This window comes from Haladaptatus marinus, from assembly GCF_051194195.1.
This window is the reverse complement of record NZ_JBLZNK010000007.1, coordinates 278,110-328,535: the sequence shown is the minus strand read 5'-3', so window position 1 is coordinate 328,535 and position 50,426 is coordinate 278,110. Positions and strand designations below refer to the sequence as shown.

Here is a 50,426-nt window from a genome sequence, read left to right as displayed (position 1 = left end):
CTTTGAATCCATCAGTCCCTGGTTGACGGACCACTAGAGGGCGTAGTTGATTATACCGTTGTAATAGAGGGGGATCGCGAGAGCGACCCCCTCGCTTTCGCAGAAAATGACGCAGAAAAAGACGCACTCCACCGTAGCCAACACACTAGTACCACCATGTGTCACCGGCAGTGCGGTGTGAATCTCGGGTGGTGGTGCCGCCCGAAAGGGGGTTCTGCGAACCCCCGTGATTACAACGCTATAATTAGCGCCCTCCGTTCCCTCCCGCGTTCGTTTCGTGGGCTCGCATCCACCCGGCGAGGTTGGGGTGGGCGAACGTGATCTCGATGTGATGCCCGCCGACACCCATTGCATCGTCAATCGACAGCGTTCGCGGCGTCTTGTAGGTCACACCGGGTACACGCTCAGCCATTTCTTCCATGACGCGATAGCCATCGTTCTTGTACGCATAGCCATAGAGAGCTGTCAGTTCTCAATTGACCGTTTGTTAGTATTGGCTACTAACGCAAATGGTTTTTATCTCTCAGCAGTGTATTCCTCGAATTGGTAGACGAACAGTATTCTTGTGAACAGCCTCGGGGTCAAGCCCCGAGGCACTCGGCCTGCTCCGCCTGTAGAACTGTAGTTACTCGTCCTCAAGAGCTGCGTAGATGTCAGCGTGACGGCGTCCGTCGAGCTTCCCCATCTCAAGGGCAATCTTTTGGCGCTCCTCGTCGCTCTCCGCCGACTGATACCGCTCGTACAGTCGGCGGACTTCTTTATCTATTGCTTCCGAGGAATCGGTGCTAGACGCCATTTCTGTTGTGAACATATTCTCTGTGGCCCTTTATCAGTTCCGACGAGCACACGCTCTGAAGTAGATGACTGCAGTCTCGGTATCGACCGCGGCTTCGTCTGTCGCAAACCGATGCAGTAACGTACGAATTTCGTCGCCGTATTCGAATGTGTATCCGTTCAACATATAAAAGACGACTACCGTACGAAGCGCCGTTCGTTTGTTCCCATCAACGAACGGATGATCTGCAACAAGCAGTCGCATCAGATGAACCGCTTTTTCGTGGACTGACTGTGGTACCTCTCCAAAAAATCCTTCCGAGACGTACTGAAGTGCAGATTTAATTGGCTCCTCCGATCGAACTCCTGGTTCCGTGCTCTTACCCTCCTTAACGACTTGCTCGTGGAGTTCGAGGATCAGCTCGATGGAAGGATACGCGACGTCCTCGCTCACATTACTAGGTCTCTCACGCCACCCGATAATCGTTCTGATGGACAATTGGTTTCTTAGCAAAGGAGATCACGTACTCCATTGTTTTTCTTGCACAACCTCCAGACATTGTCGCCAGAATCACTTCACGCTTTACTGACAATGACTTTCTCGGATGATTCAATCACGTATTCCTGACCACAAATGCGGTGGCCGGTACCAGCTCTCCCCCTCCCGCTGGTTTGTAGCCGATAGATGCCGATACAACTGCCGTACTCACGAGTAACCGTACCACTCCGTCCCGAACTGTGTCAATTCGGGGCGTCCATTTCCGCGGTTGTGTGGAGGTTCGTGTTAGATGTGTGTCCCTCTCGGGCGTGATTTGGTTCCGACCACGTTACTCTCCGGCAACCCCGTCTGTGGCCGGACTGTCGTCCGTGTTGTTGCTCGTCACCTCTCCAGGGAGTTCCACATCGGCTTTCAGGACAAGACGCGTCTCCTGGTAGCTCAGCCCGTCTTTGGATCGACCAGCTGCAAAGGCCATCGTCGAACGGCTCTACATGAAAGGCCATCTCTACGAGGTCGAGGGGAAGTTCCGGCTCACGGATTTTTAATAATTCGGTTGATGAAAAATTCTGCGAATCCAGAGTCGGAGTTATGCTTGGTGTAGAAGGTCGATTCGTTCGAGTTTTCCCCCGCACTCGGGACAGACAATATGCGGCGTTGCTGCAGTAGCTGTTTCACTACATAAAATGCATTCATAGAGTGGCTCTTCCGCTGTTGGCGACCGGTACCGCTTGATGATCATGTCGAAAATGGACATTCTCCTTTCCCACAGGTGTAACTTCGATGACCTATATATAATAATTATTAGCCATGTTATCGTCTAGCAGGGATATTCGATTCTAATTAGAGCTCGATGAATGATCAACGCACGCCTAGTCTTTCACTCGTCACTGCGATGAATCTTGTTCTGATATCGTCAATTTACTCATCAATGGTTTCAATGAATGAGGCCGTCTCATCAGTCGTGGTTGCACCCTGTTGCGTGGGATCGATCAGACTTTCCTCTTCAAGTAGTCGAAGTGAATAGCGTATTTCATGGTGGTCGTAGCCCAACTCGTTAGACATTTTTACAATCCCAATCGGTTCGTTGTCAACAACCATCTGGAGAACACCCAGATGCCGGTCAAGCATATCAACCTCTTGTGCGATTTTATCAATCATTATACCTGGTCTCATGGAGCCCCGTGGGTTACCCCTGCTCACCTGTCTGTATTTGGCTTGAGAACGTTGTCGTAGTGATTTGGCCCGAAACCATCTCGCTACTTCGGACATCAAGTGGCTCGTAGACGAGGATACTGTTGTTGCTGTGGACATCGACGAAATAGTCCTCGACAGGAATCGAATCTCACCGTCGGTTTTTGCTTGAACTAGCCGCCGATAGGTCGACTGCGATCGAGTGGATTTGGATTCAGAAATCGACTATTTGGATCTTCGAATGCACAAACTGAAACCCAGACCGCAGAGATACAAACTTATTCTGCCGAGTTCGTCTGAAGAGAGGGAGTTGCCGGTGTCGATTCAGGTGCCGAAGCAACGGGTCCGTTGACAAAGAGTGCATGTCCGATAAGGAGGACAGAGACGGTTGCACCGACTGGGATGGCTGTTGTCAACGAAAGTCCAACAGCGCTGACTGCGCCGGTGACACCGATCAATGCGAGTGGGATCAAGCCAAGAATGAGATCATAATATTCTGCCATAATCTATTTTATAAAAATGCGTGTAGGTACATAAGAGTTCTGGATAGCTACTCTATAGGTTCTCGATTATCACTATATAATATATAAATATGTTATTCATAACTTATGATGTACAGGTAGTCATGTTGCGTTTCAAAATTGAGCAGCTATCGGAACGTGCTCCCTAATGCCATCGGTTGCGGATGTGGGTTACTACAATCGGCATTTGTGTTACCGGAACGCGTTTTATCCTGCCATCCAATATTCTAACTGCGCTCTCACAACTGGTCAAGGCAACTTCCCGACGCCATCATGCGACGCTAACGGTCTGGCTGGTTGTGAGAGCCCTGCGGTCGGCTTTCCCTGCCTTTCTCCGAGAAGTATTGGTGGGAACTGCGTTTTCGGAAAACCCAATCGGAAACGATTCAACCGGGCTACTGACGACCGATTCTCTCGGAGCTTTCTGAGATCTGTCCCAGACAGGCAGTTCTGAATGTAGAGGTGCGAATTCGCTCCAAACTGACGGTAACAGAACCTTGACTGTTACTTCATAATGGGTGACCAGCACGACTAGTACTCTCACCTGTTTCCATCGACACTTCCTGTATTGGAATATTCGGAAGCGACCCTGGCTTGCCTAAGAGGATCTTGGTAGCTCAGCCCGTCTTTGGACCGCTGGCGCTTGATTTTCCCGAGTCGATTCTTCGAGAGTTCATGCATCGCATCCATCGTCCGGCGGGCAAGTTCTTGTGAGTATTTCTTGCTCACGTCCGATGGGGATGGGGTTGGGACAAGCACTGAGTGGCCTCCGCCACGCCGTGAACGGTGTGGTACCCCACCATAGGATTCCGGCCAGGAACTTTCGAGGTTCCAACCCGTACTCTCACAGGAACAAGCAGCGTATCATGTTTTCTCACTTCCGTTATTCAATTTCACGTGTATGCGGACTCGGCGAATCGACCGAGGAAAGCTGCGCTCGTTCGGATCCCGTTCTCGAAACAGTCGAGATCGAGGTGTTCGTTCGGGGCGTGATTGTTCTGGTCGGGGTTCGCATACGGAACGACGAGCACCGGCACGTCGGCCAGTTCATTGACGTTCCGGAAGTATGCCGCCGGGAGGCTTCCACCGAGGAGAGGAAGTTCGACAACCTTCTCGCTCCAAACGTCCGTGAGTGCATGCTTGACGTTGTCCGCCGCCGGGGTGTCGACGGGCGTTTTCGTCGGCGGGTAAGCAGCCAGTTTGTTTACGTTGACGTCAGGATTGACCGCTTCCACGTGAACACGGATGGCCTCGAAGACGGCATCCGGGTCTTGGTCGGGAACGAGCCGGCAGTCGATCATAGCCGTCGCCTCGTGGGCGATGATAGTCTTTCCTCCTGAGCCTTGGTAGCCGCCGGTGAGGCTGTTAATGTTGAGCGTTGGTTCAAGGAGCAGCCGTTCGTTGTAGGGTCGGTCAGATGCGAAATGGGTCAGACCGAGTTCCTCTTTGAATTCTTCGTCGTCCGCCGGGATGGCGGCGACCAGTTCTCGATCGGTGTCGGTCACCAATATGCCATCGTAGAAACCATCGACCGCAATCTCGGCACCAGCGTCAATCTGCATCGAGTCGATTACCTCGACCAGTTCGTTAGCAGCGTTAGGAACGGGTCCGCCGAAGTTACCCGAGTGAAGGTCGGAATTCGCCGTTTGGTGGGTAAGCTGCAGCATAAGAATCCCCCGGTGCCCATAGATGAGTGTCGGCTGTCGCGAGCGGTGCAGGGGGCCGTCAGCGATGTATACGAGATCAGCGTCGGCGATCTCTGTCGCCTCGGTGTCGAGATACTCCCGAAGGCCGGGACTCCCGCTTTCTTCGCCACCTTCGAGGAGGAGTTTGACGTTCACGGTGGGGAAGGCATCCGCAGCGAGGAGTGCGTTGACCGCGAAGACGTGTGCGCTGAACTGGCCCTTGTTGTCACCAGCGCCGCGGGCGTAGATGCTCCCGTTGCGGATCGTCGGTTCGAATGGTGGTGAGTCCCAGTCGGCTTCGTCACCGGCGGGCTGGACGTCATAGTGTCCGTAGAACACGACTGTCGGGGCCTCGGGGTCTGTCAGTATCTCGGCGTAGACGAGCGGGTCGTGGTTGGTCTCGATGAGCTTCCAGTGCTCGAAACCGAATTCGGCAAGGAACTGCCCTACGAGATCTGCCCATTCGTCCATATCCCCTTCCGTTGAGGAGACGGTCGGTTGGCGAAGGAGATCGAACAGCGCGTTCTGGTACGCATCGAGACGTGAGTCGATGGCTGCGTCAACCGAGGCTGGAAGATGGTTTGTTGTCATGATCGGTCAGGATATTATGGTCGTGGTCGCGGTTGCTGTGACGACGTTGTCGCAGACTGGACATCGGTCTTGGACAGCAGTGAGCCATGCGTCGAGGGTTGCGGAATCGGCGTTGGCATCGATATCGATGGCGACTCGGAGTTCTTGATACCCGGCCCGGGAGTCGGTTGGATCACCCTTGTACTTCCGCGGGTCGATGTCACCAGCGACGGACACGTGGAGGTCCTGGATGTTCAGTCCCATCTCCTCGGCCACCATGTGACCGATGAGATTGTAGCACGCTGCTACTGACCCGAGCATGTATTCACCGGGCGAGGCGTCTTCCCCCACGATGAATTCGTTGCCGGCAGAGGTTTCGAACGCCATCCGCTTGTCGTCGACCCGGTGGCCATGCACGGTCGTCGTTTTTACTTGATTGTTTGAATTCATAGGATCCTCTAAATGTGTAAACATTTAAAGATGGTTTATCACACAAAATTTAAACGCAACGAAGGGGTTCGGACGATTGTGTGGTGGCTCCGATCAGACTTCGATCGTCGCTTCGTCTGACACTTGGGCTTCGATGAGTTCTTTTGTGTTTTGTAGATGGTTCTTCACTTGCCGTTCGTTGTAGCGATTTGCGAGAGGTTTGAGTAGGCGGTTAAGCAGGGAATCGTCGTATTGATGATCGGATTGGTGGACAATCCGCGTCCCAGAGTCGGTTTCGGAAAGGTATTGGTTTACTTTCCCCGTCATCTCGGGACTCTCTATCGTGAGGACCATGTGCTCGTTCGGTTTGACGATGGTCAATTGCATCGTACTATCGATCGAGAGACCGAGCATCTTGTAGGTGGCACACATTCGAATCTCATCGTCGGTCTCCTCAATGATTTCTAGATCCTGCAAACTCGGCATCGTCTTTGGCCAGTTCCTGGGATTGCTATCAAACTCGAAGACGTGCTCAACGGGCGCTTCTATTTCGATTGTGTGTTCAAAGGTGGACATGTATCTCAACTCTATCATGAATCGAAGTATGCAGTTTCTTTCGATAACGAATTAGCTGTAATACTCCCGACTGATGAGTCACGTATAGGTTTGCTAATATATTAAACCTATCGGAAGCTTTTTAGAAAACACATGACACTCTCTGCAGCGGTTGGAGCACTGTCGCCATTAAACTGTAGTGGTGGTGGTGTGTTAGCATGTGTCTATCTATCTATTTATTCTCTACAATCATAATGGTTGTTGGTGATAGATCATGGCTAAAACTTCAGTGAAGAGCAATGCTCAGATCGTGCGGGAAAATTACGCGGCATTCAACCAAGGCGACGTCGAAGCAGTCATGGCCACGATGGCAGATGACATCGAATGGATTGAGCCTGAGGGCACTCCCTACGGCGGAGTATATCGTACTCCCGAGGCTGTGCTGGAGAACGCCTTTGGACCCGTGATGGAAGACATCGAAGCGTTCCGGATCGATACTGACCGGTTTATTGATGGCGGAGACACAATTGTCGTTCTTGGCACTTTCCATGGGACGAGCAAGGAGTCGGACAAGCGTCTCGACGTACCCTTTGCACACATCTGCGACCTGGAAGACGGGAAGATATCCCGGTTCGTCAACCACACGAACACGCTTCTCTGGCAGCAGACGGTTGAAGCATAATCGACATGGAACTGCGGTATTTTTTATTGTCTTCAATCTCACTTGTAGGAGACATCTATCTGCTGGCTCGATAGTTTTGCATGCTTCGCACGGTCTCAACCAAGCCGTTCTCGGCTCTCGTTAGTGGGAGTCGATTATAACGTTGTAATAGAGGGCGGAAATTGGCTCAGACGCCTGAATTCGTTGCACAGAATAACTCTTCCGTATTTGCAAACCGGCTAATACAGCTAGGCCCAAACACCGGTGATAAAGTAGGTGCTCAATGTGATAGGATGAGATAGATCGGTTTTCTATCGCAAGCTACTGTAAGAGATATATGACTGTTTACATGAGCCCAACAGTTCGGATTCGATAACGTAGCTTGAACTAACGTAGCTTGAACTAACGTAGTCTTATCTACACAATCGTGCCCTTTATGTTGCCATCGAATCTACAGGCGAACAATGCCACCATTCGTTAACAGAACAAAAGAGCTCGACCGACTCACGAAGCTCTACAATAGCAACTCTCCAAATTTGAGTGTAATATACGGTCGTCGACGGATGGGGAAAACGGCTCTTGTCGTCAAATCTATCGAAGACCGCGAGGATGCCGTCTATCATCAAGCTGCACATGGCACCCCCGAGCAACAGCTTGATTCGTTCATTGCCGATGCGACGACAGCCTTTCCTGGAATTAATCGGATTCGAAAGGATTGGGAAAATGTTCTCAACTACCTTGCTGAACAAGATGCAATCGTCATTCTCGATGAATTTCCCTATCTTGTCGACGAAAATGAGGCTCTTCCATCAATTATTCAGCGTATCTGGGATCACGAAGTCGAAGAGACAGCGACAACCTTCGTCCTAACCGGTTCTGCTATCGGCATGATTCACAAAATCGCTCTCGATGGCAGTTCACCGCTCTACGGCCGCATCTCGAAGCGACCGAATGGCAAACTCGACATTGGACCGCTCCCATTCGAAGCGGCGATGACCTTCTTCCCCGACTATGATCCAGCAGAACAGGTCATGGCGTACGGTGTTTTTGGGGGGACACCAGACTATCTTCGCGCTGTTGATGACAGTCAATCACTCAAGGAGAATATCACAGAAACGTTGCTCCTTCGAGATGGTGGTCTCCATGAAGAACCTGAAAATGTTCTGCACAGGGAATTGGACGAGGTGGATCGATACTTTGCCGTGCTGAAGGCGATGGCTGAAGGGAACCGCCAGCGAAACGAGATTGTTCAGGCTGCAAGCATCAACGCTAACAGTGCTGGCTATTACCTCTCTCGTCTGCGAGAACTCCAAATAATTGAGCAAGAGTATCCGGTCACAGTTGACCCGTCGCGAAGTCGAAACAGTCGCTACCGAATCTTGGATCAGCTCTTTGCGTTCTGGTTCCGGTTCGTCCATGGACGATCATCGCGGTACGAAGTCTTTGGGCCAGATGCGTACGATGAACTCGTCGAACCGTACCTTTCAGACTTTGTCAGTGGCACATTCGAGCAGCTATGTCAACGGGCGATTCTCTTCGAATACGGTGATGAGTATACGTTTACGGAAGAGCCAGACACGTGGTGGGATACCGATGGGCGTGAAATCGACATCGTTGCGCCAACGAACAGTGACACGTTGGTCGTGGGTGAGGTGAAATTCACTCAACAGCCACTCGGGTACGATGTCTTTGCCCAGCTCCAGCAGGAAGCACCTCATATTGATTGGGTACCGAATGGTGGTGAAGAGCCAGAATATGAGTATGCGCTCTTCAGCCGGAGTGGATTTGCGTCGTCGCTGGAGGAGGCTCGTGATGAACGGGATGATCTCCATCTTTATACCGTTGAGGACGTAGTTGAGACGATCACGGAGTAGGGGTTTTGGGATCACTTTAACGAGTGCATGATCGTGGAGATGTTGCCAATATTTTGAAGGGCTGTACACCGGCTTGAGCATGAAGCGCACTACGACTGGATTGCGTTCGTGCTGTTGCGTGATTCGGATGCTGGGGCATTGACGAAGTACTTCGGGAAGGTTGCGGGTGAGGATGAATACAAATATCGGGGCATCGAATGTCGCCAGCGAAGTTCTCCCGCGTATATCAACGATGCGCAAAAAGCGTTGGTTCGAGCGGTGAATGCGTATCGTGATCCGGAAATGGTTTGTGAGGAACTGCGGACGTGGGTTGATCGCCTTGAGCGTGGTGCAGTTGATCCGAACGAGTTGGTGATCACGAATCGGGTTTCGAAGAAACGGGAGGACTACTCGCAGTCGACACGGAGTGTGGCGGCACTGGAGCGGGCGGCTGATTTGGGGTTGACGCGTGCGCCTGGCCAGAGCGTGTCGTATGTAGTGGTTGACGATGCGAAGCAGTCGCGAGAGCGGGTGCAGTTGGCAAGTGAGGAGTTAGACGAGTATGATATCGGGTTTTATCGGGAGTTGTTGGTTCGTGCGGCAGCGAGTGTGTTGTCGCCGTTGGGGTGGCGTGAATTGGATATCGAGCAGGAGTTGGGACAGTATACCGAGTCCAGTTTACAGTCATTCGGTTAACACGATATGAAGGATATGCAAACGTACCTGCTGCTTGCTCGTGCCGTGAAGAACTGTCTGTGTCGAAAGAAATCACGCTATGTCTGCATCAGTTGTCCCTGTTAACGGAGCAACACGGAACACATAGTCTGCATAGACACCATCCAGATTAGTGGGACTTTCTTCAGCCGCATGCCTTTGACAAAGACGAGCTTCTGCCTCAACAGCCCCGTGACCCGTTTCTTCTTGGTAGCGTTCAAGGACGACAAACTTCGCTAGCTCGTCGCACCCACGACGGTGACACGTCGGGTGCGAGTCCGAATTTTCTTCTCTCACGTATCGAGAATCATCTGCTTCGTTCTGGTCGTCACGTGGTTCTGTTTCGTCCATCCGTTCACGGGCTTGTTCAACTTCCCACGCTCGCTGGCGGTTCTCTTCGTCATGAGCTTGCTTGTTTCGGCTCTTTTTGTTGTCCGCCATATCATATTTAGGTGAACGAAAGGGATAACGCTGTGGCCGGCACTCGGGACTTTTTCACCAGTGATTCTTGTGTTCTCACACGGACATTGTGAGACGGAAATTCGCCTACCGGAGTGGACTACTTCGCTTCTTTGAGATTCTCAAACAGTCACAGAACATCCGGACGAATCTAGAAGATGAGATTCATTATGTTGGAAGTCTATCTATACCTGGCATGATGCTCCGTCTGCTCCTTTCAGCCATCGGTCTCACCGAACTGCTTTCACCAAACACACTAATCGATCGTGCTGAGCAGCTCGCACTTGACAATCCCGATGACTGTGAATTACGGTCGTGGGTTGTTCCCGGTGCGCGGATTGAAGGACTCCTCATCTTAGTTTCCATGTGGCGAAGCGATCGCTCGTATTCTTCATTTAAGCAATTTCTCGGTGTTATTGGACTTCTTGCGCTGGTGTTCCCACATGCTTATGTTGACTATGGAAGCCAGCTTGCGTACACCGATGCCAGCGACTGTCGATGGAAACCGTGGGTCTACGTCGGTACCCGGTTGATCGGAGTATTGTATGTGATCATCGCTCTCAACGAACTATGGAACGACTGATCTGGATGTTGGTTACAGGATTTCGAGGAGAAAGCCCACGACTTCAGTCGTGGGAGTAGTCACGTACTGTGCTGTTGCTGGAACCACTGTGCCAACTCCTGTTGAAACCGCTCAAACCACTGGAGGTCGTCTTGAAGGACGTCAAATACGACCTCCTGATCAACGTCACCGTAACGATGGGCGAGGATATTTCGAAACCCAACTGCTTCTTCCATCTTTACCTGTGTCTCACTCGTGATGACCCCTGCCTCACCAAGGGCCTGTATCTCTTGCTTTGCGGTTTCACTCTCTGCGAGATCCTCTGTGGCACGGATGTGCTGGGCAAGATCGATACACGCTTGGATGAGGTTCATCAGCGTTCGCTCGACTGCCCGCTGTCTTATCATATCGGTCAGATACTGGTCTCGTGACTGTCCACGCATCTGCCGCAAATCGTCGGTGTATTGGTTGATGTATTGGAGCTTATCGACGAAAATCTCCTCATCGACCATCTATACGTCACCGCTCGCAAGACGGTTGATGAATTCCTGACGTTCCCGCTTTCGCTCATCGGCGGTTGCATCGTACTCTTGTTCGATTTCCGTTCGATAATCGTCTACGGCTGTTTCATCGCCGACGAGGAGTATTCCATCACGAACGGCTGAATGAACGACGTTCAATGGGAGCTGTTCGATGTCGCTTACGTCCACAAAGCCCTCGGCATATGCTTGGAGGTCAGCATCGATACGATTCCGTCGTTGAAACCGCTCACGGGCATCAAGCTGGTCTGGAAAGTGGAGTGCAATATCGACATCGGATGTCGGTGTGGCCGTCCCGCGTGCATGGGATCCAAATAGGAGGGCGAACGTGACTTCAGTCTGCGAAAGATAGGACTGGAGCCGAGTGACATCAATGCCGTCGATGTCCGTGTCGCTCGTCCGCTTCATGAGTTAGTGTTTGCGAGCGATGACTAATATACTTACGTTGGCTCCATCTCGGCCGAGTGCTAACGATGCAGAAGACGGGAAGATGGATCTCTCCTGTAGGATCCCGTAAGTAGAAGACGCGAACATGGTCTTCAGAATCAAACCGCACTCTCCTGACGGTGACTTCTCGGTCGATCTATTCCGCTGCCTGGTTAGGGGTGATTTGGTCATCGGAGGCTGTAGTCGACTAGGACGGAGCCGTCCTCGAAACGACGTGTCGTGTTGAGAGCGAGGTCGATCCGCGTTGCGTCGGGGAGGGCTCGGGTTCCCCCACCGACGATCGTCGGAACCAAGCGCAGTACATACCGGTCGACCAGACCTGCGCGGATGGCCTCGGAAGCGAGACCGGCGCCACCGATGGACAGGTCGCGGTCAGCCTCGTCTTTCATTGCCTGTACGACTTCGGGGTCGAACGTTTGCTCCAGACGGGTCCGCGGTTCCAGCACGGTGTCCAGGGTAGTTGAGTAGACGACCTTGTCGGTATCCCCCCACGCCTCGGCGAACTCGCGTTCTACCTCGGAGAGGTCGTCGAGGAGAAAGGTGTCCCACACCCTCATCGACTCATACATGCGACGGCCGATAAGGGAGGTGTCGACCGATTGTTGGAAGTCGTTGAAGAAGGCATGCGCGTCCTCAGATGGCTCTGTCCAGTCGAAGTTGCCGTTCTCGTCGGCGATGTAGCCGTCGAGTGATGAGTTGATGACGTAGATGAGGTCGGCCATGGAATCCTCTTGACCGTCACGACTATTCAATATGGCGACAAAAGGGCCGGAAACTGATCAGACGGTCTGTATCTACGTTGCGCACCTCCTCGAAGGCAGTCGCGACCCCGAATGGGATCGCCGCTATGTGAACCAGGTCAATTTCACTTGTAGATAACGCTCCGCTGCATGCATCCTCTCTATATGTCGTCCATTTCTCACAGGTCACTAGTGGGTGCCGTTCAACCTCTGGCTCGTCAGTTTGGAGCACTTCGGTACGTTCTCACTCACTCCGTCCTCGACTGTCGCTAGTGGGGGCCGTCGATTACACCGTTGTAATAGAGGGGGATCGCGAACGCGACCCCTCCGTTTCGCAGAAATAGACGCACTCCACCGTAACCAACCGATTACTACCACCATGTGTCACCGGCAGTGCGGTGTGAATCTCGTGTGGTGGCGTCGCCGAAGTGGGGGTTCGACGAACCCCCGTGATTACAACGCTATAATTCGCTCCGTCCGTGGTTAGATTCCTCCCGCGTTAGCTTCGTGTGCTCGCATCCACCCGGCGAGGTCGGGATGCGCGAACGTGATCTCGATGTGGTGGCCACCGACGCCCATGGCGTCGTCCACACACAGCGTTCGAGATTCCTTGTAGGTCACACCAGGTACGCGCTCGGCCATCTCTTCCATCACCCGATAGCCGTCGTTCTTGTACGCACAGCCATAGTGCGTCGCCACCTCTCGATAGCCTAACCGTGCGACCATCACATCGTTCGTCTTTGCGACGTTCTTTGCGTGCTCGAGGACGTCAAGGTATTTGTCCTCGACTTGCTGACTCTCAGCGCGCTTCTCACGGAAGTTGACGAGTTCGGTGTTCTGTTCCGACCGCTGGATCGTCTCGAAGAGTTGGCGACCTGCATTGGATGTACCCGTGACGAGATTGAGCGACTCATCATCAACGTTCTCGTCTCTCGATTGATGGATCTATATCCACCTCTCTGTCGCTGTCCTGAATAGGTTCATCGTGAGCGAAGTATATTGCGCTCATCTGTTTTGGTTTACATCGCTCCGTCGTCCCAAACAATAATATGTCCGCGCACTGGATCCGAAACAGAGTGTGGTGATCTCCGAACTGAGATTCTATTGACCAAATAACTAGTAATGTTCGATATTAATCGCTAGATAGCTCCGACCATTTTCGGTTATACGATCGTGCTACTAATTTCGACATATATAATTAAACCATCTTAGTATATTCAAAATTAATAGATTAAATTATATGAAATAAACTCAAACTCAATTTGTTTTAGTTCATTTCCCCCCGATATCTGCCGCTATTGGCGATTTCAAGCTCTGATTTGCGGCTCAACACTGAACTGTGGACGGCCAATACATTCATATTACCATCGTGCTTGAACTCATCGCAATCATGAGCGCATCCTCCAAGCCGGCTGACTCCGCTGGTGACGCTACCTCGTCCCCCCAAGACACGGCGCCGTCCCAACCACTGTCGAAGGATACGATTTTTCACATCTTGCAGGTACAGCGCCGTCGTTTGACCTTGCAGTACCTCCACGGGCGAACTGGCTCCGTTTCGTTGCGCGATCTTGCCGAGCAGGTCGCAGCCTGGGAGAACGAGATGACGGTCGTGGAGCTAACGTCGAAAGAACGCCAACGTGCCTATATTCCACTGTATCAAACTCACCTTCCGACACTCGATAAGGAGGGTATCATCGAATACAACAAAGATCGCGGAACAATCAGACGAACGGCCCGTGCTGACCAATTTGACCCATATCTGTTTGATACCGCTCCACAGGACTCATCCGAATCGTCCACGGACAGTGCGTTGAATCGTCGATGGAGACGGTATTATCTCGGCGGGACGCTTTTCAGCACGAGTCTGTTGGGTGCTAAATTGCTTCAGCTTCCACTTGTGTCACAAGTGGCGTCTCAACTAATTGTCCCAATCGTTTTGTCTGTCTTCTCCATCCTTACGGCGGGCCACTACTATACTCGGTCTGTACTCTCAGAGACCAATCCTATTGAGAGCGTTACTCAGTTATTCTCACGTCAGGGACGAAGTAACTAACCGGATATAAGTCGTTTCTCTGGTACAGCAGAGTTGTCGTGTCTGAATAGCTGATGATGATCTTTCGTCGGTCATTCGGTACAACGGCGGGTTTACATCGGAGGTTCGCGAGCAGATAGAGATCCGACTCGAAGACGAAGCCCTCTACGACTGGATTGCGTTTGTCCCGTTGCGTGATTCGAATGCTAGTACAATCACTCTGCCCCATCATCCAGCGCGAACGAGCCGTAATCGACCTCTCCTGCTCGGTCAAATCGGAGCATCTGAACTCCCGTACTTGATGTCTCGGCAGTCGTCAGCTCAAGGGCTGCTGGAATCGTTCCGTCCTCGAACAACCGCTTTCCGTCTCCCAAGACTAAGGGGAAGATCCAGAGCCAGAACTCGTCAACGAGATCGTGTGCAAGCAACGTCTGGATCAGATCTTGGCTCCCCTGCACTAAAATCACGTCCGCGCGCTCCTTCTTGAGGTCCTCGACTGCCTCCGCGACATCGCCCGAGAGGAGCGTCGAGTTGTTCCATTCTACCGCATCGACGGTTCTGGAGGCGACGTACTTGGGCATGCTGTTCAGTTCCTCTGCCATGGGGTCATCCTCCGCATCGACGTTAGGCCAATGCGCGGCGAAGATCTCGTATGTCTTCCTGCCGAGCAGCAGCGCGTCAGTCTCTGTGAACTGACCGTCCATGACCTCGCCCATCTTTTCATCCCAGTAGTTGACTGACCACCCACCATGGTCGAAGCCACCGTCACGGTCCTCGTCCGGACCTCCTGGTGCCTGCATCACTCCATCGAGTGTCAAGAATGTTCCCACGACAAGTTTTCCTGTTGCTTCGTCGGTGTTTGTCTCGTTCGCCATAAGCTCCTAAATCGTTGAGTCTAGTAAAGACCGTTCTGGCTCATCAAGTCGATGTCTGTCCGGTGAATCAATCCTCCCTATCTGGCACACCCGTCCTAACAGATGACGGCGGACGATATCCAGACGCTGACTCGTCGTCAACACTCTCTTCGGTCTCGTAGTCTCGCACGAGATTGATCAACCGCGAAACCGACGCTCGCACACGGGCGTTCTTCTCCTCTGCGTTGGTGAGCTTGTTGATGTCTGACTGTACAGTCTCGGTCGTGTCTTCGAGACTACTAAGCTGCTGTCGGTCCTGGACACGCTCTTTCGCCGCCTCGGTGCGATAGTCTTCGAGTTCATCGACACGGATGGAAATTTGTTGAATTGAGTATTGTGGTGATTGTATTCAACCCACACGTTTACGTGGTGCTTCATAGTAGTGTCTGTGAGAAATGGTAAATTAAATAATACTCTGAACCATGTCCATCAAAAAACGCCTTTCACGTGGAATACCGATCCCTGATCACGAACAAGTATCGTCGTTACGAGAACAGACAACTACCTATTTGAAGGACAAATTAGGCACAAGGGAAGAAGCGGTCGCCGAACTCTCAACGCTGATTGATCAATTCACTAACGAACCCACGTCTCATACGCTTGAGTACTCCGTTAATCGATTGTTAGAACAGTACGAATCGGGTGACGACCTCAAATTCTCGGAAGATCGTGCGCTTGAGAACTTCTTGCGTCGATATGACTTGGAAAAAACCCGGCTCGACGATCATTTACTCGAGGTGGTTCGAAGCCAATTCGCCGCGAAGACCACCGAGGAAACAACACAATCGCTCGAACGTATCGCTGACGAACTCTCGAGAAATTCGAAGGCAGATGTCGATCACCCGGTCGACGGTACCCTGATGGAGGTGCTATCCCGGTTCTTGACTGACGGTGATGCGGATCACATCCATTCTGTCGGCGACTTTCTTGAGCGAGACGCTGTCGACACGGCTCAGCAGGTCGAACAGTTGCTCGTTGAGGACCTGCCCCGATTGGTAGAAGAATCACGGCCAACCGACGTGAACAGCGATCGGGGACACGCCCCACCGGTCACCGCAGTAGCAGTTGCTGCGATGGCACTACTATCTAATGGTGAACGAATCGATCCCGCCTTCGAACGTATCCTGGTCAAATTGGCCTCTCATCTGCTTCCTACGCATCGCGATACGGACGAACCACCAGACAAGGGACTCGTCGATGCTCTCCCGGAGATCGTACGAGGCATCCGTGAAGAGGATGTAGACTTCGAGACACTTGGCTCGAAGCGGACTGGTTCGATCGTACTCGTTGCACTGTTCATCGCCAATCTTGTCGGAATGGGTCTCGGAGCGTGGAAGTCGTATCGGCATGCGCCGCCAATTCCCACTGAGATTCAGGATCCAAACGGAAACATCGTCACCACCGACGAACAGGTTCGGCTGGGCAAGAAGCTGTTCCAGGCTAATGGGCTGATGAACCAGGGGTCAATCCTTGGCAACGGATCGTATTTCGGAGTCGATCTTACAGCTGATGCTCTGCACCTCAAGGCTGAGTTTATGCAGGAGTACTATGCACGAGAGCAGGAAGAAGACTTTAACGAGGCACTCGATGATGCCGAAGAGATCGCCATCGAAGAACGCGTTAAACGAGAACTCGACACCGACACTCCAGATGGATCAGTCATCCAGTATTCGGCCGCTGAAGCGTATGCCCACCGTCGAATTCGTGAACAGTACATTGAGCGATACCACGAAGGTGACCCTGACCGAGGGATTCCGGAAGAATTCATTGCGACACCTGAACAGGCCGAGTGTATCGCCGACTTCGCCGTTTGGACAGCATGGTTTGCCCACACGAACCGACCAGACTCGACCCACTCATACACGAATGATTGGCCGTATGAACCTGCAGTCGGGAACCGTCCGACCGGTCAGGTGTTGGTCTGGAGCACGATCAGCGTCCTCTTGCTCATCTTCGGTGGTGGTCTCGGGGTGTGGGCGTATCATTCGCTTGATTTCGCCGAACCAACGACCGACGTCATCGACATTCCATCACCCGACTCGGTGTCGATCACACCCACACAGTACGCTGCAGCGTGGTATGTCCCGGTTGCTGGGGTACTGTTCGCCGTGCAGGTACTTACCGGGGCGCTTCTCGCGCACTATTATGTTGAACGGACGGGCTTTTTCCGGATTGAAGAGATGCTTGGGATCGACCTCATTTCGCTACTGCCATTCACGACAGTACGAACGTGGCATCTCAACCTCGCAATTCTCTGGATAACGACCCTGTGGCTCGCCGGGGGACTCTTCCTTCCAGGGCTGTTCAACGATCGTGATCCACCCTGGCAAGCGATGGGCGCGTCGGTGCTTCTTGGAGTGCTCGTAATCGCGACCGCTGGCGCGTTTACAGGAGTCTGGCTTGGAATACAAGGCAAATTTGGCTCGCCTGAAGAGAGCAAGCTTTGGTGGTGGCTTGGCTCTGAAGGGCTTGAGTATCTCGAGGTGGGCCGACTCTGGAAACTACTCTTACTTGGTGGGCTCGTCGGCTGGACCGGATTAGTACTCCGGAGTGTTCGACAGATGGACGAACCGCTCGGTGGGCTCGGACATTTCTTGGTGTATGCCGGTGGCTCGATCGGATTGTTGTTCGGTGCGAGCATGCTCTATACTCCAGAGACGAACATGGCGGTGACGGAATTCTGGCGCTGGTGGGTCGTCCACATGTGGGTCGAAGGTGTCTTCGAGTTCTTCGTAATCGCCGTCATCTCCGTTGCTCTCGTGTCGATGGAACTTCTCGAAAAAGAGGAGGCAGAAAAAGCAATCTTCTTTGAGGTATTTGCGATTATGGCGGCGGGTATCGTCGGGGTCTCGCACCACTACTGGTGGGTTGGTCTCCCTGATTTCTGGGTCCCGCTTGGAACGGTGTTCTCAACACTTGAGTTCGTCCCGCTCGTGTTCGTTCTGTATCGAAGCATCGGCGAATACCGCTCGCTAAAATCTCAGGGCGAGGAGTTTCCGTATACAATTCCGCTACTGTTCATCCTCGGCAGTAGCATCTGGAACTTCGTCGGCGGCGGCGTGCTCGGCTTCTTCGTCAACTTACCAGTGATCAATTACTATGAACATGGTACCTATCTCTCTGTCGCCCACGCTCACGGAGCAACGTTCGGTGCGTTCGGTTTACTTGCGCTTGGACTCGGTACCTACATTCTGCGTGTTGTGACGCCCGAGGCGGCGTGGGATCCAACGTGGTTTCGGGTCTCATTCTGGTTCATGAACGTCGGGCTTACAATCATGGTCATTGCATCGTTGCTCCCGGTCGGATTCGCCCAACTCCGGGCGGTCTACACGGATGGCTATGCCGCCGCACGGAGTCTCGAGTTCTACGAACAGCCACACATCCAGGCGCTCTTGTGGGCGCGGACGCTCGGGGATACGCCGATGATTCTCGGGGCACTTACGTTCACCGCTGGTGCTGTCCGTCACTTGTATGCTGCGCACAAGGCTTCATTGGGTTTGGAAGAAGGAACAACGAAAATGTCAGTATGGTCTATGTAGTGAACAGCGGAAATGAACTCTGATTGATATCATTGTGTGATTTCACACGCTGAAATTTCTTCGCCAAGAGGGTACTGGAGACGGGGAGGAGGAGACGAGGGATTCTGGCCACTGACGGTCGGTTTCTCACGAACACACTGACATTTATCATCGTTCTTGTACGCACAGCCGTAGTGGGTCGCGACTTCTCGACCCCAAGTCGGACATCCATCACGTCGTTCGTTTCTCTAAGCGAAAGAATCCCACTTATACTTCGCCAGTGCTGTTATCCAAGCATGGCTTCTGGGATTCACGTGCAGATTGGGCTAAGTAGTGCAGATAGTTGCCCTGTCTCTTCAATCAGTGAGAACTGCGAAATCGAGTCCTTGACTGCCAATCGACATTCCACCCCAGAGAGGACAGAAGTCGTCGGTGAGCTAACGGTTGACCACTCCGAAAATACTGAAGCAGAACTAAACATGGTAGATGAAGTCTTCCGTGACGATACGAAGTCGGTATATCGATACACGCATGGCAACGATACGTGTCCGTGTATGCGCGTGCCAAACCATGGGTGTCCCGTTCGTGACCTCCGTGCGAACTCTGGTCAGCTCATCTTGTCATTTATCACACCGGATCTTGAGACGCTTCGATCGGTCGTTGCTGACCTCCGAGGAAGCTGTGAGAACGTTACGATTCATCAGCTTACGCGATCGAGTGCTGCCGATAACGGGCAGTCACTTCTGTTCGTCGACCGCACTGAATTTACCGACCGCCAATACGAAGCACTCGAAACAGCACACGAGATGGGCTATTTTGACTCGCCAAAGAAATCGAACTCCAAAGAAGTGGCTAATAAAATGGGAATTTCAGTGGCCACGTTTGTCGAACATCTCTCTGTTGCCCAAACGAAACTATTAGATCAGATTCTCACAGACTGATCGCGCTAATTTGTCAATCTAATTTTAGTTGATCAGAATGGCTCTCCCCGGCATGGTGCTATCTTTGCTCATTGTCCCCGTGCGACATGGGGTTAAATAAACCCAAGTATATTAGCGACAGCTCGTATCCTGATTCTCCACCAAATTTGATTTGTCGCAATGTCTCAATCAGTCTATGGGGAAATTGGCGGTCGTGATGCAGTCGAAGCGGTCGTCACGGACTTCTACGACCGGGTGCTATCGGACGACCAGCTTATCCCGTATTTTGAAGGGATGGATATGGACGAGTTGCGTGCGCACCAAATTCAGTTCATCAGTGCAGTTGCTGGTGGGCCAGTTGAATATTCGGGTGCTGATATGCGTGAGGCACATATCCACCTTGATATCGATGAAGCGGACTTCGAGGCCGTCGGTACACACCTCGAAACCGCGCTTCGAACGAATGGAGTTGGCGAAGACAATATTGACGCGATCATGGCCGAAGTCGTCGCGCTGAAAGATCCGATTCTCGACCGGTGATCGCGAGCTGATTACACTGTCGTAATCTCCTTCAGCCGCCCAGTGTAATCCGCTAAACTACTTCTTTCCTTATCTACGGGCCGCGAAAAGAAGAAGAAGCAATTACACCCTCCAGTAGTCAACCGTTCATTCCGCCCTCAGAGGGGGTGCAAGTTGCACCCCCTCCTCATCTCTTGGGGATCGTCGATTACGGTCGGTGGCTCGGTAGTGATTACGACACCGTAATCTCCTCCGTGACGCTCTCGTCTTCGTCGGACGTGATCGGTGCTGCCGACGAAAGAACGTCAAACTCTTCGTCAACATTTTCCGCCACTGCGTCCGGGTCTTCCTGGTTGTCAGTGCTATCGTCGCTTCTCTGGTTGTTGGTGTCTGCGTCCTCGTCTCCCGTGCTGACGTGATCCATCTGTGCTGCAAAGAACGACTCCCATTCGTCTTCATCAGCCACAAGGGTGTTTTTCTCGTCACGGTGCTTCAGCGTGACAAGATTGCTGCTGTCTTCTGGGTCAGGCGTCTCACTTCGGCTCGTTCCTCGTGCGACGAACTCCATGACACGGCGCACCGTGTTTGGGTTGGTGTCGAGGTCGTGGTCGTCGAGGATCTGTTTGACGAGCCATGACGGGAGTCGCATCTTGCTGTGACCTCGTCGTGCACGCTCGTGGAAGGCTGCCCACACGAAGGTTGCACGTTCTTTGTTCTTCGAGAGGTCGTGATTTCCGGTCTTCCGAGCGGATGTCGCGTTAGAAGTAAGTTGCCTAGTCCCCCACCCGTAGCGATTGAAACGCTATTGCAGTGACGAAATGACGTGTGTACTCACAAAGATTTGAACGTGACTTAAAGAAGTATATTTTTAAATATAAAGACTGCGATTGCCATTCTCTAAAAACCATTTTTAGAGCGCTAGCGCTAGCCTAGAACCACCTATTGCTGTTATAGAGAATTGCACCATGACCCGCAAATAGACTGTGTCCCTGATCGATGAAAAAGGAAAATTCGGCCATACAAGGCGAAAAAGAGATTTCCTACTCAAAGAGTGGCAAATTGACGGTGAAAGGTACCAAATCCGCTTAGATATGCGAGGCCGTGTACTGCTCCTAATCGGACTGCAGTATCCGACATTCTCTTGTTCTATTCCGTCAGGGAGCGCATAACAATATACAGTGCGACCATTGGATAAACTGCGAGCGCCACAGGGGCTTCCCATTTCCCAGAGACCCTACCCGTGGCGCTCGGAATGAAGAAAGTCAACGGGGAATCTCACGTCTGATGGTCTACAGATGGCCGTGTCGTCATTCCCACCACGGCCATCACCGATTCCCGGTGGGGGAATCCGGTGCGAGAACGGGTTGCTTGTTGGTAGAAGCACCATCGACGCTCCGACTCGTGTCGTCGATGGCGGCCACGAAGTGGCCCCGGTGGTTCGAATCCACCCCCGTTCGTATTCCTATTTAACACTGAAACGGGTGAGACAGTGGTATTGTCGAGATACAAGGAAAGTGGTTTGAGCATTTTTTATTGGTAAGCAGAGGATGTCCACAGTCAGCGACGCCTTTGATGTCAATTATTGTACAATGTTTATTATCCACGCAGTATTGGGTAAAATTGCCTGTGAATGAAAGTAGCAGGCATTCGGCTGAGCGTCCATAGAATTCTACTTCCGATTAAATCTATAGCGGAAGTGAACACACCAGATAGCGAGTGAACTCACAAACTCACCTCGATACCCTCTCCGTGTTTATAAAATTGCAGGCGAGAATACCACGCCCTTGAGGGTGTGGATGAATCGCCGTCTTTGGTTACTTTCACTGTACGGCATAGTCTTAGGTGCTCTCCCCGCGTATTTCTCGGTGTCAATTCGATGGTATCCCATCGGATTCTGACAGTCCGACAACTGGCAGTTGACTCGGTGGTTGCCGCATCAAATACGTAAGCCCTCGGACACGCAGACCGACACAAAACACCCAAGTACCTCCGAGTCTCGTCCGGTCTTCGGACGGGATAGGAGTACCGGTACCGTGGCAGTGCCAGCACCTCGTCGGGGTGCGAACCCTAAACATCCCACCGAACCGCCCATTGGTGGGCGTGGGAGGCCCGCGTCTTCAGGCGCGGGAGGATGTCACATGGATTGCAAATGAAAATGACATAGGAGAGACGCTCCTAAATATCAATTGTTCAGAGAGGTATTCACTGAAACAGCATTCGTACAGTCGCGTCAAAGTCAACTGCTCCCTCGGGTGTGGTGTTAAAAACTCCTGAGTTTTCAAAGACAATCATCTGCTTACCTGGTTGCATCGTACCGAACGCTTTTCCAGACTTCACACCAAATTCACTTACTCCCCTTGAGTACATTATTTCCCCACGGTCACGGAAAGCCTTGAGCTGGTTTTGTTCCATCACCCAGACATCAATGGGGCCACCTTTGACTTCTATATCCCATTCAAGAGTGTATCCGGTTTTGCCCCAAAAATTCATCCCTTCAAATTCACCCGATTCAAGATGGCCAGATATCTTAGAAACGTTTTCAGAATTACTCTCTTTTATAGTCGAGATCTTAATCGCGGATTCAGGTGCTTGCTCCAACTTTGTCGCTTCAGTTTCCCCAACGCAACCACTCAAGAGCGTTCCACTCACTGCTACTGCCGCACTAATGAACTCTCGCCGATTCATATCAATAAGACAATATTGAGTATATATAAATTCTGTGCTGTTGATATTTATGAACCTACAGAGTTCTACCGGAACATGAACACAGTAGGATTCGAATGGTGATTATCGTAAAAACCGCTAAACAGCGTTGATGTGACTGGGTAGGAGGAGTAAGTCACGCTGTATGAATTATCTTGAATACAGGCGCTAAAACCCCGTCGTTTACTGCGGGGATACACCGCCGTCATCGAAACAGGAAGCCCTGCCCTTTAGGGCGGGGAGGAGTCACCAAGTCCGCTCACTATCCAGCCGCGAGCTGGGAGTGACGTAAGTTAGTATTATATACTAACGAAAATTCCACCCGAAACACGTCGCACGGGCGTCTGACTGAATTACATTGTGCTCCAGTTGGAGTGACTCTGTATGCCGAATGTCTCCGTTCGAGTTGACGATGAACGCCGCGAGGAGTTAGATGAACTCGCGAATGACGCCGGGTTATCCCGCGCGGAGTACATCCGTGATGCACTTGACGTCCGTGAGAACCACGAAGAACTTCGAGAGGAGCACAACCAACTCCAGTCTGAGTACGAAGCACTCCACGACAATCACACGGAACTCCAAGAAGAGTACGCCGAACTCCAGACAGAGTACGATGAAGTGAAACAGGAACTCGACCGTGTGCACCGTGAGAAGCGCCAGGTGCTCGACCAGCGCAAGGAGAACCAAGAACTCAAACGGTACGTCGAAGACGAACTCGCTTGGCGTGAACAACCCCTCGCGACACGTCTGAAGTGGGTGGGTATTCGGTAAGGGCAGTGACTGACACCATCGTCAGAGCCCACTCACGTACCACCAGCTCCTATAGAACCGAAGAGAAGGACTCGACAGTAGTCGGCCGTTGTATAAGGTACTCACATCCAGTTAGCGTGGTGCGAGAGAGAATGGTTATGGGCCACCACAGGTGGAACAGATACCGGCAGCGGCATTCCCTGCCTGCATAAGTAACAGGGTTACAACGAACAAAGCGGTGGTCAGACGGGGGTGGTGTACGAGCTTGTCGTGCAGTGTATTGTTACCAAACAACGCACTTAGTAAAGAACATCACTGGTAATTAAACACTTTCCCAAAGACGACCAACGCCAGCAAGTCCGCAACTACAGACTGACGACAACACGTTTTTCCATTACACCCGTCGCGTAATCACGAGAGAAATCCAAATCACCGAATCGTAGAGGAACGGTTAGAAGAACGGTTAGAAGAATATACTGTACAGTAGTCGGGTGTTGCGTACGTCCGTTCGTGGTGCGGAACTTTGTGTCCCGTTTATCTTTCTGGTTGTCTTGCAGTGATATCTGGCATCAGATTACGCCGTGGCAGAGACGTTTGAATCCGCCTTACCCGACGGGTGTAATCCGAGCATGTCCTTCCACGAGTTCTTGTGCTCAATTACGTGACACTCCTCCGGGCTGTAGGACGTCCGACCGAGTTGCTTTGCATACGCCGTGTCGAAGACAACCTTCTTCGTCCCACGGTGATCGATGAGCCGGACGTTCTCTTTGCCGAACCAGTCGAGAAACTCCCGTGTGCGTTTGACCGTATTGTCGTTGGGATATTTCCCGAGCATCGCCGCCAACTCTTCGCGATACTTCTTGTTGCTGATGACGTACCCGTTCGGGGTTTTCTTCCCGATCTTCGTCGCGACGAGTGCAATGTTTCTCGCACGGTGCTGGTTTTCACTCAGATGCTCACGGGATTCCTGGTCGGTCATGCCACAGGCCTGTTCAAGCGGGCTGTCCGCCAACAACGTATCGTGTAAGGTGGTTTCTGGGGCGTCAACATCCACACTTGTGTTCTCAAGAGTCGCCTCCACATCTTCGAGGCGCTCGTCGAGTTTGTCGTCGATATTCGAGGTGGCATCGAGACGGTATTCTGTCGTGTCGAGTCGAGATTCGAGTTCTTCGATTCGCTCGTCTTTCTCGGCGACTTCTTGCTCGAGGTCGTCGATGCGGTCGGTGAGCGTCTGGATGTGATCGGCAAGGTCGCTGACCGAGAGGTCGGCATCAAGAACACTGGACGCTCCGGACGTGGTGGTCTCACTCATCGGCATGCACCTCCACTGTGGCCGCAGTGTCCTCTGTTGATATGGACGCCCCAGAATATGGGTTATAGTAATGAGCGTGCCAATAGGATAAAATGTCGCTTATATATCAGTGAATGCGCTCACGGGTACTTTTGGATACGTAACCAATGTTTATTTTATGATCGTACTAGCTCTTCTGCACAATGGATAACTCGACATCCCGATCACGTTGGTTACTTATTGGACTTGCAGCAACAGTAATGGGTGCTGCAGGCACCTATCAATTCATTTGGTCGTCTTTGAGTGGTGCAGTAGGTGCACGAATAGCAGCGTCTGACACTGCACTAGGTACTGTGTTCACTCTGTATATCATCGCACAAACTCTCGTTCAGCTACCTGCAGGACATATTCGAGACCGCTTTGGTCCGCAAAAACTATTGATTGCCTCTGGGATTTTGATGTTTGTTGGCTATGCAGGGACGGCAGTTGTTTCATCCATTTTCTCGATTTATCTCTCCTATATCGTTGGTGGGGTGGGCGCAGGTATCGCATATACTGTCGCAGTTAATACATCTGTTAAGTGGTTTGACAAGCGACGAGGTCTAGCAACAGGAATCGTCACAATGGCATATGGCGGGATAAGCGTCCTTCTCATTCCACTATTTCGTGAGTATATTGACACTAGATTTACAGCGACGCTTCTTGTGCTTGGAGGAACTGTGGGTATCCTTGGGATTCTTGCAGGGCTTGTAATTCGGGATCCTGATGACCTCACGACCTCCACGGAAAGAGGGGATAGCTCTGTCTCAAAGAAGAATGCAGATCAGAATGGTCTAATCGAAGAGTCGCCGTCTGTTGGATGGCGAACGGCAGCGAGGACATGGCAATTTTGGTTGTTTTACGGTGTCTTGGTCATTGTCAATGGCGTCGGACTGATGCTTATCGGACAGTCAGTCCAGCTGACGATCGAATTAGGCCTCTCTGCAGCAGTTGCAACATCAGTCGCTTCAGTTGTCGCACTTGCTGATGGTGCTGGAATCCTCATCATTAGTAGTCTGTCGGACACATTCAGTGGAGAACGAACTGCGGGTGTCTCGCTTCTCTTATGCAGTGTGTCACTCGCTGGTGCGATTGCCGCTGCAAATCAACATCACCCTTTATTGTTTTTGCTCTTAACAGGAGGAGCAGCCTTTTTCCGAAGTCCAGTGTTCTCTATTTTCCCCAATCTTGTCGGTAGTTACTATGGTGAAGCTCGTTCGTCTGAGAACTACGCACTGATCTACACCGCAAAGGTTCCAGGTGGTGTGTTTGGTGGGACTGTAGCCAGTGTACTCGTCTCGCTTCTTGGCTGGTCAATGTCATTTTATCTTGGTGCTGGTCTCATCGCAGTTGCAGGCCTATTGACGTGCTCACTCACGCCCACAACAGTCATCTCAAACGAGGGCGCTACTACAGATCCCTAATTCTCATCTCGAACGACCAGTTGTCGAGGATTACATCGAACAACGCTTGTCTAGCGTTGCAGTTGGTGTTATAAGCAGACGATGGGAAACACGAGATGGTAAGTTTCTCTCACTATCTCACAAGTAGAAGCCACTGACACTGTCGTCAGAGCCAATTCACGTCTCTCATCCCCTTTACAGTCCGGAGAAGATTCGGTGTGAGTGTCACACTGGTCGGGAGGACGTACCGGGCATCGGCTACTCGATTTGTGACGAGCGAGGCTATCTGCCAGATGTGCTTGAGCCGTTGATCGAAGACCGCGACGCGATCAAAGCCGAGATTCGGGAGACTGAGGATGAAGAGCGTCGCGAGGAGTTGGAAGGGCAATCGAGTGCGATCAAGTGGATTTTGGTGTCGTGTTTCGGTTATCAGGGCTTTTCGAATGCGAAGTTCGGACGGATCGAGTGCCACGAGGCGATCAACGCGTATGCTCGGGAGATTCTGTTAGAGACGAAAGCAGTGCTCGAGGAGAACGGCTGGCGGATTGTGCATGGTATCGTGGACAGTGTGTGGGTGACGCCGATTGACGGAGAGGAGCAAACGTCGCTGTCTGCGCTTACGAAGGAGATTTCCGACCAGGTGGAGATTCGCCTTGAACACGAAGCCCACTACGACTGGATAACATTTGTGCCGTTGCGAGACTCGGATGCCGGTGCATTAACGAAGTACTTCGGGAAGGTCGCTGGCGAAGATGAGTACAAGTATCGAGGAATCAAGTGTCGCCAACAGAGTACGCCGACATATATCGATGATGCGCAGAAAGCGTTGATCCGAGCAGTGGATGCGTATCGCGACCCAGAAGCCGTTTGTGAGGAATTGCGGTCGTGGGTCGATCGGCTTAAACGTGGGGCGGTTGATCCGAATGAGTTAGTGATCACGAACTGTGTCTCGAAAAAGCGGGAGGACTACACGCAATCGACGCGGAGTGTGGCGGCGTTGGAGCGAGCGGCTGATTTGGGGCTATCGCGTGCGCCCGGTCAGAGTGTGTCGTATGTGGTGGTGGATGACGGGAAGTGCTCGCGGGAGCGAGTGCTATTGGCGAGTGAGGAGTTGGACGAATATGATACTGAATTTTATCGGCAGTTGTTGGTTCGTGCGGCAGCGAGTGTGCTGTCGCCGCTTGGATGGCGTGAAGCGGATATTGAGGAGGAGTTAGGGAAGTATATCGAGTCTAGTTTGGCGTCGTTCGGGTAAGATGTATAATTTGACTTGAATTCCCTCAGAAGAACCGGCTGGGTTTGAGTCGCGAGAGCCGCATCGCATTCGCCGTCACACCGATGCTCATCCCCATGTCGCCGACAACGACAGCCACGATCACGTTCACGAGGCCAAACGGCACCCCGAGCGCCAGTAGGGTTTTGATGCCGAGACTTGTCCAGATGTTCTGGCGAATCACCGACGTTGCCGTTTGGGACAACCCGGCGAGATACGGCAACTTCGTGAGGTCGTCGCTCAACAACGCAATGTCCGCCGTCTCAAGAGCGGTGTCAGTCCCCGCTGCACCCATGGCAATTCCGACAGTCGCCGTCGCGAGTGCCGGTGCATCGTTGACGCCATCTCCGACCATGGCGACACCACTGGACTGTTCAAGAAGCTCCTCAACGGCCTGCACTTTCTCGTCCGGCAGGAGTTCGGCTCGGTAGTCATCAACGCCAATCTGCTCGGCAATCGCTCGTGCTGTTCCCTCGTTATCGCCGGTCAGCATGACAACACGCTCGATGCCGTGTTCGTGCAGCTGTTCGACTGTCTCGCGTGCACCTGGTCGAACCTCATCAGCCACGGCGATGAGACCGAGCAATCGATCGTCCGTTCCGACGAATACGACCGTCTTTCCGTCGTTTTGGAGGCTTGGTACTGTTCTGGCCATCAAATCGAGATACTGACCGTGGTCACACTCCGCCGTCGTCATAGCGACTCCGCCATCCGTTGCGACATGGACGTGACCCAGATCGAAACCGAGGTCCTCGAACAACTCGGGCTTGCCGATGTAGTACTGCTCATCGTCGATGGTTCCGGTCACGCCCTTGCCGGTGAGACTCTCGAAATTCGTGATCGAGCGTTCGGAGATACCTTCGGTAGTACCCGCATCACTAATTGCCGCTGCAATCGGGTGTTCACTCCGCGCTTCCAGACTTTGTGCGGTCCGCAATACCTCTTTGCGAGACGTTCCTTCGAGTGGGACAACGTCCGTGACGGTCAACTCGCCTTTCGTGAGTGTTCCCGTTTTATCGAACGCAACGGTATCGACATCCCCCATCGCTTCCAAGTCTGGCCCACTTTTAATGAGAACGCCGTTTTTCGCGGCACTCGTGATCCCCGAGACGACACTCACGGGTGTGCTGATGACCATTGCACATGGACACGCGAGGACGAGGAGTGTGAGACCGTGAACAAAGCCAGTTCGCCACGTGGCATCGAACACGAGTGGTTGGACGAATACAAGTGCCACCGCGAGACTAACGACGACTGGTGTGTAGTAGCTGGCAAAGCGGTCGACGAACTGCTCATGGTCCGTTTTCTCGCGCTGGGCATCCTCAACCATCTCGATGATTCGTGCGATGGTGTTCTCGGCAGCTGTCGACGTGACGCGAACTTCCAGATAGCCCTCCTCGTTGATCGTCCCAGCGTACACGTCCTCACCTTCGGTCTTATCGACGGGGACACTTTCGCCCGTAATTGGAGCCTGGTTAACCGCACTCTCGCCCTCGATGACCTCGCCGTCCATCGGAATCTTGTCTCCAGGGCGAACAATAACAACATCACCGACTTGGACGTCATCGATATGGAGTGTTTGTTCATCGCCATTGCGACGAACGGTCGCCGTCTCGGGAGCCAACTCCATGAGTTCGTCGAGCGACCTTCGTGCCCGCCCCATCGAGTATCGCTCCATCAGTTGGGCGAAGCTGAACAGCACTGCGAGGGTGCCGCCCTCGAAGTAGAGTGCTTCACCAAAGATAAGACTCGCAGCGACCGCGCCAAGAATGCCGAGGCTCATCAGCAAATCAATATCGAGACTCAGGTTTCGGGCGGAGTAGTACCCGTTTCGGATGATCCGCTCGCCGCCCGCAATGATGCCAAGGATGTAGAACACCTCCGTGAGTGTGATTGCTTGGCCGAACCCATTTGCAAGCACGACGTTCAGCGAGGGAAGGAGATATTCGACGGCGAGTCCAAGGGTGAGAAACGCCGCGCCTGTGTAGACTTTGAGGGCACGTGTGCTACGCCAGACGGTGCTGGGGTCTTCGCGTGGGCGTGTCTCTTGACTCGTCGATCCCTCGGTTCGACTGCCTTCGACCGCGTAGCCTGCTCCTTCGATCGCATCGGTGAGGTCGCTCTGGGTGGCAGTATCTGGGTCGTACGTTACAGTAACCGTCCCAGTTGTCGGTTGGGTATCGTACGAGAGAATCCCATTCTGCGTGTCGAGTGCATTCTCGATTTTGCCGGCACAGGACGGACAGTCCATGTCGGGCACGTCGAACGTGTCTGTGCGTTCTGCGTGTTCTGTCTCGATTTCGTAGCCCGCGGCCTCGATTCGCTCACTGATTTGTTCGGTATCAGTCTGCGAGGAATCGTACTCGACATGGACTGTTCCGGTCGTCACTTCTGGGTCGATTGCCTCGATGCCGGAAAGCTGCTCGACGCTGGTGGTGATCTTACTCGCACAGGAGGGACAATCCATCTCCGGGACACTGAACGACGTTGATTCGGGGTTCGGAATGGACTGAACGGAATATCCCGCGGCCTCGATTCGGTCGATGATGGCACTCTGGTCAACCTGATCAGAGTAATAACTAACCGTCACTGTTCCAGTCACCACCTCTGGATCGATCGACTCGACACCGTCGAGTGACTCGACACTCTTGGTGATTTTTGCTGCACAGGACGGACAATCCATCTCGGGGACTGCGACAACCGTAGTCTCCACTTCGGCAGTATCCGATGGAGTCCGTTGATCCGACTCTCTACTCATTACCTCTCAGTAGTTCTCGTAGTGGCTTACGGATTCGTTTGGTACACACCAAACGAATGAGCGAGAACCAGCGTTACTGATCGGATTCGGGAAGTTGGGCAAACGGCATATTCTTCACGTACGACCCTGCGAGGTGGGCTTCTGCTCGGCGGAGACGATACGAAAGTGTTGAACCCGGAATGCCCAGTAGTTCAGCCAGTTCGTACGTTTCGATTGCTCGTGGGGTTTCGTAGTAGCCATGTTCGACGGCGGCTCGTAACGCACTCTCCTGCTCTGGTGAGAGGAACTGATCGCTCTCACTCTCTGCCATGTTGAGATCTGACGCATCTGTATCCTTTACGCGAACGATATCGACACCGGCTGTTTCGGCGATTTCGGCTTCGAGGGTGTCATAGAAGGGTGTGAGCTTTGCATCACCGGGGAGAATCAAGCGCCATTGATAGCGACGACCGCGCCAGGTTGTCTCGAAGATTAGCCCGTCACCGAAGTGTTCGAGTGCAAGGTGTGGAATTGACGTACACGCGACAGTGCGATTCCAGTACGAATACAGGATGAGCGTATCAGCAGTCCGATCGAGGACACGGGTTTCCCACTCGCCCTGGCAATCGCGCCGAACGAGACAATCAGCAAAATAGTCAGCCGTGGCGACCGCATCGGCGACAGCATCAAGCACTTCTTCAGCACCGCCAATATGGTCTACCCGCCACAGTGTATCGGTGGTGACGTGGCATGAGAGGGAACGGAGTTGTGTCTCCGGAAACTCCGCGAGGATATCGGCGACCGGGTTGCTTCCCGGCTCGTACTCGAGAGCGAAGACGAATTCACGCATAGGGATGAGTAAGGGATAGACGCTGATGAGTTTGTACATCGCCACCGCCAGCGACAACAGATTATGAGTATGTATTCGTGAAGCAGTGATTTATGCCAGACAAATTCTGTGATCGGTGATTACTGTTATCCCATATCACATTTGCTAACTGTCAAGATAGCGTTCCCCCCACTCGTCCATCGCATCGATTATCGGTTCGAGCGACGCTCCCTGCTCGGTGAGCGAGTACTCGACACGGAACGGTTTCTCGCTCACGATGGCGCGATTCACCAGTCCATTGTCCTCTAAATCTTCAAGGCTGCTTGAGAGTACCGTACTGGAAATCTCATCAATCTCCGACTTGAGAGCGTTGAATCCGAGTGGTCCATGTTCGAGCAGTCGATGGACAATGACGGGATGCCATTTCTTCCCGATGAGATGGGCTGTGCACGTGACGGTGCACCAGTCGTCGTCGGCGCACCACGATGCAACACATCCGTCCTGATTTGCGTTACTCATTCGTCCTATCGGTAACAAGTGAAGCCGTATTAGTGTAGTGTTCCAAAACAATAATTCCGTAGTTACTATTGTTTGCTAAGGGGGTTAGCAAACCGTACTTGATTTGTGTACCCTTCGCTTACGCTTATTTCGAATCTTTTCCACTACCCGCTATGGTCGAACGACGTGCTGATAGCATTTGGTCGCTCAATCAGTTGACTCCCGCCTGGGTTCTCACCGGGCTCCGTCTCATTCTCGTCGCTCTGGTAGCGAAACCAGCACTGAGTAAGTTCATCACCTACAGCAATTCGGTCGCGTTCTTCGATGCCTATGGAATTCCGATGCCAGCAGTGATGGTTATTGTAGCAGGGTTACTCGAAGTCACAGCGGTCGTGATGCTTCTGTTCGGGATTGGCGGTCAAATCGCTGCCTTGTTATTGATCTCGGTGATGCTCGTCGCGATCCTGTATATTGGCCCGGATTGGAAGAATCTCATTGTCCTTGCTGGCTCCATAGTGATTCTCGTGTTGGGGACCGGTTCGTACTCGCTCTGGCAGCCAACTGATCGACTCCTCGGTTAGTGTATCCTAACCACGTCCGTTTCGGCTCAGTCCGTTAGCTGGGGCTTGTCTTAGGCTTATTTGGTCACTCTCGGTCTCTCTGAACGTGACCCAACAGAGATTGATACGCGGATTCGGTTATGGAATTGGTGCGACGATTGCAATGTCACTCTTCATGCTCGTGGCAACGGTGACTGGTGTGTCTCCAATGCCAGAACCAATCCCAAAAGCAGTGGTTGGTACCCTCTTCGGGAGTGGTCTTCCGAAACCGGTGCTGCTGGTATTAGTGGTCGGGCTCCACCTCGGGTACGGTGGTCTCTTCGGTGCCGTGCTCGCACGGATTGCTCATCCAGTAACGATATGGAAGGGACTTGGACTCGGCGTCGTGCTCTGGGCGGTAATGCAAGTCACCTTCCTTCCATTCCTCGGCTGGGGAGTGTTTGGACTTGCAACCACTCCACAGATTGCGGTTGCCACGCTCGTTCTTCACTTGATTTACGGTGGCATACTCGGCTGGACATTGGATCGAGACCTAACGCTGACATCTAGGGAGTCGCCTGCGACCGCAGATTGAGCAATAGACGATTAGCTCGCGCTAACCCAGTCAGCATGCCCTTGTCCTAGCTTTACGGCGATGCCACTCTCAGAGTGAGAGCGATGACCGCAATCGAAATCGAATACTGTGTCCCATGTGGCTTACTTGACCGAGCGATTGCGACTCAAACCAGACTCTTGGACGAATTCGGACAGAAGTTGGATAGTGTGTCGCTCGTCCCGAGTCATGGTGGAGTATTCATCGTGACGGTCGATGGAGAGACAATTTGGGACAAAAGCGTTCATGGTGCTGAGATGGACATGAACCTGATCGTCAATGCAATCGACGATCGAATCTCGGTTGACGCCTAACGTTCACCTGATCATCAATGCTCGAACTCTTTCAAGCGGAAGACTGCGGGTACTCACAGAAAGTTCGTGAAACTCTCACTGACCTTGGCGTCTCGTATGTCATCCACAATCCGCGTACTGCAGCGGGTGAGACTCGTAATGAGTAGACGCACACCGAACTCCAAACCCTAGGTGGAACAGACCAGATCCCGTTTCTGGTTGATCACCAGCGTGGTGTTACGATGTACGAAAGTGACGATATCATCGACTACCTCGAAACCCACTACTCGTGACGATTGTCTCGAACGCAGATTTCGCTATGGTCACTCCGATTGCGCTCCTCCGCTCGTGGTGACCAAGGAAACACAGCAATAGAATATCGCATACCCGTTGGTGACTTCGAGGAGTACCGTACGCTGTCAGGATGACTCGGTCACGATGGGTAACTCGATTCGAAGGAGCACAGAATACCAACTCACAAATCACGCGTGAACAAACTCACTGCATTGATGGTTCATAGCTCCCTCTCGCGTATTGCTGTCCTCGTCGACGACTATCTATTGGTTTGGGTGCTTCTCTCGGTTGGCATTGGATTAGCTCTTCCATCAATAGCTGTTCTCACACCACTATCAACGCTGATTCTCGCGGTCATGATCGGGTCGGTCTCGCTGACGCTTGCGCCCGAGCGATTCAGAGACCTCCGCGGACGAACGCTACTCACGATTCTCATCGTTCAGACCGGGATGCCGCTGCTCGCGTTCGGTATCGCTCACGGTCTTGGATTGTCGTCTGCGCTCACGGCCGGCTTTGTTATTTTGGGTGCGGTAACACCCGAACTCGTTACCCCGACGATGACCGAACTGAGCGGGGGTGATACGGTACTTGCGACGATTGTCCTCATCGTGGTTGGTTTTGGGACGCTGGTGCTCGTCCCTGGTGTTGTTACACTGTTCTTAGGTGGATCTGTTACAGTCAATCCAGTCGTGATCGTCACACAACTGTTACTCGCTGTTGTGCTTCCGATGAGTCTCGCCGTCGCAGCTCGCTCTCGGTGGCCGGACCGAATTGGAGTGTATGACGAGCTCTATCCGTCGATTGCGGGCCTGATGGTGATTCTCATCATCGGTATCGTGACCGCGGCCAACGCATCGCTCGTTCGTGATAGCGACGAAGTGTTCTTTCTCGTAGTGGTCGGGGCACTCATCCTCAACGGTGTTGGCTACACAGCCGGGTGGCTCGTCAGTCGGAATTTCACTCGGGGGGAGCGTATTGCGGCGACGCTGTCTGTCGGGATGCGTGATTTTGCTGTTGCCGCCGCGTTGCTCGTTGGTGCTGGTTTCCCGACGTCGGCGACACTTCCAGCGGTTGTCTTCGGCATTGTCGAGATGACCACGAGCGCGGGCCTCGCGAAATGGTTTCGTCGGCAATCCTGAATACTACTGCTGACCCTCTTGTTCTTCAACCCATTCGAGAAGGGGTTCGAGTCGGTGACAGAGTTGCTCGCCTATTTCCGTCAGTTCGTACTCCACGCGAGGGGGAATTTCTGCATACTGTTCTCTGGAGAGGTATCCTTCATCAACTAGTTCCTCGAGTCGTGACGACAGCGTCGAGCTACTTACCTCGCCGAATGTGTCTTCGATCTTGTTGTATCTGACTAAAACCATGGCTGCAACTGATTCAAGTGAACACTAGAACAGACACACACCACTGTTACAAGTGAAACTAGAAAGAGAGAGAGTCTAGTAAAAGAACAACAGTGCACAATTATAACTAAAGCGTTGACATAACGTCTGACACACCACCTGTTCAAGTGAAAACAGGCGATATACAGCGTTTATCCGCTGAATTTCCGGGAAGTGTTGTAGTCTCCGAGAATTTGTCCTCTTCGGTCAGTACCGACAGTCTTTCACGAATTCACTTGCAGCAGTGGTGTGCGACTGCTTCTTTTGTTAGTTATTTGAACGAGTTAGTTCTCTCGTTCAGTTGTATCCGTGGTTTAGATGCATTTCTCATTACCTCCCCCTTTCCGCGACTAGCTTCACTTGCAAGAGTGGTGTCTCTCTGGTTCCAGTACTCTGTCTGAACTGGTCATGCGGCGATGTTCACATGCAAGAGTGGTGTGTTCTGCTCATGGAACTTTGTTTTCGTTCACGTGCATAGGTGGTGTGGCCTCGCTAAGTAGAGCAAGCCCAAGTGGTGCTCAATACTGTTGAGTCAAGGAAAAAGGGCGAGAGAACGGCTTGCTCATTCAATATCGAGGGCAACGTCAATCTCGTCGTCGAGATCGTCTTTGGTTAGTGGACCGAGACGAAGCTCAACGCCTGCCTCTTGGAGGATTTCCTCCATCTCCCAGCGAGTAACACCAGTGCGCTCTGCGGCCTTCCCGAGTGAGATTTCACCAAGGACGTAGAGCCCAATCGTCGTCGCGAGCTCTTCTTCATTTTGCAGGCTGTGGCGGTCAGTGGGCATGAGATCTCTTTGAACTGATGTAGGGCCGACTCGTTACTGTATTCTGTGAATATCGATCTCCGATAGGTATCGGAAATGGAGACGGGGTGATGTCACACAATCGGCTCAACAACAACATGTTCGTGCTGCAGATACGGCTTCTTGGCACGCCCGTCCGTCTCGAAGCTGATCACACCATGGCGGGCTAGCGTTTCGAGGTCACGACTCACTTGTCCCTTATCGCGATCGAGTTGTCGTGCAAGATCACGAACTGACGCAACTTCGTTCTCGGCGAGATAGGTGATGAGGTCACGTCGTTTTGGTGTAAGGATTTCAGCCGCGCTTTCGTGGCTCAGGACATGGACGCCTTCCATTCCACCGCGAGCAAGCGCTCGTGCCATCTGTTTTCGGCGGTCACGGCGTGATTGCTCGGAAGCCGGTGACGAGGGGGTATCCGATCGTGTGGATTCAGACATGGTGATATTCTTACTGTTGTGTAGTGGCCACAACTACTAATCACTGTTGGTGGTGCTCACGTGTATATGGATTCTCCCTCTCAGTTGCGCTATAACCCTCGATTTAATCGAAATGACTAATCCGGTCGGCGATAAATGAGCCAGTATGGTACTGCGACGTCTCCGTGCAAGCAGATTCCGAGGCGATGTTTCTCCATGACTCAATCCGAATTTGCCTACAGTTATGAGGTTGGCCAGTACCGCACACGAGTCTTTCAGATTGGTGTCCGGGCGGATCCGAATTTGAATACTGTTGAGTCATTTGCGGCGGTTCTCTTCTATGAACGTGCGAACGGCGAGCGCATCGAAATCGCAAAAATCGATGATTCTGAGCACGATGAAGGATCGATTCACATCGACCAATACTACCGAGAAGAGGGTGCAGAAAGGAAGGATTTTGATATCGATGTATCGACCGTCTATGAGGCAGATGACCATCTCGCGGACAATTGGCGTCGATATGCCCGACTCTATCTCGAAAACCACGAGTCAGAGTGATTGTTACGATCGAAACTATTGGTGATTAGAATTTAGTGCAAACGCATCTCCCTCGGTCAGCGGAAAGGCTCCGAGCGATTGTTAGAAGACTACTTCCTGTTGATTTTGACTATTATACTTGCTCACGCCGAATCGTCACTATATCGGCTGCCACTCGTTCGGATCCTTCGGCTGCAATCACGAGCATATTGGGTGCTGTTGTGCAGGGCGCTCGATCATCAACGTGAAATCCAGCGTCTGCAGCACCTGGGAGTTGCACCTGATAGCCATTTCCTGCGATTTGGAGTGAGACGTCTGTGACTCGGTGGATCGAGACGGTATCGAGGGCGGCTGACGTTGCGAGTTCGACCATATTCTCGTCTGTGATGCGGTCAATGTCGACGACGAGAAGAAGGTCGTCGAATGCAAACACGCGGATGTCTGCTAGGCTGGTGGTCTCCTCGTCAGTTTCTTCAACGAGTCCAGCGGTTCTGGCTGGCTTTGTGACCTGGAGAGCGAGGCCATCGCCGGATCGTTTGATTGTGTTTGGCATTATTGTTAGTATTGTATGCTAACCTAAGAGCATTCGCCTCATCTCTTGAGTTTTGACTCTGTTTCACCCCATACTGGATAGAAACTGACTTCAGTTCGCATATTCCAGACGCAAATGCAGCCCGTGTACCCCGACAGACGGCATGGGATCTTGCACTCTTTCCAAACCCATGCGTCCATGCCGTCTTCATCCCAGTGTGTCACGGAACTCTACTCAGCGAAAGAGGACGCCCCGTCCAAGGGTTTACGTGGCGAGTGCGCGAATCAATGAGTACCAATGGTTGGACAGGGAGGATCATCACTCTCACCCCTTGCGCAAGACGCCCTGGACGCGCTTGTAACAGCATTGCCGAATGAGCGAGAGCTCACCTACGAGCAAGCGTATGCAATTCTTGATGAGAAAGAAGATCTTGGGCGACCGGGCGCTGAGGATATCATCGAACGACTCTACAATAAGGGCCATCTCTACGAAGTTGAGGGCAAGCTTCGACTCACTGATTATGGATCTGTATAGCGAGGTCAGCCTCGGTAGTGAGGCCACACACAAAGCGTTATTCAACCTTCTCGTCGTACTCTTCCCACAGCGAATCTAGGTCTCTCCCCGTCTCTTCAGCGATGTGGCGCAACAACTGTGCTTTGTTTTCGAATTACTGAAGTTGGTTTTTTGTACTCATAGTCGGTAATTCGCATTCCATGGATAATTAGCTAGGGGGACAACATCGATCGCAAGCGGTAGTTTCCTCAGTTCGCGTATCTCTTTTCACGAGGATGAAGCGGTATGGTCGAGGTTAGTATAATATACTAATCTACTGCTGTTCACCTCGTTACATCTCTCTGGCCGACTACTTGTGTCGGATTTTCTCGCTAGTACTACTGCGTGCTCCGAGCGGTTCGTAGATGAGGACGGTATTGTTACTCCGGACAGTGACGAGATAATTTTCAACCGTGAATCGCACCTCAACGTTGCTCTTTTTCGATGCACTTGCTTCGATGATGTCTTCGAGCGCATCTGGGTCCACGTATTCGTACAGCGAGAGCGTAGTCTGGCCACCTGCCGGCTCGATCACGTCAATGAGAACGTCAACGACACCAGTAACAAGCTCTGACGTCGATGCGTCGAGGTCGATCGTCTCAGAGGCGACCAGTGCATATTGCGGTGGTGAGCTCGGGCCGGAGTGCTCTGTCGTGGACCCGAACCAACCGATCTCTTGGGTTCTTTCTGTGTCACTGTTCATATTTTCTATTGGTTCTCCAGAAACTTGAGTAACGGCCGCTTACCACAGAATTCACTGGATTGAAAGAAAGCGGCACTATGAATCGAGTGATGAACGCTGTCTGGTTATTTAACCGAATTATATAATGAACTCAATCTATGTCTGACGTGCTTATTTGATTCTTCGTGCCATTGGTGAAGATACGCTCTCACAGTGGCCAGCACGATGCCATCGTCTGGCGCCATCAGCCGACAGTGTCGTTGTGCCTGGTCGTGAGAGTTGGCTCTCCCCCTACCCGTCCTTTTCGACGAGACGTATACGTCTATTGAAGCGGTGCTTCCGTATCCAACCTAACTTACTCTTCCACATTGTCTGCTCGTCTTCCCTATCAAAACGGACTAACTTCCGCTATGAATCTATCATTGGCGATTATGTTCGATAGGTTGATCTGGCCATGCTGACTAGTTTTCTAGTCTAGAATGACCGAAACAGATACTACACGGGAGAAAACTGAACAACTCCGTGAGATATTTCTCGACGTCGCTGACGATTCTACAGTAACCGAGAACCAAGAAGAGACGCCCGGAACGCTTGGTGACAATTCTGGTCCTACTGAAGCACTGCAACCCATTATTCGGGAGATGAAGCAGAAATATGGGTTCAGAACGTCACTCGAGATTGACGAACTAGCCACGCTTGTGCAACTGTTCTACGACGAGTATTCCGATACGGCAATTGCACGCGAACTGGGGAATGCAAGCCGAGATAAAACCGTCACACGTGCACGGATTCATCTTCAACTCCTCCGTGAGACAGATTTTGATGCTCCGTTTGATCTAGATCAACTTCGAGGTCTTCGTGAAGAGGAGACCTCACTCGAGACGATTGCTGAGACGCTCGATGTGAGCAAGAGTACTGTCGGAAGATATTGTAGGATCCTCGATGCTGAACAGGCCGCTGCTGCGGTCGATCATCGATACCAACATCAATTCGAAGCTGCACTTACTGACTCGGGAACTGATCAATCTATCCGCGAGTCATTGGACAGTGGTCTTGATGATGCACTCGATGCATCTCCTGGGAAGAACTAGCTCCCCCTATCCCTCTCGCTAGTCGGTAGAATAGTACTCCTGATTGAATGAAAATGTGCTATGGGGCATGAATAGTGTACTCGAATACTTCTCTCGAAAACCAGACTGTAGAGGTGAGAACTTAGTCTGCCGAGTTAGTTTGGAGAGCGGGGGCGGCTGATGTCGATTCAGGAGAATTATCGACGGGTCCATTAACGAATAGTGCATGCCCGATGAGGAGGACGGAAACAGTTGCACCGACAGGAACTGCAGCTGCCAGTGAAAGCCCAGCAGCACTGACTGCGCCGGTAACACCAATCAATGCGAGTGGGATCAAGCCGAGAATGAGATCATAATATCCTGTCATAATCTATTCTATAAAATGAGACGTAGGTACATAAGAGTTCTGCATAGCTACTCTAGAGGTTCTCCATTCTCATTGTATAACAGCTAAAAATTCAATCCATAACTTATGAACGGTAGCTAGTTTTGTTACAGCTCTCTGTCAGAAAGGATACTGTCTGATAGCAACGGTTAAGTATGATAACATACCACATGATACTGTCGTCGTATAGTCTTGTAAACAAGCCGGTTCAGGTTAGTTCACCTGTCATCCACGCCAGAGGCAGACGTCGTCCTATCGTCTGCTTTCAATGCGCTCACAATTTTATTAAATTCGATTTTCTAGTCACCAGGTTTCATTGCTACGATCCTGACTTGCATCTCATCGAGTTGTTCATCGACATTCTTTCCGTTCTCTTTCCCACTCTTCCACATAATGAATGTAAAAACTGCCATCGAGCTGTAACTCGATATCGACATACACACGTGAGATCTGCTCAGGATACGCAGTCTCATCAAAGATGACCTCGACGGTGGCAGGTTTGTTCGAGGGAAACGGGTTGACTTGCGAAACGAGACTTATCCTTCCAAGCTTTCGCGCAACTCTTCGCAGAATTTCCTTGTTCGGTGACTTCCCATCCATCTGATTAGGAGTGATTTTCTGAGCGTGTGCCTGCAGTGGAACTTGACTGGCCGGACTGAAGTCGCTGGAAGAACCGAACCATATCTGTGATCTTCACCGTCTCCGATTGTGCATTTGGTGTGCCGTGTCCGAGTGCCTCGACAAGCGTATCGACTTCTTCACACGCTGTGTTCCACTGTCGAAGATCGTCCATCGTCTCATCAAGCTTTTCGTAGCCGTGCTCTTGCGGGACAACCTCACCAGGCGTTTCGGCCTCATAGGTCTCCTGGAAGGACGAGATGGTATCACTGAGTTCCGATAGGCGATCGTTGAGTTCTTCGATAGTGTACTCTCGCTGCAGGCGATCGATATTCCGCCATTCGAGGTATGAGTCGTTCCGACCATACGTCACTGGATCATCGCCGATCTTTTTTGCGACGCCCATCTCTCCGAGAAACTCCAGATATTTCCGTGCGGTATCTGGTGCAACTCCTGCTCGGTCTGCGATCTCAGAGACCCGAAGTGGATCGTTCAACTGGAGGAGCACATCGTAAACCTTCTCGACAGTCGTTCGACTCTCGAGTTCGGTTTCCCACTCCGATGCGAAGTCTCGTGGATAGTCACCCATGATACTCACTACTCTATTAGTCTACTAGATCAAAAAGATTTGCTAGTTCACTACTCTAGTTGGTAGATTAGGTATTATTCTTGGTCTTCCTTTGCAAGGATCAGGCAGTGTAGCTGTAGTTGGTATATTATTCTAACCAAGTCCCGTTCGATGCTGTATTTATCGAGAGCCGAGCTTTCGGAAATCCGAATCGGAAACGGATAGGACGTGTCGGATTCCACTGCTACTGACTGGCATCTTGGATCGTGATTGCTGTAGCTGATTCGACTACAACTGCGTCAGCTCATGAGAACTTTGGCGCTCGACAATCCCCCTTCGAACGGCCCTAGAAGTGGTGTGAAATTCCCCACCGGCTCATCGACCAATACATTCGACACCATCTCGACGTCATCGAGATTTTGCGGATGAGTTGTGAGACATAGACTAGCCAAACAGTTAGAGATGTCTCGAGTTTTCAGCGGACTTCTACTACCAAAGTGAACCCATCTATTCTACCAATTGCAGAGGGTGTGTTCTCGTTTTGCTGTGGCGTCCAGTACGGCGGCCACTCGCACTGGTTGACGTCGATCGTCCCTGTATTGGAATATTCGGAAACGACCCTGGCTTACCTATCTGATACCCCGGTGAAATATCATCTGTGATGATGCACCAAACATCACCAGAACTTCCCACACTTGAGCCCGGCATTACACTGCTCGAAACCGATGAGCGCATGACTGGTTCGCTCCAGTCACTCGTGCTCGATCAACTACTTCTCGATCAGGGGTCAGCCATTTGGATCGATGCTCACGGGCACGGAACAACACACCCGCTGACGCGAATTACTCCCTCAATGCGAGTCCTTGACCGGATTCACATTGCTCGAGCATTTACTCCGTGGCAACACCAGAGTCTCGTGGGGGATCTTGCTGGTGAACTTACGGACGAAACCACAATTGCCGTCTTTCCCGCAGTTGACTGGTTTTACCGATCGGAGGATCTGCCGCGTGGCGACGATGAGCGTATGCTCTCGAGCGTGGCTGAGCGGATCGACGCGCTTGCTGAGCGGTTTGAGATTCCAGTGCTGCTGACGTTGCAGACGGACGATACCCTGACAACACCGGTTCACGAGATTGCTGATCAGACGATTCGATGTGAACAGACCCAGTTTGGACCACGGTTCGCAGGTGAGGAGTACGAGACGTTGGTTTACCCGTTGGAGAATGGGCTGGTGCAAACGACACTCGCGTATTGGAAGCGTATTCTCGCCAATCGGTATCCGGCGATCGTTGATGCAGACGTTTCTCCGGAGGTGAGCGTAAATGGGGCGTACTAACGCAACGTATCGTGATTTGCTCCGAGCAATGGAGTCGCGGGGCAGGAGTATCGGCGGGCACTCCGACATGCTGACCAGACTGTGTTCGATCGGCTCTTCGAGTATGCCCGCGCTCATGCCGACGCGAGTGGGGTTCAGAACCACCAGTTCATCGAGATTCCAGCGCTGATTTCGATGGTGATCGAACAGCAAAAGCAGATTGAGGATCTGGAGAATCGACTTGATCACTTAGAGGACGATTTGAACGATCGAGGATGAGGCGATGGTGTACAAAATCGACTACCTCGACGGCGACGTGCTCAGATGGTCGGTAACTGAGACAGGTGTGACTTGCGAAGTGAATTGATCATTGAGAGCGCCGGTTTTAATGATTTCTGTGGCACTACGGGACGATCTTATAAAATTGCAGGCGATTCATCCACACCCTCAAGGGCGTGGTATTCTCGCCTGCAATTTTATAATCAGTAACCCACATAATCACAGTAGGGTTATACCGGTCTAGCTCAAACCTCTACTTGGTACGGAGTTCTGATGGGTCCCAACCAATCGTCACTCCGTACCGAGCTGCCACATCTGTGGCAGTTTTTGAGGAGAGTTGCTCACGAGTCGCCTCGCCAACGACCAATAACAGACATTTCCCAACACACTCGGTGCTCCGACCCTGTTCGCTACCAAGTAGAATGGGATATGAACGCCGATGCAGTCACTCCGCTCAAAGGGCTTACAACGACATTCTCCGATCAAGCGGTAACGGTGCTGTTCGGACGGATTACACCCACCGAGTGGCACTGTTTCCTCCAATTTCCGTCCCAAGACTCAGTGGTTCACTTCTCTACCGAATCCAGCGTCTCACACTCCAGACTTGATCAACAGACGGATCTCGACTTGGAGAACCACCATCCCTAACGTCTGAAAGAAGGGCAACGTCGGACTCTCACATGCCTGTAACTCCGGTGATCAAACTCAGAGAGGGAAGCCAACCCCTTTCGATACTCTCATACAAGTCAACCATGTTTGCTAGCATATGGCAGAGATTGTGGTTCAGTTGGAGGAGCAGCCGGAACTCGAGGTCGATCATCTCGATATTGGTGTCGAACAAGAAGTGATTGCCTTCGACATTACAGGCACGATTCGAGACATCGACGACGATCTCCTCGCTGAGTTGACGGACAAAACATTACGACCAACCGAGATTCACTTCACTACGGACGAATAGCACGAAGATCGATTTCTACTCGTCGTCGTCACTCAGCGAGCGTTCACTGTCTGACTCTGCCTCGGTACGGTGCAAACTAATCTTGCCACTGCTGTCGATCCTGACGTGATACGCGTCGTACTCGAACATTACGCGACCATCAGTGTCACGCGGTGTCTCATCGGGCCGTGGCCCGAACAGTGCATCAAGGGCTTCTGGATCGATGAACTCCGTGAGAAGTGCCAGCTCGGCGGGATCGGCGTCATTGAGTGTTGCGACAGCTTTGATGAGTTCTTCGCTGACGTTGTCCGTGAGTGGATCAAACTCCGTCTCGTAGGCGTTATCGTCCGATTCATCACGGGTTTCGTCGTTGGGAGGTGTATGATTCGTCATGGTGCGAAAGAGAAGTTAAGACAGTGTGATGCGCCCCACACCCGTCATGTGAAACAGCCAGATGAGACCTGAGAGGTTCGCTTCCACCACAATTGGAAACGGACACACAGTGCGTTCTTGCTTCTTCGTTATTGAGGACTATGTGCCAGCCACATAAACCTCTGGCTACGAGTCTACCACTAAAAACGATGATTACTGCTAGTTTGTTGCCTGATTTCCGGCATTTGTCCATTTCCGGCACCAGATTACATCGAGATGAGATACTCCATCAGTCGGGAATTCCACTAACCGGAAGAATATCGTGATTCTCACTCAAAACGGTGAGCAGTGGCTCGATTTCATCGAATTGTGGCCCCTTCCTCACGCGCTGTGTTTCTCGATCCCAGTCAACGAACCCATGATCTGCTAACTTCGGGAGATGAATGTGCCACATTGCAATTGTCTGGGGTTGGTCTCCACCGTCTGTCTCCACCATGGCCGTGGAACCAGTGGGTGTGGTTTGTGGGCCAGTGTCGACTAACGCGAGGAGAACCCGCCGTCTGTGGTGATTCGAGAGTATTGAGAGTTGCTTGTCGAGTGTCATAGATCCTAGATTTGGTATCTCTTCACATACGGTTAAACAGCCCTTATTTTACGGATTCCCTCACGTTTGAGGAACTGAGTGAACTATTTGTAACCGATTCGGTGAGGGGGAGTTCACTCACTTACTCATACACTATTTACCCCACTAGGTCGATTCTCACATATGAACCGAACACTTGACAACGTGGATCGTGGCATCCTCTATCACCTCCAGAGAGATGCACGCAACACCACCACCCAAGAGATCGCCGAAACCGTGGGCGTTTCAGCGAGTACCGTGCGGAACCGAATCGAAGCCCTCGAAGACGATGGGATCATCAAGGGCTATCATCCAGAAATCGACTACGAGGCAGCAAATCTCCCGCTTCGTGTCCTGTTCGTCTGTACCGTGCCCGCAACGGAGCGCGCTACATATGTCCAGCAACTGCTCGAGATATAAGGTGTGGTGGATGTGCGTGAGATGCTGGTTGGGCGACGGAATCTCTACGTCGAAGTGGTTGGGACGAGTACAGAGGATATCACGCGCATCACGGACACACTCCATGAGGCAGGGGCCACGGTCGAGAGTTCCGAGATCATGCGCTCACGGCATACCCAGCCGTTCGACCATTTTCATTTCAGTGAAGCGGTTGCCGATGAGCAGCGTGAGAGCTAATTTCCATCCCTTTCGATTGCTCATTTCACAGTTTTAGAGACAATTAAGGCGTGATTCACACAGTAGCTCTGTTACAGAACGATAATTCGCGCCTCTCCGTGTGCATTCCACAATCTAACAATATAATTATAAATAATAGTTATATGTGTGGCCAATCGAAGGTCACATATGCACGAGGATAGACACGCGATTGGCGATCGTCGCACCACAAAGGGGCAGCTTACCCTCTTATACAAGCTGCTTGCTAATCACCGGCGTCGGGTTCTCCTCCAGTGTCTTCGCGACACAGAGGCTCCCATACCTATCTCTGTATTAGTGACGGAGCTGACACAGCGTGACGAGCACGTCTCGCCGAATGAAAGCATAAACACAGAGATTGCGGTACATCATATTCACCTCCCAAAACTCGCTGATGCAGGGGTAATTGAGTATGATCACTCCGCTCAGCAAGCCGCCTATACCGCCCCACCACAGGTCGATGCGCTGCTCGAGGAACTGTTGGTGACGGTTTCGACTGGCGAACAGGAATCCTCACTACCGGAATAATGCGGTTCGGTTACTCGTTTATCGGACCTCTTCACTTGTCGCCTTGCTGGTGAGTTTACTGTACTGTTTGAGCGAGGAGCAACGACCTCCATAATCGGTACCTCTCGGTGGGTTGTTGGCAGCGACATCCTATGGATTCTACTCAGAGACAGTGACTGTTTGATCAGAGTGAATGGTAATGTGGTAGCCAGCGTACTCAAAGCTTACTTTGGGCGAGCCGTGCTGATAGAGATCTTCGAGTGCATCAGGATCGATAGCTTCGTAAAGGGGAGTTGTGGGCTTTGTGCCGTTCGCTTCGGTCACTGCTGTTACCACGGCAGCGGTAACTGACGGTGTCGTTCGTATCGATGGCTCTGGCTGCGACGGTGATGAGTTGAGCATATACTCTGGCGATGGATGTCGTGCTAATAGTCTTTAGGGAGGCAAATGCTACCATGTAACACCCATCTTCGAACAGTCTAGATCGGCCATTTTCCAATTTTCCCGAGAACCGCCCCGTCAGAAATCAATGGCCATCCAAACTCGACATACTGAACGGTAGAATCCAGAATCTACGAAATGAACTGGAAACCCTCGTCACTCCGAATCTGGCTGGTTTCCACGAACAGCAGGCTCGGAGACAGTAATCCACCCATCACTGGTAACCTCAACGTGATACTGATTATACCGGAAAGAAACACTCCCCTCGCTATCGCGTGAATGACCGTTAACCTTTGGCCCGAAGAAACCGTCTTCGATGGCGGCGATATCCACACACTCGTATAATGGGGGGTCCTTGATCTCTGTCGGCGCAACGTTTGCGGCGTCCGCGATCGCGAACATGATTTCGGTGGTGAGATCACGGCGGCTCTCTCGGTCGTAGTGAGCCTGTGTTACAAAGGTCATGTCGAGATCGTCGGTTTCGTTTCCATCCTGTGCAAGTCTGGTACCATCATCGGTGTGGTTATTACTTGAGGTCATCTGTCGTCCTCCGTGTAAAAGTGTCCTATCGTCCTGTCGTACTCGAGGCAGTGATACCTCTTTGGGCAGCCATGGGTTCCCGAGAGTCCTCCCTGTCGAACTCGCTGCGAGCATGTGTTTCTTGCCGATTGTCGAGACTGCCACCGGCACCCTCCAACGCGGTCAACACTTGCACTGCATGTGGACCTGGCGTGATCGTCTCGGTCTCGTCATCGAACTCGATCACGTCCAAATCCACGAGTTTCGGAACATGGGAGTGATAGAGCGACGTGTACATCTCCTGGCGCGTGATCGTCGCAATGTTCGCCTCTGCAGTATCAGTCTCCCACGCAGCGAGCTTAGTCGCAAGGTCATCAAGCGACCATTCAGCCTGTTCGGCGAGAGTGTAGACGAGGTAGCGGCGTCGTGGATGGCCGATCGCCTCGAAGACGGGTTGTAATTCGAGGATGGACTCCGAGACATCGATGTCGAGATCGCGCTCGGCAGCGCTCTCCTCGGCGGACTGACTGGAATGGTTCTCCCACTCGTCGGGAGGTGGCTCGTCCCCCGCCATAGCTGATACTGAAGTGTGAATCGTATTATGATTTTGGCATAGAGTGTGATTTCCCGACCATATTGGGCAGATGAGCACCCACTCGCCGTCTCTTGCTATCCATGGGTACTGGCATGTTCCCAGCACGATCATTCGAAGTTACTCGATAATAACCAGCGGTGCTGTCCTTCACTCGAGATCAGGTGTGTGCACATCTGCTTAGTGCAAAATGTGGGTGTCTGAGCCGTATTATTGTGAGCAACTTCGATTGAATATTTGATGGATAAGCGATAGTGGAAACCCCAGTGTCCCCGACTCTGGCATCGAGAATGCTACTGTCGCCGCTCTCCACCGCCAGGGAGGAAACTAAGGTGAGACTAGCTTAGTCGTTGTTGATCGCGACTGTAACCATAGGGGCTAGTCCGCAGATTGGAGGAACATGATATTCACCCGGCCGACCGCATCAAAATCACGGAGTCGATACACCAATTCACGAATCCGTTCGGCTGATCCAGTGCAGAACACCGTTTCAAGACACCAATCACCCTGATGCATATGTTGCATTGTCCCGATGATATCCTCGAATTCGTGTTGAACCGTATGAAGTTCGCCAATGACAAGCGTATGTTCGTAATCGAACGCAATCACAGCAACAGCATCACCTTCGATGGCTTCTAGCTGTGTATGGCGCTCAATATATTCGTGGATCGCTTCACGAGCGGCACGCGAACGCGATTCCATGCCTTCCGCTTTCCACGTCTCGTCGAAGCTCTCCAGCACCTCTTGTGGAATATTGAGACTCGTTCGCATACTCGTTCTTGCACTGGCTTCCACTTATACGCCGTTATTACGAAATCCCCGATTGGACCATAACAACCCCTAACCATCAGGATTCCCTCTATCCAACTAAATGCTACACAGCGAGGCACTCAGTCTGCTGATTGGTGCCGTTATACTCGGGGCCGTCCATGGGATCGAACCTGGACATGGGTGGCCAGTTGCGGCCGCCTATGCGCTCGATCAGACGAACAAATGGTTCTACGGGTTTGCATCGAGTCTCATCCTCGGTGTCGGCCACCTCATCAGTAGCCTAGCAATGGTGGCCGTGTTCTTCTACGCAAAATCATATTTCAACCTTACACAGGTCAACCAGCCGATTACGATTTTCGGTGGTATTCAGATCGGTGGCCCAGTAAGCCTCGTTGCTGGCGTACTGCTCATCCTTCTAGGGATTCGAGAATATTTTGGCCATTCACATGGGCACTCCCACAGCGACAATCATTCACATGATGGCCATTCTCACGACGATGAGCACTCGCACGAAGGAGATCATACCCACGGACATGGACGCTCTCATGGAAATGGGCATTCGCACGAAGATAGGCATTCTCACGGAATGATGCTGCTCACCCCTGAAAACCGCCACTCCCACGATGAACATGCCCATCACTCCAACCATGGACAGGAGTCACACGAACACAGCGAGCATCCGGAGAACAATTCTGGAGTACTTGCTCGACTCAAAGGGGTGTTCACAGGTGGGGGCCATTCACACGACCACTCGCATGGCGAACTCGACGAGGCAGCTAACCGAGGACTCCTCGGCATCGCGTGGTTTGCCTTCATTCTCGGATTCGCTCATGAGGAGGAATTCGAGATTATCGCACTGTGTGCGGGGTCGAGCTACTGTCTTGAGCTGATGAGTGCGTATGCAATTACCGTGATTCTCGGCATTGTCGGCTTGACGATGTTGTTAGTGGCAGGATATACGCATTACGAGGATAGAGTCGAGCGGTACACGCCGTATCTCCCGCTGTTTTCGGCAGCCGTACTCATCATCATGGGTTTTGGATTTATTTCGGGGTTGTACTAAGACAGGTCCTGAGTACTCTGGCTCGACGAACTCGAAGTATCATCTGCTACCGGCACCTCCCACAGGAGGATCACTGCGGATCCAATCACGAGCACAACTCCGGCAATGGCCAACGCGAACAACGGCGACACGGCGTCGGAAATAACGCCACTTCCGAGTTGGAACGGTACAACGGCCAACCCACTGACCATCGCCATTGCACTGAGCACGGTCGCCCGACCAAGAGTACCAATGCGATCGTTGACGTACTGGCCAGCGAACGACCGCGTGACATCGGAGAGGCCGCGAGCAACCAAGAACGTCGGAAGGGCGAGGAGCGGGACGAAATACATCCCGACCAGTGCCGCTCCCACGATGAATGGGAGGACAAGGAACCACGTCTGTACACCCACATGCTCCTTGATCGCACCCGTGTAATAACTGAGCACCGCCCCGAAGAGGCTGTAGCCCGCATAGAACCATCCTAACAATGATTCGACTTGTGATTGGGACACACCAAGGTCCACGACGACCGTCTGGAAGATCGGCTGGAGGAACACGAAGATCAGGTACGTGACGGCGGCATACAGGACGTAATAGTAGAGGATGAATGCTCGGAGATTTCGTCGGGAGAGCGCATCCTTGACGATTCCAACCGTTCGGCGGATGCTCAACTCGTCAGGGTCAGTCTGCTTGTACGTCTCTGGTTCATCCATCGTGAGAAGTACAATCGCACCGAGTCCGGTTACGGCGGCCGCCACGAACCACGGATATGAGAGGTCGATACTCCCGAGATAGCCACCAATGATGGCAGCACCGGCACCAACTGCAAGCGCGACAGATTCACCTCGCCCGCGAACATGGGCAAATTCACCCTCGGAGAGATCGTCGGTAAGTGTATCGTACAGCCACGCATCTTCACTCCCCGACCGGAAATTGTATCCGGTTGACCAGCAGGCGTACAGAATTGCCAGTGTGAGAAATGACCCGGCAAGGCCGATTCCAAGGAGTGTTACTGCGATCAATGTGGTTCCAATGAGCAGGCTCATCCGACGGCCAACTCGATCGCCGATGTATCCTGTGGGAATCTCGCCAAACAGTGTCGTCAGATTGTAAATCGCTTCAAGAATCGCGATTTGCGTGAAGTCGAGGCCTTGTGCGAGAAAAAAGAGATACATGATCGGCCGATAGAACTCGACAGCCTTGGTTGATTTGTAGAGATAGTATTTTAGGACGCTTGTGCGCGCCGACCCAAGCCACTGGTCCTGTGAGAGAAGACCCATTGTATGGGCTTGGATAATAGAGATTAAATTACGTTTCGTTATTTCGATTCTGCGAAATCGTAATAATTCGGGTGGACGAGATCATGACAGTAACCAACGGCTGTACTCCGTTCAGCTACTGTCAACGGAGTTCTTCAAAAGTGTCTCTTAGTTCTGCTTAGTGCAACATGGAGTA

Annotated in this window: 63 protein-coding genes and 3 pseudogenes; 28 read left to right on the top strand and 38 right to left on the bottom strand. The window is 52.1% G+C overall.

The window, feature by feature from the left end:
* Nucleotides 1-244: 244 nt before the first annotated feature.
* From ACN2TU_RS23760 to ACN2TU_RS23710, 11 genes are all read right to left on the bottom strand, one after another.
* Nucleotides 245-421 (bottom strand): hypothetical protein, encoded by a 177-nt coding sequence (locus ACN2TU_RS23760; RefSeq protein WP_435158963.1) that lies wholly within the window; start codon nucleotides 419-421, stop codon nucleotides 245-247.
* Nucleotides 422-625: 204 nt separating this feature from the next.
* Entirely contained in the window at nucleotides 626-811 is a 186-nt protein-coding gene (locus ACN2TU_RS23755; RefSeq protein WP_227778105.1) for a hypothetical protein, read from the bottom strand.
* 18 nt (nucleotides 812-829) lie between these two features.
* Complete coding sequence (locus tag ACN2TU_RS23750; protein WP_435158962.1) at nucleotides 830-1,228, bottom strand: type II toxin-antitoxin system death-on-curing family toxin; 399 nt, start codon at nucleotides 1,226-1,228, stop codon at nucleotides 830-832.
* 373 nt (nucleotides 1,229-1,601) lie between these two features.
* Nucleotides 1,602-1,748, bottom strand: coding sequence for a DUF8008 family protein (locus ACN2TU_RS23745; protein WP_435158961.1), 147 nt, complete (start codon nucleotides 1,746-1,748; stop codon nucleotides 1,602-1,604).
* Between the two features lie 111 nt (nucleotides 1,749-1,859).
* A complete protein-coding gene (locus ACN2TU_RS23740) occupies nucleotides 1,860-2,012 on the bottom strand; it encodes a DUF7129 domain-containing putative zinc-binding protein (protein ID WP_435158978.1) in 153 nt (50 codons plus the stop codon).
* Between the two features lie 179 nt (nucleotides 2,013-2,191).
* Nucleotides 2,192-2,431, bottom strand: coding sequence for a hypothetical protein (locus tag ACN2TU_RS23735; protein ID WP_435158960.1), 240 nt, complete (start codon nucleotides 2,429-2,431; stop codon nucleotides 2,192-2,194).
* A 311-nt stretch (nucleotides 2,432-2,742) separates the two neighbouring features.
* Nucleotides 2,743-2,967, bottom strand: a complete 225-nt coding sequence (locus ACN2TU_RS23730; protein WP_435158958.1) for a DUF8015 family protein — start codon at nucleotides 2,965-2,967, stop codon at nucleotides 2,743-2,745.
* Between the two features lie 558 nt (nucleotides 2,968-3,525).
* Nucleotides 3,526-3,744, bottom strand: coding sequence for a DUF8008 family protein (locus ACN2TU_RS23725; RefSeq protein ID WP_435158956.1), 219 nt, complete (start codon nucleotides 3,742-3,744; stop codon nucleotides 3,526-3,528).
* Nucleotides 3,745-3,878: 134 nt separating this feature from the next.
* A complete protein-coding gene (locus tag ACN2TU_RS23720; protein ID WP_435158954.1) occupies nucleotides 3,879-5,261 on the bottom strand; it encodes a M20/M25/M40 family metallo-hydrolase in 1,383 nt (460 codons plus the stop codon).
* A gap of 6 nt (nucleotides 5,262-5,267) precedes the next feature.
* Nucleotides 5,268-5,690, bottom strand: a complete 423-nt coding sequence (locus ACN2TU_RS23715) for an OsmC family protein (protein WP_435158952.1) — start codon at nucleotides 5,688-5,690, stop codon at nucleotides 5,268-5,270.
* 93 nt (nucleotides 5,691-5,783) lie between these two features.
* Nucleotides 5,784-6,245, bottom strand: coding sequence for an SRPBCC family protein (locus ACN2TU_RS23710; RefSeq protein ID WP_435158951.1), 462 nt, complete (start codon nucleotides 6,243-6,245; stop codon nucleotides 5,784-5,786).
* Between the two features lie 253 nt (nucleotides 6,246-6,498).
* Between ACN2TU_RS23710 and ACN2TU_RS23705 the strand changes: the two genes are divergently transcribed.
* The 3 genes from ACN2TU_RS23705 (at nucleotide 6,499) to ACN2TU_RS23695 (ending at nucleotide 9,434) form a co-directional block, all read left to right on the top strand.
* Complete coding sequence (locus ACN2TU_RS23705; RefSeq protein ID WP_435158950.1) at nucleotides 6,499-6,906, top strand: nuclear transport factor 2 family protein; 408 nt, start codon at nucleotides 6,499-6,501, stop codon at nucleotides 6,904-6,906.
* A 443-nt stretch (nucleotides 6,907-7,349) separates the two neighbouring features.
* Complete coding sequence (locus ACN2TU_RS23700; RefSeq protein ID WP_435158949.1) at nucleotides 7,350-8,759, top strand: ATP-binding protein; 1,410 nt, start codon at nucleotides 7,350-7,352, stop codon at nucleotides 8,757-8,759.
* 108 nt (nucleotides 8,760-8,867) lie between these two features.
* On the top strand, nucleotides 8,868-9,434 hold the full coding sequence (locus ACN2TU_RS23695) for a hypothetical protein (RefSeq protein WP_435158947.1): 567 nt from the start codon (nucleotides 8,868-8,870) through the stop codon (nucleotides 9,432-9,434).
* Between the two features lie 72 nt (nucleotides 9,435-9,506).
* On the opposite strand, the gene ACN2TU_RS23690 is transcribed toward ACN2TU_RS23695, so the two are convergent.
* Complete coding sequence (locus ACN2TU_RS23690) at nucleotides 9,507-9,893, bottom strand: hypothetical protein (RefSeq protein ID WP_435158945.1); 387 nt, start codon at nucleotides 9,891-9,893, stop codon at nucleotides 9,507-9,509.
* A gap of 214 nt (nucleotides 9,894-10,107) precedes the next feature.
* Between ACN2TU_RS23690 and ACN2TU_RS23685 the strand changes: the two genes are divergently transcribed.
* The gene (locus tag ACN2TU_RS23685) at nucleotides 10,108-10,494 is read left to right on the top strand and encodes a hypothetical protein (RefSeq protein ID WP_435158943.1); all 387 of its coding nucleotides are present in this window, start codon (nucleotides 10,108-10,110) and stop codon (nucleotides 10,492-10,494) included.
* Between the two features lie 59 nt (nucleotides 10,495-10,553).
* On the opposite strand, the gene hepT is transcribed toward ACN2TU_RS23685, so the two are convergent.
* The 4 genes from hepT to ACN2TU_RS23665 form a co-directional block, all read right to left on the bottom strand.
* The gene (gene hepT, locus ACN2TU_RS23680) at nucleotides 10,554-10,985 is read right to left on the bottom strand and encodes a type VII toxin-antitoxin system HepT family RNase toxin (protein ID WP_435158941.1); all 432 of its coding nucleotides are present in this window, start codon (nucleotides 10,983-10,985) and stop codon (nucleotides 10,554-10,556) included.
* Nucleotides 10,986-11,420: a type VII toxin-antitoxin system MntA family adenylyltransferase antitoxin gene (mntA, locus tag ACN2TU_RS23675; RefSeq protein WP_435158939.1), complete on the bottom strand. Its 435-nt coding sequence runs from the start codon at nucleotides 11,418-11,420 to the stop codon at nucleotides 10,986-10,988. It lies immediately after the preceding gene.
* 206 nt (nucleotides 11,421-11,626) lie between these two features.
* Complete coding sequence (locus ACN2TU_RS23670; RefSeq protein WP_435158937.1) at nucleotides 11,627-12,181, bottom strand: dihydrofolate reductase family protein; 555 nt, start codon at nucleotides 12,179-12,181, stop codon at nucleotides 11,627-11,629.
* Nucleotides 12,182-12,682: 501 nt separating this feature from the next.
* On the bottom strand, nucleotides 12,683-12,925 hold the full coding sequence (locus tag ACN2TU_RS23665; RefSeq protein WP_435158936.1) for a hypothetical protein: 243 nt from the start codon (nucleotides 12,923-12,925) through the stop codon (nucleotides 12,683-12,685).
* A 30-nt stretch (nucleotides 12,926-12,955) separates the two neighbouring features.
* Between ACN2TU_RS23665 and ACN2TU_RS23660 the strand changes: the two genes are divergently transcribed.
* Nucleotides 12,956-13,177: a hypothetical protein gene (locus ACN2TU_RS23660; protein WP_435158935.1), complete on the top strand. Its 222-nt coding sequence runs from the start codon at nucleotides 12,956-12,958 to the stop codon at nucleotides 13,175-13,177.
* A 412-nt stretch (nucleotides 13,178-13,589) separates the two neighbouring features.
* Entirely contained in the window at nucleotides 13,590-14,252 is a 663-nt protein-coding gene (locus ACN2TU_RS23655) for a DUF7344 domain-containing protein (protein WP_435158977.1), read from the top strand.
* Between the two features lie 194 nt (nucleotides 14,253-14,446).
* On the opposite strand, the gene ACN2TU_RS23650 is transcribed toward ACN2TU_RS23655, so the two are convergent.
* On the bottom strand, nucleotides 14,447-15,106 hold the full coding sequence (locus ACN2TU_RS23650; protein ID WP_435158933.1) for a dihydrofolate reductase family protein: 660 nt from the start codon (nucleotides 15,104-15,106) through the stop codon (nucleotides 14,447-14,449).
* Between the two features lie 899 nt (nucleotides 15,107-16,005).
* Here ACN2TU_RS23650 and ACN2TU_RS23645 point away from each other — a divergent pair.
* The 3 genes from ACN2TU_RS23645 to ACN2TU_RS23635 all read left to right on the top strand — a co-directional run bounded on the left by ACN2TU_RS23645 (nucleotide 16,006) and on the right by ACN2TU_RS23635 (nucleotide 20,123).
* Nucleotides 16,006-18,684: a nitric-oxide reductase large subunit gene (locus ACN2TU_RS23645; RefSeq protein WP_435158975.1), complete on the top strand. Its 2,679-nt coding sequence runs from the start codon at nucleotides 16,006-16,008 to the stop codon at nucleotides 18,682-18,684.
* A gap of 275 nt (nucleotides 18,685-18,959) precedes the next feature.
* Nucleotides 18,960-19,604 (top strand): helix-turn-helix domain-containing protein, encoded by a 645-nt coding sequence (locus ACN2TU_RS23640; protein ID WP_472850224.1) that lies wholly within the window; start codon nucleotides 18,960-18,962, stop codon nucleotides 19,602-19,604.
* A 159-nt stretch (nucleotides 19,605-19,763) separates the two neighbouring features.
* On the top strand, nucleotides 19,764-20,123 hold the full coding sequence (locus tag ACN2TU_RS23635) for a group I truncated hemoglobin (RefSeq protein ID WP_435158930.1): 360 nt from the start codon (nucleotides 19,764-19,766) through the stop codon (nucleotides 20,121-20,123).
* Nucleotides 20,124-20,334: 211 nt separating this feature from the next.
* Here the strand turns inward: ACN2TU_RS23635 and ACN2TU_RS23630 are convergent, their stop codons facing one another.
* Nucleotides 20,335-20,751: a hypothetical protein gene (locus ACN2TU_RS23630; RefSeq protein WP_435158929.1), complete on the bottom strand. Its 417-nt coding sequence runs from the start codon at nucleotides 20,749-20,751 to the stop codon at nucleotides 20,335-20,337.
* A 1,553-nt stretch (nucleotides 20,752-22,304) separates the two neighbouring features.
* On the bottom strand, nucleotides 22,305-22,787 hold the full coding sequence (locus ACN2TU_RS23625; protein ID WP_435158928.1) for a hypothetical protein: 483 nt from the start codon (nucleotides 22,785-22,787) through the stop codon (nucleotides 22,305-22,307).
* Nucleotides 22,788-23,189: 402 nt separating this feature from the next.
* Between ACN2TU_RS23625 and ACN2TU_RS23620 the strand changes: the two genes are divergently transcribed.
* A complete protein-coding gene (locus ACN2TU_RS23620) occupies nucleotides 23,190-23,576 on the top strand; it encodes a ribbon-helix-helix protein, CopG family (protein ID WP_435158927.1) in 387 nt (128 codons plus the stop codon).
* Between the two features lie 135 nt (nucleotides 23,577-23,711).
* Here ACN2TU_RS23620 and ACN2TU_RS23615 read toward each other — a convergent pair whose 3' ends face one another.
* Together ACN2TU_RS23615 and ACN2TU_RS23610 are read right to left on the bottom strand one after the other, a co-directional pair.
* Entirely contained in the window at nucleotides 23,712-23,849 is a 138-nt protein-coding gene (locus ACN2TU_RS23615; RefSeq protein WP_435158925.1) for a DUF7503 family protein, read from the bottom strand.
* A 280-nt stretch (nucleotides 23,850-24,129) separates the two neighbouring features.
* Nucleotides 24,130-24,867: a hypothetical protein gene (locus ACN2TU_RS23610; RefSeq protein ID WP_435158924.1), complete on the bottom strand. Its 738-nt coding sequence runs from the start codon at nucleotides 24,865-24,867 to the stop codon at nucleotides 24,130-24,132.
* A gap of 182 nt (nucleotides 24,868-25,049) precedes the next feature.
* Here ACN2TU_RS23610 and ACN2TU_RS23605 point away from each other — a divergent pair, with 182 nt between their 5' ends.
* Together ACN2TU_RS23605 and ACN2TU_RS23600 are read left to right on the top strand one after the other, a co-directional pair.
* The gene (locus ACN2TU_RS23605) at nucleotides 25,050-26,309 is read left to right on the top strand and encodes an OFA family MFS transporter (RefSeq protein WP_435158923.1); all 1,260 of its coding nucleotides are present in this window, start codon (nucleotides 25,050-25,052) and stop codon (nucleotides 26,307-26,309) included.
* 178 nt (nucleotides 26,310-26,487) lie between these two features.
* Nucleotides 26,488-27,543, top strand: a pseudogene (locus ACN2TU_RS23600) (DNA polymerase domain-containing protein); the annotation flags it as partial.
* 25 nt (nucleotides 27,544-27,568) lie between these two features.
* Here the strand turns inward: ACN2TU_RS23600 and ACN2TU_RS23595 are convergent.
* The 3 genes from ACN2TU_RS23595 to ACN2TU_RS23585 form a co-directional block, all read right to left on the bottom strand.
* The gene (locus tag ACN2TU_RS23595) at nucleotides 27,569-30,319 is read right to left on the bottom strand and encodes a heavy metal translocating P-type ATPase (protein ID WP_435158922.1); all 2,751 of its coding nucleotides are present in this window, start codon (nucleotides 30,317-30,319) and stop codon (nucleotides 27,569-27,571) included.
* Nucleotides 30,320-30,392: 73 nt separating this feature from the next.
* Nucleotides 30,393-31,148: a helix-turn-helix domain-containing protein gene (locus tag ACN2TU_RS23590; protein ID WP_435158974.1), complete on the bottom strand. Its 756-nt coding sequence runs from the start codon at nucleotides 31,146-31,148 to the stop codon at nucleotides 30,393-30,395.
* A gap of 144 nt (nucleotides 31,149-31,292) precedes the next feature.
* Nucleotides 31,293-31,646, bottom strand: a complete 354-nt coding sequence (locus ACN2TU_RS23585; protein WP_435158920.1) for a winged helix-turn-helix transcriptional regulator — start codon at nucleotides 31,644-31,646, stop codon at nucleotides 31,293-31,295.
* A gap of 152 nt (nucleotides 31,647-31,798) precedes the next feature.
* Between ACN2TU_RS23585 and ACN2TU_RS23580 the strand changes: the two genes are divergently transcribed.
* The 5 genes and pseudogenes from ACN2TU_RS23580 to ACN2TU_RS23560 all read left to right on the top strand — a co-directional run bounded on the left by ACN2TU_RS23580 (nucleotide 31,799) and on the right by ACN2TU_RS23560 (nucleotide 34,503).
* Nucleotides 31,799-32,206: a DoxX family protein gene (locus ACN2TU_RS23580; RefSeq protein WP_435158919.1), complete on the top strand. Its 408-nt coding sequence runs from the start codon at nucleotides 31,799-31,801 to the stop codon at nucleotides 32,204-32,206.
* Nucleotides 32,207-32,291: 85 nt separating this feature from the next.
* On the top strand, nucleotides 32,292-32,759 hold the full coding sequence (locus tag ACN2TU_RS23575) for a DUF6789 family protein (RefSeq protein ID WP_435158917.1): 468 nt from the start codon (nucleotides 32,292-32,294) through the stop codon (nucleotides 32,757-32,759).
* Between the two features lie 83 nt (nucleotides 32,760-32,842).
* On the top strand, nucleotides 32,843-33,091 hold the full coding sequence (locus tag ACN2TU_RS23570) for an Rdx family protein (RefSeq protein WP_435158915.1): 249 nt from the start codon (nucleotides 32,843-32,845) through the stop codon (nucleotides 33,089-33,091).
* A 17-nt stretch (nucleotides 33,092-33,108) separates the two neighbouring features.
* Nucleotides 33,109-33,363: pseudogene (locus ACN2TU_RS23565) on the top strand (glutathione S-transferase N-terminal domain-containing protein).
* Nucleotides 33,364-33,579: 216 nt separating this feature from the next.
* Entirely contained in the window at nucleotides 33,580-34,503 is a 924-nt protein-coding gene (locus ACN2TU_RS23560) for a bile acid:sodium symporter family protein (RefSeq protein WP_435158913.1), read from the top strand.
* Nucleotides 34,504-34,506: 3 nt separating this feature from the next.
* On the opposite strand, the gene ACN2TU_RS23555 is transcribed toward ACN2TU_RS23560, so the two are convergent.
* The 3 genes from ACN2TU_RS23555 to ACN2TU_RS23545 form a co-directional block, all read right to left on the bottom strand.
* Nucleotides 34,507-34,734: a winged helix-turn-helix transcriptional regulator gene (locus ACN2TU_RS23555; protein ID WP_435158911.1), complete on the bottom strand. Its 228-nt coding sequence runs from the start codon at nucleotides 34,732-34,734 to the stop codon at nucleotides 34,507-34,509.
* A 580-nt stretch (nucleotides 34,735-35,314) separates the two neighbouring features.
* On the bottom strand, nucleotides 35,315-35,539 hold the full coding sequence (locus ACN2TU_RS23550; RefSeq protein WP_435158909.1) for a DUF7317 family protein: 225 nt from the start codon (nucleotides 35,537-35,539) through the stop codon (nucleotides 35,315-35,317).
* 92 nt (nucleotides 35,540-35,631) lie between these two features.
* On the bottom strand, nucleotides 35,632-35,919 hold the full coding sequence (locus tag ACN2TU_RS23545; RefSeq protein ID WP_435158907.1) for an HVO_A0114 family putative DNA-binding protein: 288 nt from the start codon (nucleotides 35,917-35,919) through the stop codon (nucleotides 35,632-35,634).
* Between the two features lie 270 nt (nucleotides 35,920-36,189).
* On the opposite strand from ACN2TU_RS23545, the gene ACN2TU_RS23540 reads away from it, so the two are divergent.
* Nucleotides 36,190-36,531, top strand: coding sequence for a DUF7718 family protein (locus ACN2TU_RS23540; protein WP_435158905.1), 342 nt, complete (start codon nucleotides 36,190-36,192; stop codon nucleotides 36,529-36,531).
* 112 nt (nucleotides 36,532-36,643) lie between these two features.
* On the opposite strand, the gene ACN2TU_RS23535 is transcribed toward ACN2TU_RS23540, so the two are convergent.
* Nucleotides 36,644-37,063 carry a hypothetical protein gene (locus tag ACN2TU_RS23535; protein WP_435158903.1) on the bottom strand — a complete coding sequence of 140 codons (420 nt, stop codon included), beginning with the start codon at nucleotides 37,061-37,063 and terminating at the stop codon, nucleotides 36,644-36,646.
* A gap of 276 nt (nucleotides 37,064-37,339) precedes the next feature.
* On the opposite strand from ACN2TU_RS23535, the gene ACN2TU_RS23530 reads away from it, so the two are divergent.
* On the top strand, nucleotides 37,340-37,576 hold the full coding sequence (locus ACN2TU_RS23530; protein WP_435158901.1) for a type 1 periplasmic-binding domain-containing protein: 237 nt from the start codon (nucleotides 37,340-37,342) through the stop codon (nucleotides 37,574-37,576).
* 328 nt (nucleotides 37,577-37,904) lie between these two features.
* Here the strand turns inward: ACN2TU_RS23530 and ACN2TU_RS23525 are convergent, their stop codons facing one another.
* On the bottom strand, nucleotides 37,905-38,297 hold the full coding sequence (locus ACN2TU_RS23525) for a HalOD1 output domain-containing protein (RefSeq protein WP_435158899.1): 393 nt from the start codon (nucleotides 38,295-38,297) through the stop codon (nucleotides 37,905-37,907).
* A gap of 458 nt (nucleotides 38,298-38,755) precedes the next feature.
* On the opposite strand from ACN2TU_RS23525, the gene ACN2TU_RS23520 reads away from it, so the two are divergent.
* On the top strand, nucleotides 38,756-39,367 hold the full coding sequence (locus ACN2TU_RS23520; protein ID WP_435158897.1) for a response regulator receiver protein: 612 nt from the start codon (nucleotides 38,756-38,758) through the stop codon (nucleotides 39,365-39,367).
* Between the two features lie 121 nt (nucleotides 39,368-39,488).
* Here ACN2TU_RS23520 and ACN2TU_RS23515 read toward each other — a convergent pair whose 3' ends face one another.
* Together ACN2TU_RS23515 and ACN2TU_RS23510 are read right to left on the bottom strand one after the other, a co-directional pair.
* The gene (locus ACN2TU_RS23515) at nucleotides 39,489-39,713 is read right to left on the bottom strand and encodes a DUF8015 family protein (RefSeq protein ID WP_435158895.1); all 225 of its coding nucleotides are present in this window, start codon (nucleotides 39,711-39,713) and stop codon (nucleotides 39,489-39,491) included.
* A gap of 622 nt (nucleotides 39,714-40,335) precedes the next feature.
* A complete protein-coding gene (locus ACN2TU_RS23510) occupies nucleotides 40,336-40,938 on the bottom strand; it encodes a DUF7342 family protein (protein ID WP_435158893.1) in 603 nt (200 codons plus the stop codon).
* 640 nt (nucleotides 40,939-41,578) lie between these two features.
* Here ACN2TU_RS23510 and ACN2TU_RS23505 point away from each other — a divergent pair.
* From ACN2TU_RS23505 to ACN2TU_RS23490, 4 genes and pseudogenes are all read left to right on the top strand, one after another.
* Nucleotides 41,579-42,253, top strand: a complete 675-nt coding sequence (locus ACN2TU_RS23505; protein WP_435158891.1) for a hypothetical protein — start codon at nucleotides 41,579-41,581, stop codon at nucleotides 42,251-42,253.
* Nucleotides 42,240-42,511 (top strand): annotated as a pseudogene (locus tag ACN2TU_RS23500) (DUF8156 family protein). Before ACN2TU_RS23505 ends, ACN2TU_RS23500 begins: the two are co-directional and overlap by 14 nt.
* 429 nt (nucleotides 42,512-42,940) lie before the next feature.
* Complete coding sequence (locus tag ACN2TU_RS23495) at nucleotides 42,941-43,159, top strand: hypothetical protein (RefSeq protein WP_435158889.1); 219 nt, start codon at nucleotides 42,941-42,943, stop codon at nucleotides 43,157-43,159.
* A gap of 118 nt (nucleotides 43,160-43,277) precedes the next feature.
* Complete coding sequence (locus tag ACN2TU_RS23490) at nucleotides 43,278-43,469, top strand: hypothetical protein (RefSeq protein WP_435158887.1); 192 nt, start codon at nucleotides 43,278-43,280, stop codon at nucleotides 43,467-43,469.
* Nucleotides 43,470-43,484: 15 nt separating this feature from the next.
* Here the strand turns inward: ACN2TU_RS23490 and ACN2TU_RS23485 are convergent, their stop codons facing one another.
* Together ACN2TU_RS23485 and ACN2TU_RS23480 are read right to left on the bottom strand one after the other, a co-directional pair.
* Nucleotides 43,485-43,841: a HalOD1 output domain-containing protein gene (locus ACN2TU_RS23485; protein WP_435158885.1), complete on the bottom strand. Its 357-nt coding sequence runs from the start codon at nucleotides 43,839-43,841 to the stop codon at nucleotides 43,485-43,487.
* A gap of 268 nt (nucleotides 43,842-44,109) precedes the next feature.
* On the bottom strand, nucleotides 44,110-44,424 hold the full coding sequence (locus ACN2TU_RS23480) for a DUF7344 domain-containing protein (protein WP_435158883.1): 315 nt from the start codon (nucleotides 44,422-44,424) through the stop codon (nucleotides 44,110-44,112).
* Nucleotides 44,425-44,586: 162 nt separating this feature from the next.
* On the opposite strand from ACN2TU_RS23480, the gene ACN2TU_RS23475 reads away from it, so the two are divergent.
* From ACN2TU_RS23475 to ACN2TU_RS23465, 3 genes are all read left to right on the top strand, one after another.
* Nucleotides 44,587-44,862, top strand: a complete 276-nt coding sequence (locus ACN2TU_RS23475; protein ID WP_435158881.1) for an Lrp/AsnC family transcriptional regulator — start codon at nucleotides 44,587-44,589, stop codon at nucleotides 44,860-44,862.
* Between the two features lie 3 nt (nucleotides 44,863-44,865).
* Nucleotides 44,866-45,078, top strand: coding sequence for a hypothetical protein (locus ACN2TU_RS23470; protein ID WP_435158879.1), 213 nt, complete (start codon nucleotides 44,866-44,868; stop codon nucleotides 45,076-45,078).
* Between the two features lie 168 nt (nucleotides 45,079-45,246).
* Nucleotides 45,247-45,624 (top strand): DUF7344 domain-containing protein, encoded by a 378-nt coding sequence (locus ACN2TU_RS23465; RefSeq protein ID WP_435158878.1) that lies wholly within the window; start codon nucleotides 45,247-45,249, stop codon nucleotides 45,622-45,624.
* Nucleotides 45,625-45,762: 138 nt separating this feature from the next.
* On the opposite strand, the gene ACN2TU_RS23460 is transcribed toward ACN2TU_RS23465, so the two are convergent.
* The 4 genes from ACN2TU_RS23460 to ACN2TU_RS23445 all read right to left on the bottom strand — a co-directional run bounded on the left by ACN2TU_RS23460 (nucleotide 45,763) and on the right by ACN2TU_RS23445 (nucleotide 47,926).
* A complete protein-coding gene (locus ACN2TU_RS23460) occupies nucleotides 45,763-46,005 on the bottom strand; it encodes a HalOD1 output domain-containing protein (RefSeq protein ID WP_435158877.1) in 243 nt (80 codons plus the stop codon).
* A 195-nt stretch (nucleotides 46,006-46,200) separates the two neighbouring features.
* Entirely contained in the window at nucleotides 46,201-46,584 is a 384-nt protein-coding gene (locus ACN2TU_RS23455; protein ID WP_435158876.1) for a HalOD1 output domain-containing protein, read from the bottom strand.
* A 25-nt stretch (nucleotides 46,585-46,609) separates the two neighbouring features.
* A complete protein-coding gene (locus tag ACN2TU_RS23450) occupies nucleotides 46,610-47,137 on the bottom strand; it encodes a DUF7344 domain-containing protein (protein ID WP_435158875.1) in 528 nt (175 codons plus the stop codon).
* 396 nt (nucleotides 47,138-47,533) lie between these two features.
* A complete protein-coding gene (locus ACN2TU_RS23445; RefSeq protein WP_435158874.1) occupies nucleotides 47,534-47,926 on the bottom strand; it encodes a CopG family ribbon-helix-helix protein in 393 nt (130 codons plus the stop codon).
* A gap of 100 nt (nucleotides 47,927-48,026) precedes the next feature.
* Here ACN2TU_RS23445 and ACN2TU_RS23440 point away from each other — a divergent pair, with 100 nt between their 5' ends.
* Nucleotides 48,027-48,989 (top strand): sulfite exporter TauE/SafE family protein, encoded by a 963-nt coding sequence (locus ACN2TU_RS23440; RefSeq protein WP_435158873.1) that lies wholly within the window; start codon nucleotides 48,027-48,029, stop codon nucleotides 48,987-48,989.
* On the opposite strand, the gene ACN2TU_RS23435 is transcribed toward ACN2TU_RS23440, so the two are convergent.
* A complete protein-coding gene (locus ACN2TU_RS23435) occupies nucleotides 48,986-50,251 on the bottom strand; it encodes an MFS transporter (RefSeq protein WP_435158872.1) in 1,266 nt (421 codons plus the stop codon). The two genes, ACN2TU_RS23440 and ACN2TU_RS23435, sit on opposite strands and share 4 nt — an antisense overlap.
* Nucleotides 50,252-50,426 lie beyond the last annotated feature (175 nt).

Bases quoted from the DNA above. Each gene is read 5' to 3' on its own strand.
- ACN2TU_RS23760 (WP_435158963.1), bottom strand. From the start codon at position 421: ATGGAAGAAATGGCTGAGCGTGTACCCGGTGTGACCTACAAGACGCCG.
- ACN2TU_RS23755 (WP_227778105.1), bottom strand. From the start codon at position 811: ATGTTCACAACAGAAATGGCGTCTAGCACCGATTCCTCGGAAGCAATA.
- ACN2TU_RS23745 (WP_435158961.1), bottom strand. From the start codon at position 1,748: ATGGCCTTTGCAGCTGGTCGATCCAAAGACGGGCTGAGCTACCAGGAG.
- ACN2TU_RS23740 (WP_435158978.1), bottom strand. From the start codon at position 2,012: ATGATCATCAAGCGGTACCGGTCGCCAACAGCGGAAGAGCCACTCTAT.
- ACN2TU_RS23735 (WP_435158960.1), bottom strand. From the start codon at position 2,431: ATGATTGATAAAATCGCACAAGAGGTTGATATGCTTGACCGGCATCTG.
- ACN2TU_RS23730 (WP_435158958.1), bottom strand. From the start codon at position 2,967: ATGGCAGAATATTATGATCTCATTCTTGGCTTGATCCCACTCGCATTG.
- ACN2TU_RS23720 (WP_435158954.1), bottom strand. From the start codon at position 5,261: ATGACAACAAACCATCTTCCAGCCTCGGTTGACGCAGCCATCGACTCA.
- ACN2TU_RS23715 (WP_435158952.1), bottom strand. From the start codon at position 5,690: ATGAATTCAAACAATCAAGTAAAAACGACGACCGTGCATGGCCACCGG.
- ACN2TU_RS23710 (WP_435158951.1), bottom strand. From the start codon at position 6,245: ATGTCCACCTTTGAACACACAATCGAAATAGAAGCGCCCGTTGAGCAC.
- ACN2TU_RS23705 (WP_435158950.1), top strand. From the start codon at position 6,499: ATGGCTAAAACTTCAGTGAAGAGCAATGCTCAGATCGTGCGGGAAAAT.
- ACN2TU_RS23700 (WP_435158949.1), top strand. From the start codon at position 7,350: ATGCCACCATTCGTTAACAGAACAAAAGAGCTCGACCGACTCACGAAG.
- ACN2TU_RS23690 (WP_435158945.1), bottom strand. From the start codon at position 9,893: ATGGCGGACAACAAAAAGAGCCGAAACAAGCAAGCTCATGACGAAGAG.
- ACN2TU_RS23685 (WP_435158943.1), top strand. From the start codon at position 10,108: ATGATGCTCCGTCTGCTCCTTTCAGCCATCGGTCTCACCGAACTGCTT.
- hepT (WP_435158941.1), bottom strand. From the start codon at position 10,985: ATGGTCGATGAGGAGATTTTCGTCGATAAGCTCCAATACATCAACCAA.
- mntA (WP_435158939.1), bottom strand. From the start codon at position 11,420: ATGAAGCGGACGAGCGACACGGACATCGACGGCATTGATGTCACTCGG.
- ACN2TU_RS23670 (WP_435158937.1), bottom strand. From the start codon at position 12,181: ATGGCCGACCTCATCTACGTCATCAACTCATCACTCGACGGCTACATC.
- ACN2TU_RS23665 (WP_435158936.1), bottom strand. From the start codon at position 12,925: ATGGTCGCACGGTTAGGCTATCGAGAGGTGGCGACGCACTATGGCTGT.
- ACN2TU_RS23655 (WP_435158977.1), top strand. From the start codon at position 13,590: ATGAGCGCATCCTCCAAGCCGGCTGACTCCGCTGGTGACGCTACCTCG.
- ACN2TU_RS23650 (WP_435158933.1), bottom strand. From the start codon at position 15,106: ATGGCGAACGAGACAAACACCGACGAAGCAACAGGAAAACTTGTCGTG.
- ACN2TU_RS23645 (WP_435158975.1), top strand. From the start codon at position 16,006: ATGGAGGTGCTATCCCGGTTCTTGACTGACGGTGATGCGGATCACATC.
- ACN2TU_RS23640 (WP_472850224.1), top strand. From the start codon at position 18,960: ATGGCTTCTGGGATTCACGTGCAGATTGGGCTAAGTAGTGCAGATAGT.
- ACN2TU_RS23635 (WP_435158930.1), top strand. From the start codon at position 19,764: ATGTCTCAATCAGTCTATGGGGAAATTGGCGGTCGTGATGCAGTCGAA.
- ACN2TU_RS23630 (WP_435158929.1), bottom strand. From the start codon at position 20,751: ATGCGACTCCCGTCATGGCTCGTCAAACAGATCCTCGACGACCACGAC.
- ACN2TU_RS23625 (WP_435158928.1), bottom strand. From the start codon at position 22,787: ATGAATCGGCGAGAGTTCATTAGTGCGGCAGTAGCAGTGAGTGGAACG.
- ACN2TU_RS23620 (WP_435158927.1), top strand. From the start codon at position 23,190: ATGCCGAATGTCTCCGTTCGAGTTGACGATGAACGCCGCGAGGAGTTA.
- ACN2TU_RS23610 (WP_435158924.1), bottom strand. From the start codon at position 24,867: ATGAGTGAGACCACCACGTCCGGAGCGTCCAGTGTTCTTGATGCCGAC.
- ACN2TU_RS23605 (WP_435158923.1), top strand. From the start codon at position 25,050: ATGGATAACTCGACATCCCGATCACGTTGGTTACTTATTGGACTTGCA.
- ACN2TU_RS23595 (WP_435158922.1), bottom strand. From the start codon at position 30,319: ATGAGTAGAGAGTCGGATCAACGGACTCCATCGGATACTGCCGAAGTG.
- ACN2TU_RS23590 (WP_435158974.1), bottom strand. From the start codon at position 31,148: ATGCGTGAATTCGTCTTCGCTCTCGAGTACGAGCCGGGAAGCAACCCG.
- ACN2TU_RS23585 (WP_435158920.1), bottom strand. From the start codon at position 31,646: ATGAGTAACGCAAATCAGGACGGATGTGTTGCATCGTGGTGCGCCGAC.
- ACN2TU_RS23580 (WP_435158919.1), top strand. From the start codon at position 31,799: ATGGTCGAACGACGTGCTGATAGCATTTGGTCGCTCAATCAGTTGACT.
- ACN2TU_RS23570 (WP_435158915.1), top strand. From the start codon at position 32,843: ATGACCGCAATCGAAATCGAATACTGTGTCCCATGTGGCTTACTTGAC.
- ACN2TU_RS23560 (WP_435158913.1), top strand. From the start codon at position 33,580: ATGGTTCATAGCTCCCTCTCGCGTATTGCTGTCCTCGTCGACGACTAT.
- ACN2TU_RS23555 (WP_435158911.1), bottom strand. From the start codon at position 34,734: ATGGTTTTAGTCAGATACAACAAGATCGAAGACACATTCGGCGAGGTA.
- ACN2TU_RS23550 (WP_435158909.1), bottom strand. From the start codon at position 35,539: ATGCCCACTGACCGCCACAGCCTGCAAAATGAAGAAGAGCTCGCGACG.
- ACN2TU_RS23545 (WP_435158907.1), bottom strand. From the start codon at position 35,919: ATGGCACGAGCGCTTGCTCGCGGTGGAATGGAAGGCGTCCATGTCCTG.
- ACN2TU_RS23540 (WP_435158905.1), top strand. From the start codon at position 36,190: ATGACTCAATCCGAATTTGCCTACAGTTATGAGGTTGGCCAGTACCGC.
- ACN2TU_RS23535 (WP_435158903.1), bottom strand. From the start codon at position 37,063: ATGCCAAACACAATCAAACGATCCGGCGATGGCCTCGCTCTCCAGGTC.
- ACN2TU_RS23530 (WP_435158901.1), top strand. From the start codon at position 37,340: ATGGTTGGACAGGGAGGATCATCACTCTCACCCCTTGCGCAAGACGCC.
- ACN2TU_RS23525 (WP_435158899.1), bottom strand. From the start codon at position 38,297: ATGAACAGTGACACAGAAAGAACCCAAGAGATCGGTTGGTTCGGGTCC.
- ACN2TU_RS23520 (WP_435158897.1), top strand. From the start codon at position 38,756: ATGACCGAAACAGATACTACACGGGAGAAAACTGAACAACTCCGTGAG.
- ACN2TU_RS23515 (WP_435158895.1), bottom strand. From the start codon at position 39,713: ATGACAGGATATTATGATCTCATTCTCGGCTTGATCCCACTCGCATTG.
- ACN2TU_RS23510 (WP_435158893.1), bottom strand. From the start codon at position 40,938: ATGGGTGACTATCCACGAGACTTCGCATCGGAGTGGGAAACCGAACTC.
- ACN2TU_RS23505 (WP_435158891.1), top strand. From the start codon at position 41,579: ATGATGCACCAAACATCACCAGAACTTCCCACACTTGAGCCCGGCATT.
- ACN2TU_RS23495 (WP_435158889.1), top strand. From the start codon at position 42,941: ATGAACGCCGATGCAGTCACTCCGCTCAAAGGGCTTACAACGACATTC.
- ACN2TU_RS23490 (WP_435158887.1), top strand. From the start codon at position 43,278: ATGGCAGAGATTGTGGTTCAGTTGGAGGAGCAGCCGGAACTCGAGGTC.
- ACN2TU_RS23485 (WP_435158885.1), bottom strand. From the start codon at position 43,841: ATGACGAATCATACACCTCCCAACGACGAAACCCGTGATGAATCGGAC.
- ACN2TU_RS23480 (WP_435158883.1), bottom strand. From the start codon at position 44,424: ATGACACTCGACAAGCAACTCTCAATACTCTCGAATCACCACAGACGG.
- ACN2TU_RS23475 (WP_435158881.1), top strand. From the start codon at position 44,587: ATGAACCGAACACTTGACAACGTGGATCGTGGCATCCTCTATCACCTC.
- ACN2TU_RS23465 (WP_435158878.1), top strand. From the start codon at position 45,247: ATGCACGAGGATAGACACGCGATTGGCGATCGTCGCACCACAAAGGGG.
- ACN2TU_RS23460 (WP_435158877.1), bottom strand. From the start codon at position 46,005: ATGCTCAACTCATCACCGTCGCAGCCAGAGCCATCGATACGAACGACA.
- ACN2TU_RS23455 (WP_435158876.1), bottom strand. From the start codon at position 46,584: ATGACCTCAAGTAATAACCACACCGATGATGGTACCAGACTTGCACAG.
- ACN2TU_RS23450 (WP_435158875.1), bottom strand. From the start codon at position 47,137: ATGGCGGGGGACGAGCCACCTCCCGACGAGTGGGAGAACCATTCCAGT.
- ACN2TU_RS23445 (WP_435158874.1), bottom strand. From the start codon at position 47,926: ATGCGAACGAGTCTCAATATTCCACAAGAGGTGCTGGAGAGCTTCGAC.
- ACN2TU_RS23440 (WP_435158873.1), top strand. From the start codon at position 48,027: ATGCTACACAGCGAGGCACTCAGTCTGCTGATTGGTGCCGTTATACTC.
- ACN2TU_RS23435 (WP_435158872.1), bottom strand. From the start codon at position 50,251: ATGGGTCTTCTCTCACAGGACCAGTGGCTTGGGTCGGCGCGCACAAGC.